Source organism: Pseudomonas frederiksbergensis (assembly GCF_017114915.1).
Taxonomy (GTDB): Bacteria; Pseudomonadota; Gammaproteobacteria; order Pseudomonadales; family Pseudomonadaceae; genus Aquipseudomonas; species Aquipseudomonas frederiksbergensis_I.
This window is the reverse complement of record NZ_JAAUOE010000043.1, coordinates 1-40,418: the sequence shown is the minus strand read 5'-3', so window position 1 is coordinate 40,418 and position 40,418 is coordinate 1. Positions and strand designations below refer to the sequence as shown.

The window sequence follows — 40,418 nt, the reverse complement described above, 5'->3', positions numbered from 1 at the left end:
AGCGACATTCAGCGCATGGTCATTTCGCGCAATCTTTGAGAAGGAAACCAATACGTGAACTACGAAACGATTTTGCTGGAAACCCACGGCCGCGTCGGCCTGATCACCCTGAACCGCCCGCAAGCGCTGAACGCGTTGAATGCACAGATCGTCAGCGAACTGAACCACGCCCTCGATGGTCTGGAAGCCGATTCGAACATCGGCTGCATCGTGCTGACCGGCTCGAAAAAAGCCTTCGCCGCCGGTGCCGACATCAAGGAAATGGCCGAGCTGACCTACCCGCAGATCTACCTCGACGACCTGTTCAGCGACAGTGATCGCGTGGCCAACCGCCGCAAGCCGATCATCGCCGCGGTCAACGGTTTCGCCTTGGGCGGTGGCTGTGAGCTGGCGCTGATGTGCGACTTCATTCTGGCCGGCGACAACGCAAAATTTGGTCAGCCGGAAATCAACCTCGGTGTGCTGCCAGGCATGGGCGGCACCCAGCGCCTGACCCGCGCCGTGGGCAAGGCCAAGGCCATGGAGATGTGCCTGAGCGGGCGCTTGATCGATGCGGTGGAAGCGGAGCGTTGCGGGATTGTCGCGCGCATCGTGCCGGCGGATGAGCTGGTGGAAGAAGCGCTGAAAGTCGCGGCGCTGATCGCGAAGAAGTCGCTGCCGATTGCGATGATGGTCAAGGAAAGCGTCAACCGCGCCTTTGAAGTCAGCCTGTCCGAAGGCGTGCGCTTTGAGCGCCGGGTGTTCCATGCGGCGTTTGCCACGCAGGATCAGAAGGAAGGGATGGCGGCGTTCATTGCCAAGCGTGAGGCCGAATTCCAAGGCAAGTGATGTAGCGTCCTCACGGACGTCTTCGCGGGCAAGCCTCGCTCCCGTAGGAGCTGGCTTGCCAGCGAAGCTTTTAACGGTCACACCAAATAGTTTTTCAACTCCCTGGCAATCACCATCCGCTGTATCTCGCTCGACCCTTCATAAATCTGCGTGATCCGCGCATCCCGGTAGTAGCGCTCCACCGGGTAATCCTCCAGATACCCATACCCGCCATGAATCTGGATCGCCGACGAGCAGACCTTTTCCGCAATCTCCGAAGCAAACAATTTGGCCTGTGACGCCTCCGACAGACACGGCTTGCCGGCACTGCGCAACCGCGCGGCGTGCAGGATCAGCAAGCGCGCGGCGTTCAGCCGGGTCTGCATGTCGGCCAGCATATTAGCGACGCTTTGGTGTTCGATGATCGGCTTGTCGAACTGCACCCGATCCCGCGCGTAGGCCAGTGCCGCTTCGAACGCCGCACGGGCGATGCCCAGGGCTTGTGCGGCGATGCCGATGCGGCCGCCTTCGAGGTTGGAGAGGGCGATGGCCAGGCCTTTGCCGCGTTCGCCCAGCAGGTTGGCCTCAGGAATCGTGCAGTTGTTCAGGGTGACGGCGCAGGTATCGGAAGCCCGGATGCCCATCTTGTGTTCACTGCGATCGACGATGAACCCCGCTGTTGCGGTCGGCACCAGGAATGCCGAGATCCCGCGTTTGCCCAGCTCTGGATCGGTCACGGCGAAAACGATCGCCAGCTTCGCCCGTTTGCCGTTGCTGACGAATTGCTTGGCGCCGTTGATCACCCACTGGCCGTCACGCAGTTCGGCGCGGGTACGCAGGTTATGGGCTTCGGAACCGGCTTGCGGTTCGGTGAGGCAGAAGCAACCGATGGCCTGACCGCTGGCGAGGTCCGGCAGCCATTCCTGTTTCTGTTCCTCGGTGCCGTAATTGAGCACCGGCCCGCAGCCCACGGAGTTGTGGATGCTCATCAGCGCACCGGTGGCGCCGTCACCGGCGGAAATCTCTTCCACTGCCAGCGCATAGGCCACGTAATCGACGTAGGTGCCGCCCCATTCCTCGGGCACCACCATGCCCAGCAGACCCAATTCGCCCATCTTCGCCACCAGACCGTCATCGATCCAGCCGGCCTTTTCCCAGGCTTGTGCGTGGGGCGCGATTTCGCCTCGGGCAAAATCCCGGGCCATGTCGCGGATCATCACTTGTTCTTCGCTCAATTCGATATCGTGCATGGCTCAGCTCCCGCTCTGGTCAAACCCGGTGAAAAAACTCGCGACGTGCTCGGCGTCCAGCGCCTGCAAGGTCGGCGGGTTCCAGCGCGGGTTCTTGTCTTTGTCGATCAGCAAGGCGCGCACGCCTTCGATCAGGTCGCCGCGTTCGAACCACTGGCGATCCAGGTGCAGTTCGAGGGCGAAGCATTGTTCCAGGCCCAAGTGCCGACCGCGCCGCAGCATGTCCAGGGTCACGCCCATGGCCAGCGGTGAACGGCTTTCCAGCACATCGGCGGTGGCCATGGCCCACTCATGACTGTCGGCGACGGTCACTGCACGCAGTTGTTCCACCATACTCGGCACATCGGGCAGGGCGAAGAAGTGATCGATGGCCGGCCGCAACGCCGCCAGGGGGGCTGCCGGCAATTGTTGCACGGCGAGTTTTGCCAGCAAGCCTTGCAGGTCCTTGAGCGGCGTGTCGTGCCATTGCAGGTGGTCGAGTCGCTCATCCAGCGTGCCCAGCTTTTCGCTGTCCAGGTACCAGTCAGCCAGGCCGCAATAGAGCGCATCGGCGGCGCGGATTTGCACACCGCTGACACCCAGATAAATGCCCAGCTCACCGGGAACGCGCGGCAGGAAGTAGCTGCCGCCGACGTCGGGGAAATAACCGATGGCCACTTCCGGCATCGCCAGGCGGCTGCGCTCGGTGACCACCCGCAAATCGGCGCCTTGCACCAGCCCCATGCCGCCGCCCAGCACAAAGCCGTCCATCAAGGCCAGGACCGGTTTGCGATAGTGATGGAGGGTGAGGTCGAGGGCGTATTCCTCGACGAAGAAGTCTTCGTGCAGTGTGTCGCCGTTTTTGAAACTGTCGTACAGCGAGCGGATATCGCCGCCGGCACAGAAGGCTTTCTCGCCGGCACCGCGCAACACCACCGCGTGCACCTGCGGATCCTGTGCCCAGGCATCGAGCTGCTGTTGCAGGCTGCGGACCATGTCCAGGGTAATGGCGTTGAGGCCGGCGGGGCGATTGAGGGTCAGGTGACCGATGTGATTGCGAACCTCGGCCAACACGTCGTTTTGTGTGGCATCCATGGACTGTGTCCCCGGGGATGAAACCTGAGCAGTCATCACTAACTCCCTGCTTTTATTGTTCTTTATAGAGAAGCTCGCGCGCGAGCGATGCTGGATCGTAACAGTGCAAATTTGTGATGTACAACCGGGATACGTGCAGGTGCTGTCTGCATTTTTGCCTTAAGGGAAGGCAGTGATTTTTTGCTCTTTCTTTTGATCCTTAACCCCATCCGGCCAGCAACGACAGAATCGGCTGTGAAAACCCTTCGTTCAGCGCAGTTGAGCTGTCTGGACAGGGGCTTACGACACCCGTGGCCCCCAGGCAATTGGCATTCTGGCGGTCCATTTCAAGCACTTGCGATCAAGCGCCTGGAATGGACTGCACCCCGACGACTGATTAGACCCAGTCGAAAACAACAACAAATACGGCTGCGGTGAATGCCGCATCGACTCTCTGCCCCTGTCAAAAAGTGTGGTGCGGCGCAGGCGCCAAGCCGCGATAAATCCAAATAATCCGGGACTCTAGAAGATGAATATCAAATGGCTGACCTTACCGGCATTGGCTCTGCTGTGCTGCTCCACCGGCGCCAGCGCCAAAGAGTGGAAAGAGCTGCGCTTTGGTGTGAACCCCAGTTACCCGCCTTTTGAATCCACCACCGCCGATGGCGGCGTGCAAGGGTTCGGCGTGNCGCCGATGGCGGCGTGCAAGGGTTCGGCGTGGACCTGGGCAATGCGATCTGCGCCGAGCTGAAGGTGAAATGCGTATGGGTCAGCAATGACTTCGACGGGCTGATCCCGGCGCTCAAGGCGGGCAAGTTCGACGCCATCGAGTCGTCGATGACCGTGACCGATGCGCGCAAAAAACAGATCGACTTCACCGATCGCCTGTATGCCGGGCCGACCGCCATCGTCACCCGCAAGGACTCCGGCTTGTTGCCCACCGCCGAGTCGCTGCAGGGCAAGACCATCGGTTACATGCAGGGCACGATTCAGGAAACCTACGCCAAGGCCAAACTGGCGCCGGGCGGTGTGAAACTGCGCGCTTATCAGAATCAGGATCAGGTTTACGCCGACCTGGTTTACGGGCGTCTCGATGCATCGATTCAGGACAAGCTGCAAGCGCAGATGAGCTTCCTGCCGTCGCCGCAAGGAGCGGACTTCCAGAACAGCGAAGGCATCAGCGACCCGCTGGTGCCGTCGGAAATCGCCATTGGCGTGCGCAAGGACAACGAAGAACTCAAAGGCATGCTCAACGCCGCCATCAAGGCCCTGCATGAAAAGGGCATCTACGCACAGATCCAGCGCAAGCACTTCGGCGATCTGGACCTCTACAACAACTGATCCTCGCGCCCCGAACGCTGCGTCCTGGTAACAGGCGCAGCGCTTGCAAGCGGGCGCCTCAAGACAGGTGACTGGCGTGAACTCCTTCCTGAATCTGATCGGGGTCGATCTTTCGGCCCTGCAAGGCTATGGCCCCTTATTGCTGCATGGCACCTGGGTCACCCTCAAATTGTCGGCGCTGTCACTGCTGGTGAGCATGGCGCTGGGGCTGCTCGGCGCGGCAGCCAAGCTGTCGCCGCTGAAGCTGTTGAACCTGCCTGCCACTTTCTATACGACGCTGATTCGCGGGGTGCCGGACCTGGTGCTGATGCTGTTGATTTTCTACAGCCTGCAAGGCTGGCTGAGCAGCCTGACCGAGGCCATGGGCTGGGCTTACATGGAAATCGATCCGTTCGTGGCTGGTGTCGTCACCCTGGGTTTCATCTACGGCGCGTATTTCACCGAGACCTTTCGCGGGGCGATCCTCAGCGTGCCAAGCGGCCAGCAGGAAGCCGCCGCGTGCTTTGGCCTGAGCCGCTGGCAGCGGTTTCGCTTCGTGGTGTTCCCGCAGATGATGCGGTTCGCCTTGCCGAGCCTGGGCAACAACTGGCTGGTGCTGCTCAAGGCCACGGCGCTGGTGTCGATCATCGGGTTGTCAGATTTGGTCAAAGTCGCTCAGGAAGCCGGAAAAAGCACTTTCAACATGCTTGATTTCCTGCTGCTGGCAGGGGCGCTGTATCTGTTGATCACCAGCGCGTCGACCTACGTATTGCGTGTGCTTGAACGACGTTATAACCAGGGCGTGCGGGGGATGGCGCGATGATCGAGTTGATTGCCGAATACTGGCAACCCTTTCTGTTCAGCGACGGCTATAGCCTCACTGGATTGGCGATGACCTTGTGGCTGTTGGTGGCAAGCATCGTGATGGGGTTCTTCCTCTCGCTGCCGCTGGCGATCCTTCGAACCTCACGCTGGGGCCTGCTGCGCTGGCCGGTTCAGCTGTTCACCTATGTGTTTCGCGGCACGCCGCTGTATATCCAGCTGCTGATTTGCTACAGCGGGATCTACGGCATTGCCGTGGTCCGCTCGCAACCGCTGCTCGAAGCGTTTTTTCGCGATGCGATGAATTGCACGTTGCTGGCGTTCACGCTCAATACCTGTGCCTACACCGTGGAAATCTTCGCCGGAGCGATTCGCAGCATTCCTTACGGCGAAATCGAGGCCGCCCATGCTTATGGCTTGAGCGGCTGGCGCCTGTATCTGTGCCTGATTCTGCCGTCGGCTTTGCGCCGGGCGCTGCCGTATTACAGCAACGAAGTGATCCTGATGTTGCATGCCACATCGGTGGCGTTTACCGCGACCATTCCCGACATCCTCAAAATCGCCCGGGACGCCAATGCCGCGACGTTCATGACCTTTCAGGCCTTCGGCGTTGCCGGCCTGCTGTACCTCGCACTGTCGTTCGGGCTGGTCGGCGCGTTCCGCCTGGCAGAAAAGCGTTGGTTGAGCTTCCTCGGGCCGGCGCACTAATTCCCCTTTTCATCCAGAGCGGCGTCGAAGCAGGCGCTGCTGCAGGAGACTCATGCATGTACAAACTCTCGGTTGAAAATCTGTACAAACGTTTTGGTGACAATGAAGTGCTCAAGGGCGTCTCGTTGAACGCACAGGCTGGCGATGTGGTGAGCATGATCGGCGCCAGTGGTTCGGGTAAAAGCACCATGCTGCGCTGCATCAACTTTCTGGAGCGGGCGGACGAAGGCGCCATCGTACTGGACGGCGAGCGCATCATCACCCGTCCGGGTGCCGGCGGCATGCGCGTCGCCAATCCGGCGCAATTGCAGCGCTTGCGCACACGCCTGGCGATGGTGTTCCAGCATTTCAATCTGTGGAGCCATCTGACCGTACTGGAAAACATCATACTGGCGCCGTGTCGGGTGCTGGGTGTCAGCCGCAAGGCCGCCGAAGACAGCGCACGAGCGTATCTGGACAAGGTCGGTTTGCCACAACGGGTGGCCGAGCAATACCCGGCGTTTCTGTCCGGCGGTCAGCAACAGCGGGTCGCGATTGCCCGGGCGCTGGCCGTGGAGCCGGAGATTCTGTTGTTCGACGAACCGACCTCGGCCCTCGATCCGGAGCTGGTGGGCGAGGTGTTGAAGGTGATTCAGGCGCTGGCCGAAGAGGGCCGGACCATGTTGATGGTGACCCACGAAATGGGCTTTGCCCGGCAAGTGTCCAGCCAGGTGTTGTTCTTGCATCAGGGGCGGGTCGAGGAGCAAGGTGATGCAACCATCCTCGACCAGCCAAAAAGTGAACGGTTACAGCAATTCCTATCGGGTCGTTTGAAGTGAGGCAAGACGTACATGGCGGATATCCGCGATATGTCGATTGTGCTTGATCGTATTGATCAGGCCATCATCGAAGTGCTGCGCCACGAAGGGCGCATCACTTATCAAAAGCTGTCCGAGCGCGTGCACCTGACGCCCAGGCCGTGCCTGGAGCGGGTGCGCAAGCTCGAACAGCTCGGGGTTATCCGTGGCTACGGCGCGATTCTCGATGAAAAAAAACTGACACCGGGGCTGTCGCTGCTGGTGTTGGTGGCGTTGTCGAACCAGAGTGGGCGGTCGGCGCAAAAGGCCTTTGAGGCCAAGGTCCGTGGTTGTCCGCAGGTGCTGGAATGCCGCTTGATCAGCGGCGCGTTCGACTACAGCCTGCGCATGCGTTGCCGGGACATGGAGCATTACCGGGTGCTGACTGAAGTCTGGTTTGATGACCCGGAATTGCACATTGATAAGCTGGTCAGCCATCCGGAACTGGCGATGGTCAAGACCACGATGGAATAAGCCGTAGCCCTGTAGCAGCTGCCGAGCCTGCGAGGCTACGTTCGGCGGCGTAGCCGTCGTAAATCCTGTATACGCGGTTGTCCTGAAATACCGCATAGCCTGACTTCACGACGGCTTCGCCGTCGAACGCAGCCTCGCAGGCTCGGCAGCTGCTACAGGGGGCCGAATCGGCTGACCCAACCCCGTTTTTCAGCCATTTCCATCACATCGCCAGCCCTTAACAACCGGGTTTTTCCGCCGCCGAAACAGACAATGAGCACCTCTCAACCCTCATTGAATCTGTGCCCATGCAAACCACCAATACCGTTTTGATGATTCGCCCGACACGTTTCTCGTTCAATCAGGACACGGCGGCGAACAACCGTTTCCAGCGCCCGGCCGAGGCGTCCGAGGATGTGCAGCTCAAGGCCTTGCAAGAGTTCGATGGCTACGTCGCCGCGCTGCGCAACCATGGCGTCGAGGTGCTGGTGCATAACGACCGCGAAGCCCCGCACACCCCCGATTCGATCTTCCCCAACAACTGGTGGAGCAGCCACCCCGACGGCACGTTGGTGCTGTACCCGATGCAGGGCCACAACCGGCGTCTGGAGCGCGATAAGGGTGTGCTCGACTGGCTGCGGGACGAATACCGGGTCGAGCAGTTGCTGGATCTTTCCACCCTGGAGCAGCAGGAGGTGTTCCTCGAAGGCACCGGCAGCATGGTTTTGGATCGCCAGCAGCGGATTTGTTACGCCGGCTATTCGACACGCACTCACGTCCGGGCATTGGAGCAACTGGTCGACCATTTGGGTTATGAGCTGTGCGCCTTCAATGCAGTGGACCGCCAGGGCGTGGCGATTTATCACACCAACGTGATGATGAGTGTCGGCACTCGGCTGGCCATTGCGTGCCTGGCCTCCGTCGCTGACCCGGCAGAACGCCTGGCCTTGCGCGCTCGGCTCGAAGCCAGCGGCAAGCAGGTGATCGCCCTGGACTGGGCGCAACTGGAGTCGTTCGCCGGCAACATGCTGGAAGTCCACAACACCGAGGGCGAACCGTTGCTGGTGATGTCGCGCACGGCCTGGCAATCGCTGGATGCCGCTCAGCGCCGCTTGATCGAGACCCACGCCACGCCGCTGCCGGTGAACATCGACACCATCGAACGCATCGGCGGCGGCAGCGCGCGCTGCATGTTGGCCGAAGTCTTTCTATCCAAACGTCAATTTGAACGTCAGCCGAAAGCGGCCCAGGAGCAAGTGCAATGATCGTCCGTCCTGCAACACCGGCAGATTTGCCGGCACTGTTAGCCCTGGCCCATAGCGCCGGGACCGGTTTGACCACCTTGCCGGCCGATGCGGCACGCTTGACCCAGCGCTTGGAATGGGCGGCGAAAACCTTCGCCGGCGAGGCCGAGCGCGCTGATGCCGACTACCTGTTTGTGCTGGAGAACGACCAGCAGCAAGCGATAGGTATTTGCGCGCTGGCGGGCGCTGTCGGTCTGCGCGAGCCTTGGTACAACTATCGACTGGGCCTGTTTGTCGCCGCGTCGAAGAACCTCGGGATCAATCAGCAACTGCCGACGTTGTTCCTTGGCAACGACATGACCGGCCACTCGGAACTGTGTTCACTGTTTTTGCACGCCGATCACCGCAGCGGTCTGAATGGCCGCTTGCTGTCCAAGGCACGCTTCCTGTTTCTGGCAGAGTTTCGTCAGCACTTCGGTGACAAGGTGATCGCTGAGATGCGCGGTTATTCGAACGAAGAGGGTGTCTCTCCGTTCTGGGAAGGTCTGGGCCGGCACTTCTTCAAGATGAATTTCGCCGACGCCGACTACCTGACGGGCCTTGGCAACAAAACCTTTATCGCCGAACTGATGCCCAAGTTTCCGTTGCCCACCTGCCTGTTGCCTGAAGCGGCACGCGCGGTCATCGGTCGCGTGCATCCCAACACCGAACCGGCACTGGGGATGCTCAAGGCGGAAGGCTTCGAGCACCGGGACTACATCGATATCTTTGATGGCGGCCCGCTGATCGAATGCGCCACCGGCGACATCCGCGCGGTGCGCGACAGTCAGGTGTTGCAACTGAGCATCGGCACACCCGGTGAACACGCCGCGACGTACCTGATTCACAACCGCCAGTTTGCCGACTGCCGGATTACCGCAGCCCCGGCGCGGGTCGCCGCCGGGACCTTGATTGTCGATGCGCAGACGGCGAACACATTGGGCTTGAGTGCCGGTGCATCGGTGCGCGCGGTGAGCCTGGCGGTGCCGGTGCGGCAGCAGTCTGCAGCCTAGTGAGTCCTGTGACGAGCTGTGCTCTGTAGCAGCTGGCGCAGCCTGCGTTCGGCTGCGCAGCAGTCGTGAATCCAGCTGATTCGGTCTGCTTGATGTACCGCAATATTTGGTTTTACGACTGCTTCGCAGCCGAACGCAGCCTCGCAGGCTCGGCAGCTGCTACAAGGGGTCAGGGGCTGCCGGTTACACTTCACCACGAAATTGCATCTGCAGCGCCTGGGCGCATAAAAGCAGCGCCCGTTTAGCGTCATCATGTTTCGCCGGGTAATTGATAAAGCCGTGGAGCATGCCCGGATACTCTTTGTGCTGTACCGGCACACCGGCCTCCTTGAGCCGATCTGCATAGGCTCGGCCTTCGTCCCGCAACACATCACGCTCTGAGGTGATGATCAGCGCCTTTGGCAAACCATGCAGGCATTTGCTGCGCAGCGGGGAAAGCCTCGGATCGGCGCGGGACACACCCTCCGGCACATAGTGTTCGATATACCACTCGAGCATTTTTGCGGTCAGCCCGTATCCTTCTGCAAATTCTTCATGGGAAGGATTTTGGGCCAGGCAATCGAGCAAGGGGTAAAGCAGCAGTTGGAACATGAGCCGAGGCTTACCTTGCGCACTGGCCCATTGGCAAATGACCGCCGCGAGTCCTCCACCCGAACCGCCGCCGGCCACCGCCATTCGCGAAGTGTCCAGCCTCAGATTCGCCCCCTGTTCGACAACCCAGTCCGTGGCCGTACAGCAATCTTCCACCGCAGCCGGGAACACATGTTCCGGAGGCCGGGCGTAGTCCACAGCCACCACCGCGCAGCCTGCCCATTCACACATCAGCCGGCAAAAGCCGTCGTGGGTGTCCAGATCGCCGGTGACCCAGCCGCCGCCGTGGAAAAACATCAATACAGCAAAGGGGCCTTGGCCGGGTGGGGTGTAGAGGCGTAGCGGTAGCGGTCGGCCATGGCTCTCGATCAACAGGTCGCGAACGCCGGTCACCAGCGACTTGCGCAACGCTGTTCTGGCGTTTTCTACGCTCAGGAATGTTTCAGTCATCGTTGGACTCCTTACCCGCACGGGCCTGAGTCTCGATCTCAATCAAATATTCAGGGGCGATCAACTTTCTGACTTCCAGAAGCATCGTCGTCGGTGGATGGCCTTCGAAAAACTCCTTGTGTGCCTTGGCTATTTGCGGCCACAAATCCATGTCGGTGGTGTACATACGTGTTGCGGTAATACGGGTGCGGTCCACACCCAGTTGCTTGAGGGACGCTTCAATGATCTCCAGACAGCGCAGAGTCTGGGCATATGCATCACCCGGTTTGAAGGGGTTGCCCTGATCATCGAAAGCCACCGTACCGCCCACCAGAATCGTATCGCCCGCTTTTAAAGCCCTGCAGTAGCAAGCTTTGGATTCCCACGGTGCTGCGGAAAAAACACGTTCAAATTCCATTGTTCAAACTCCTTTGCCCAGATCAATCGGTAGCTCCTTCAAACCCCGGAATTGCAAGTTATTGGTACGCCAGATCGCAGGTTTGCCGGCTATGAGGCTCAACTTGGGAAATCGCTTGAACAGCGAAGTAAAAACAATCTCGGCCTCCAGGCGGAACAAGGCCGTGCCCATGCAGAAATGCTCGCCCCGTCCAAACGCCAGGTGATCGTTGTTCGTGCGGCGGATATCGAACGCGTCGGGGTCGGTGAATTTCGCGGGATCACGATTGGCGGAAGCACGTATCAGGTACACCAGGTCACCTTTTTTCATCGTTACATTGCCGATCGTGACGTCCTCATTGAGCACCCGATGACTCAATGAGCCGGCGGCATCGAAGCGCAGCATCTCTTCAATGGCCGGTTTAACAAGGTTCAGGTCTGCCTTGAGGGCTTCGAGTTGCTCTGGATGCTCAAGCAAGTGCAACAGTCCGATGCAGAGCTGGTCAGCACTGGTGTTGTAGCCTGCGACCAGGATAAAGACGATCTGCGCCAGTACCTCATCATTGCTTGAAGCACTGTCCTGACTGGCCTCAAGCACCCGGCTGACCAGGTCGTCCTCAGGCTGTTTTCGCCGCTGTTCGATGATGGCGGCGAAATACACGTACATTTCCTCAACGCCTTCTAGCGCTTGCTCAGGCCCATAGCCGGGGTCAAGGCTACCGCCCAGGAACATCACAATGTCTTTCATCCAGCGCCGCAGTTTCAACGCCTCTTCACTCGCAATGCCATAGAGCATGGCCAGGATCAGCGCCGGAATGCGGTCGAACAGGTTGGCTTTCAAGTCGGTTGACGGTTCCAGCCGGGACAACTCCCGATCGGTGATGTCTTGAATGCTTTGCCGCAATGATTCGATGGAGCGGGGCGTGAAGGCTTTACCCAGCAGGTTGCGACTGGCCTTGTGAATGTCTCCGTCCTGGGAGTACATCCATTGGGACGCAAGTTTGACGAACGTTGCCAGTTGCCCGCGTTTTTCTGGGGGCACCCGAGCGTCGACCAGTTGTTGCATGCGGTTGGAGGAATAGCGTTTGACATCTCCCTGGGCGGCGAAGACGTCGCAATAGCGGGTCAGAAGCCAAGCCTTTAAGTGATCGCACCAGTACACCGGATGATGGTCTCGCAAGTAGGCGTAGGCGGGGTAGGGATCACGAACCGTGTCGCGATTCGAAAAATCGGGCAGCGATTGAATGTCCATCATCATTGCTCCTCATACAGCGCCATTGTGAATTGCTTGATGTAATCCGCACTGTCAATGGGAGCGCTGACCAGCTCGGGTGGTGGTTTCAATAGGTCGTTTATCAGGGCCAGCTGAGCTTCAGTGGCGTGACGATTCAGGTCGCCGCTGTCGGCGGACAAACCCCATTCGTTCAATTGAGGGGAAAACACCCGCACAAGGTCCTCAAGTGTTTGTGGCGATACGAGCTGATTGCGCTTGCCCTCGTGGATAATCAGACCCAATGCGCGGGCGAACGTCAGCTCCACGGCCTGGCGGTGGGAGATTTCACCTGCATTGCGACACTGTTCGACAATTTTCTTTTCGATGCGCTGGGCGATGTTGCCAGTGGACAGGGAGTCAAAATGCGGGCGGGTCACCGCATCCCTGGCCACCTGGTACGCCAGGACACTGTTGTCGCCTGCGAATGTCACGCTAATCTCGTGATCCATGCACGACGTGACAATCTGGTTGTTATGGTGAAAGCCCTGAGAACCGCAAATTTCCCTGCACGCGCGCATGACACCGAGTCCGACCCAAGTGCCGACACTTTTGGCGACGGCTGCGAGAATGTGCAGTTCGGTGCGCTTGCCCGAGTGATCCCACATTGCCTCGAAGCGCTCCAGGATTGCCTGCTCCAGTAGTTTCAGAGCCAGGGCCTTGAGTTGCTCGACATACAGTCGTTGTCGAATCAGCGGTTTGACCAGGAGCGGTTCGCTGGACGAGGTGGTTTTGACCAAGCGATGACAGGCAAAGCGGTAAGCAAGATAGATGCACAGACTTGCGCCGCCGCGGGCAGCAGCCAGGGGAAACAAACGCTCTTGAATGAACGTTTCCATGGCGCGGGTCAGGCGTTCGCTCTTGGGAACGTCACTGGTAAATAGTCCTGCCTGGGAGAATCTGGCATGCCGTTGCATCATCGCGTCCAGCGGCAGCTTCATCTTGCAGAAACGGATGCCGGCGACTTGATTGGCGTGGATACCGCCCTTGGGATCGCAGGTCATGACCCTGACTCCAGGCAGTAACGGGCCGTTTTCCTGTTTGCGAATCGGCACACGGAACCAGTGAAGTCCCTCGTCCTCGCCGTTGACGATCAAACGTGCCAGCACCATGACCACCTGCGCCGCGTGTAACGCATTGCCGATCCAGAATTTGCAGGCCTCCGGGGAGGGCGAGTTCAAGATCAGACAACGTTGCTGCGGGTCGTGGATGACGGTGGTTTGCAGATTGCGCACATCGGAGCCACTGGCGATCTCCGTGCAGCCAAAGGCATACACCGCGCCCATTTCGATGACTTCCTGACGATAGCGCGCGACTTGCAGCGTATCTCCCTGCGAAAACAATGCGTTGCCGGCAATCATGTGGTCGACGATGGAAGAGAGCAACGCGTAGTCATAAGCGCCGACAATCCCGGTGTGCTCATGCATCTGTCGGAAGTCCGACTGGCGGGGCTGCCCCAACCACATGTCATTGGTGACAAGGCCATCGCGCACAATCGTGCGCATACGTTCGATGGTCACGTCCATGTAGTCGCGCAGCGCAAGATGGTGGCGCTTTCTGGGATCGAACAGGGGAGTGCCCAGCAATTTCAGCAGTGAGTCGCTCATGAAACATTCCTCTCGTAGATTTCGAAAAAACAGTTTCGAAACCACCAGAGTCAGAGAGCTGGCGGGGCAGAGCATACGCGAACGCCTTGCCACAGCAGGCGCAATTTTTCTTGCGGACAGCAGGTTACGCGAAGCAATCGCGGTGTTTTACAAGGAGGTGCGGTTCTGTCAAAGCGCAAAGCCAGCATCGCCACCCAACAACGTTGAGTGTTTCTCCATAGCCAGACTTCCTGTGTCATCGCTACTGGACATTACGGCGAGCCAGACTTCGTAGTGAAAGGCAGACAACTCTGTGCGGTACCCGTTTGACTCTAGCTGCAGATGCTCGACTGGCAAGCGAACGACTTGACCATTGGTCGCGGTCTCGGGCTATGTGCGGCGGGACAAGACTTCGCCGATGCTACGACGCCTGGCATGCAACTCACTGGCATGAATCAACTGCTCGAGGTCTTCAGGCGTGACGTCGTAGAAGGCCTCCATGTCGGCAAGCGCCCGTCGCAGATCTTCGGCGGTGATCGCCTGGCTGTCGGTTGCGGGCATGAGGGGGGTCGGTTCGGCGGGACGTTTGGGGTAATGAATGCGCGTCAGGTTGTTGTAGGCCAATGCGCTGAGCAACATCGTCGAGCCACTGAGCATCACCGGGCCAAGGGCTTTCCAGTCCATGGCGATGGTCGCCGGGTCGGCCAACACCAACAGCAACGCCAGCGCCCCGGCCGGCGGGTGCAGGCAACGCAGCCAGCACATCAGAATCAGCGCCATGCCCGCTGCTAGGCAGGCGCTGCCCAGGGTGCGGCCGAGTACGTGAGCGACCAGCAGCGAGATCACCCCCGCGCAGAGGTAACCGCCAAGAATCGACCACGGCTGGGCCAGTGCGCCGGAGGACACGGCGAACAACAGCACCGCCGAAGCGCCCAGCGGACCGATCAGGTGCAGCGCCACATCGAGGCCGAACACCTGACCGCAAACCCACACGCTGAACATCGTCCCCAGGGCCATGCCGATCGCGGCGCGGCTCCATTCGGAGGGGCGGGTGTTGATGGCGGCGGGAAACCAGCGAGCGAGCATGACGACAATCGATCCTTTGACGAAAACCTGGGCAAAAAAAAGGCTTGTCCGGATACCCGGAAAGCCTTTGAAGTGGTTCCAACTATTGGGGGAGGAACGGCGTACAGTGTGCCGATCATTGCTGATGCTTACAAATTCATATTAATGAGGCTTCAGTGCATTATTTTTGCAGTGTCGTCGGCCACTGTAGCAGCGGCCGAGCCTGCGAGGCTGCGTCCGGCTGCGCAGCAGTCGTGAAATCAGGCACTGCGGTGTTTCAGTCAGTCCGAGGGGAAGGGTTTACGACGACTTCGTCGCCGAACGCAGCCTCGCAGGCTCGGCAGCTGCTACAAGGGATTGACGTGCAGGAGGACGAAATCGTTGTTATCAAAACGTCCGCTCAACACCGGTTGCAAGGCACCCAGCGAAGTCCCTTGCAAGGCCGTATAGTCGCTGCGATCCATCATCAGCCAGGCCGGCCCCGGCAGGGCTTCCAGTTCCTGGATTGACTCGGTGAACACCGGTTGCAAATCCTGCTCGATATTGACCATGAACTTGATCGCCTTGGCGTCCTTGCCCATGCCATGCAGCACCAGCGGCGCGGGGTCTTTCTGAACCTGTGCGAATGCGGCGCGACTGAAGGTTTGCGTGTCGTAAAGCTGACGTTCGACCGGCTCAAACACCAGGATATAAACCGACCACAGCGCCAGGACTGCGCAACAGGCCAGCGCCTCGGCTCGCCCGTTCGAGCGCAACCACATCACCAACGCGATGATCTGCAGGGCCACAAGCACAATCAGTACCGGCACAAAGGCAGCCGGTTGCACTGGCAGACGTCGCTGAGCGATCAGCAATGCGACGATCAATACGCCTGGAATCAACAACCACAGCCCTTGCATCAAGCCTCGCAACCACTCGAACACTCGACCCTGCGCCACCTGAAACGGGTACGCCGCAATGATCGCCGCCATGGGCAGCATCGGCAGCAGGTAACGGGCCTTTTTCGCCTGGGGAATCGATAAGCCAATCATCACGATCAACCCGGCCGCCGCGCAGTATTGCAACAGGCGCAATGCGGGACCGGCCTGGCGTGGATTCGTCAGCCAGACCGCGGCCAATACCAGCAGCGCCAGCGGATAGGCCAGCGCATAGTTGCCCAGCGAACGGGTGAAGTAATACAGCGAACCGCTGACGCCTTCACTGCCATCCATGCGCCCCATGAACTGCATGCGTACCACCTCGTGCATGAAGGCCGGGCCGCCGCTGGCTTCGGCCAGCCACAACAGCACGCCGACACACACCACCAGCAATATGGCCGCCAGCAAGCCGAAACCGAACAACCGCGACCATTGGCGATTGAGCAGGTAGTAGCTGCACAGCATGCCGCAGGGAATCACCAGCCCGAGCGGCCCGCGAATCCCGAAGCCCAACAGCAGCAACGCAAGGATCAGTGGCAACCGACGGGGCATCGCGAAATGATCGGCGGCATAGCCAAGGTAGAACACCGAAAACGCGACGGCCGCCAGCATCAAGTCCTGAGACACGGCACGGGTTTCAGTGACAAACGTACTGGTCATCAGCATCAACGCGATGCTCAGCAGCGCCCAGCGTCTGGAGCAGGGCGCGAGCAACCGATACATCAACGTGACGATCACGGCGGCGGCGATGGCGCTCGGCAACCAGGCGCTGAGGCTGTTGACCTGCCCGAACGGCAGGGACAACAACCAGATGAACAACGTCGACAGCGCCGAGTAATCGGCATAGGGCTGGCCATAGGTGGTCGGGAAAAACGACGGCCCATGGCGCAGCATTTCCTGGGCGAACAGCACGAACCGTGAATCGAAACCGATGGCCGCTTGCTGATAAACCCCGGCGATGAACAGCATCAGTGTCAGCAGCCCTAACCCGAAGGACTGCCGACGAATGCCGGGCGATACCGTGTTCACGCAACGACCGAGGCCGCTGGCCATTGCTGATGGGGAATCGGTAACTTGCACGATTCACCACGGCCCATCGGGAAGTACAGGAAACCGCCGCGGGCCAGGCGCTCGGCGTCGTACAGGTTACGTCCGTCGAAAATCACCGGTGCCTTCAAACGTTGCTGGATCAGGTTGAAGTCCGGCGCCTTGAACTGCTGCCATTCGGTGCAGATGATCAACGCGTCGGCCCCCGCGAGCACCGATTCCGGCGTGCCCATGAGCATCAGCTTCGGTTCCTCAGGATAAAGCTGTTGGGTTTCCTGCATGGCTTCCGGGTCGAACGCCCGTACATTGGCGCCGGCAGCCCACAGCGATTCCAGCAGCACCCGGCTCGGCGCATCGCGCATGTCGTCGGTGTTGGGCTTGAAGGCCAGGCCCCACACGGCGAAGCTCTTGCCGCGCAAATCGCCCTTGTAGAAGGCTTGGATGCGTTCGAACAGTTTGTGTTTCTGCCGCTGGTTGATGGCTTCCACCGCTTGCAGCAGGTCGCTGGAGCAATGGGCCTCTTCGGCACTGTGAATCAGCGCGCGCATGTCCTTGGGGAAACACGAGCCGCCGTAACCGCAGCCGGGATAGATGAAGTGGTAACCGATGCGCGAATCGGCACCGATGCCCAGCCGCACCGACTCGATGTCGGCGCCCAGGTGTTCAGCCAGCTCGGCGATCTGGTTGATGAAACTGATTTTGGTCGCCAGCATGCAGTTGGCGGCGTATTTGGTCAGCTCGGCGCTGCGCAGGTCCATGAACATGATGCGGTCGTGGTTACGGTTGAACGGAGCGTAAAGGTCGCGCATCACATCGCGCACCTCATCGCGTTCACAGCCGATGATGATGCGGTCAGGGCGCCGGCAATCGGCCACGGCCGAACCTTCTTTCAAAAACTCCGGATTGGAGACGATATCGAACTGCAACAGCCGGCCGACCTTGAGCAGACACTTCTCGATATGCGCACGCAGGGTATCGCCCGTGCCCACCGGCACCGTGGATTTCTCCACCAGGATCACCGGCTGTTCACGATGACGCGCCACCGTTTCACCCACGGACAACACGTATTGCAGATCCGCCGAACCATCCTCCCGGGACGGTGTGCCGACAGCGATGAACAGCACCTGGCCATGTTGCACCGCGAACTTTTCGTCCGTGGTGAATTGCAGCCGCCTGGCTTCCAGGCTTTCACGCACCAGGCTGGCCAGCCCCGGCTCGAAGATGCTGACATGGCCTTGTTGCAGCAACGCAACTTTCTTCTCGTCAATGTCCATGCACACCACGTCATGGCCGACTTCAGCCAGCACCGCGGCTTGCACCAGGCCAACGTAACCGCTACCGAACACACTGATTTTCATGGGGCTCTCCTGAGATTGGGCGCGTGAGGAGGTCGAGAGTTGATGGTGATGACGCCGAGGATGACCAACGCCACCCCCAGGGTTTTTGAAAGACTGAAAGTTTCGTTGAACAGCGGCAGGCTGGAGGCCAGCACATACACCAGCGCGTAGCTGATGCTCAGCAGTGAGTAGGCCCGGCCCAGGGGCACATCCCGCAGGGCGGCGAGCCAGGTGAGCATCGACACCGCATAGGCGAGGATGGCGGTCAGCACGACAATCACAGCGGACACATCGACGCTGCCGCTGCTCAAGGCCGCTAACCATTGTTCCGGATGCGGCAGACGGGTCATGCTCCAGCGCATGCCCAACTGCGCAGCGGTGCCCAGCAGCATGCTGCCGAAGGCGAAGGCGATTCCGCGACGCAGGCTCATGCGTGTTGCCCCAGCAGCACCACGCCACCGATCACCAGCGCCACGCCCAACCAGTGACGGCGGTCGATGGTTTCGTGAAAGACGAAGCGGGCGACCAGGGTGATCAGCACGAAATTCAGGCTGAGCATGGGGTAAGCGATACCGACTTCGAGGCGCTGCAACACCAGCAGCCAGACCAGCAGGCCCAGCCCCAAAGAGGCGAACGCCAGCCACAACCACGGCGAGCGCAGTTTCTCGCCCCAGCCCGAGGTTTTGCCGCGCCAGCTCTCCACGGCGTACTTCTGGGCGATCTGGCCCAGGCAGGTCAGCAAGCAGGCAGCCAGTAGCAGCAACAGGCTCATGACGCCCCCTGAGGGAAGATCAGAATCACCAGGTTGCCTTGTTCATAACGTTGGCCATCCTTGGGCAGCCGTTCGATTTCTTGCAGTTCGTCATCCCCCTTGACCCGCATCACCACGCCGACCGAGCCGTTTTGGCGGGCTTCGCGCATCCACTGTTGCACGTGATCGACGTCGACGCGCTGCTGTATGCCATCAGGATAGGCGAGGCCATATTTCAATTCGCCTATCGTGTTGTACAACGCCACGTCAGGGCGTTTCAGGCGCCAGGCCAGGGCCGAAGCGGCGCCCAGGTCGTTGCTCAACAGCTTGTGGGTTTGCGCCAGCTCCGGGGCGTGGTGGAGGATGAACTGGTCGGGCATCTTGTTCGTCACCAGCGAGTCGGGCATCCCGGCCGGCAGCACGCCGATCAGCAGCAAACTGCCGAAGGCCGGTGCCGTCCAGCATTGCAAGGGGCGGAAGGCCTGCAGCAGGTTGGTCATGATCCAGCCGATCAACCCGATAAACACCAACACCAGGTTGTGCAGTTCATGGTCGTACAACGGCTTTTTCAGTTGCAGCCAGACCAGCGCAGTCAGGGCGGCCAGACCCAGCGTCAGATTCAGCAGGCCGTTGATCCCCAGCACACGACCCTGTTCCAGCCTCAGGCGGTCCGCCAGGGTATGGCCCAGCAGCAACGCCAGGGGCAACAGGCAGGGCATGATGTAGGTCGGCAGCTTGCCGTTGCTCAGGCTGAAAAACAGCAAGGGCATTAGCAGCCACAGCAGCAGGAAAGCGATTTGGGTCTGACGCCGGGTTTGCCACGCCTGTTTCAGCGCCGATGGCAGCAACGCCGCCCACGGCAGACTGAACGCCACCAGCAGCGGCAGGTAGAACCACCAGGGTGCATCATGCTGGGCGTCGTCCCCGGCGAAGCGGCGAATGTGTTCGTGCCAGAAGAAAAACCGCCAGTAATCGGGCTCCTGCGCGTGCACCGCCAAGGCCCACGGCAGGCTTACCGCGATGGCCACGACGATCGCCACCGGGCCGTAAGTCAGCAGTTCCCGCCAGCGTTTCTGCCAGAGCACCCAGGGCAGGGCGACCAGCACCGGCAACGCCCAGGCGAGAAACCCCTTGGTCATGAAGCCCATGCCGCAGGCCAGCCCCAGTACCGCCCAACCGAGCAGACGCTGGCCACGGCTGGCGCTGTCCAGCGCAAACCACAACGCCACCAGGCTCAGGTTGACCCAGAAGGTGAACTGCGGATCAAGGTTGGCGTAGCCGGCTTGCCCGGCGACGATCGTAAAACTCATGTACAGCAGCGCGCAGGCGAAACGCTTGCGCGGCTCGTTCCACAGTCGGTGGGCGATCAGATAACACAGCAGCACGCTCAGCCCGGTGCTCAGCACCGAGGCGATGCGCACGCCAAACAGATTGTCGCCAAACAGCGCCTGGCCGATGGCGATCATCCAGTAGCCCGCGATGGGCTTTTCGAAGTAACGCAGGCTCATGAAGTGCGGCGACACCCAGTTACCGCTCAGCAGCATGTCCTGGCTGATCTGGGCGTAACGGGTTTCGTCGGGAATCCATAAGCCATGGGTGCCCAGCGGCAACAAGTACGCCAGCGCCATCACCACCAGCAACAACGGCAGAGCCCAGGGTTTGCTCATGCGTCTTGAACCCCTAGCCAGCCTTCACGACCTTCAAGGGCGCCGCGCACAACCTGGCCTTTCGGCAAGATGACGAGGGCCTCAGGCAACAGATCGCCCAAGGGTTGGAAATGAATGTCGCGTTGGCGAGCATCGGCCAGTAACTGGCGAAAATCGTTGGCCATCAGAATCCCTTCTACTTCGGCATGAATAGTGTAGACGTTGAGTTTTTGCGGGCTGAATCGCTCAAGAATGAAGGCGTTGAAGTCCTTGGCCGCGACGGTCGGACCGACCACCTCGTCGAAGGTCGGCAGATCCACCGGAATCTGCGGCGCCCCCGGACGGCCATCGGCCAAAGTCGGCCGGAACAGGCGCTGGCCTCGACAATCGCTGTTGTAGCGAAAGCCGAACCCTTGCTTGGCTTCGATCACACGCTCGTCCGCCCGCCAACCGGCGGATGCCGAGCATTCGACTTTTTGCCCGAGAATGTCACTGAGGCTGTCGACGCCACGGCGAATCTGCTCGATCAGTTGCGCTTGGCTCCAGCGTCCGGCATTGGCCTGCCAGCCGTGGTGATCCCAGGCGTGCAGGCCGACTTCGTGCCCGGCCGCCTGGGCCTGACGCATCAAGTGCCCGAGGTCGCGACCGATCGGTTTGCCCGGCCACGCGGTGCCGGCCAGCAAAATGTCCCAGCCATACAGGCCAGCGGCGTTGGAGCGGAGCATTTTCCAGAGGAAGTGCGGGCGGATCAGGCGCCACAAGTGGCGCCCCATGTTGTCCGGCCCGACGCTGAAAAAAAACGTCGCCTTGACCTGCGCTTCATCGAGCATTTCCAGTAGCCGCGGCACCCCCTCACGGGTGCCTCGGTACGTGTCGACATCAATTCGAAGGCCTGCCTGCATCAACGTTTTTTATCCGCGATTTCGAGCATGGCCTCGCGCAGGAAGAAGTCCAGCGTGTTGCCGATGGTCTCCTTCATCTCCACGGTTGGTGCCCAGTCCAGCAGGCGTTTGGCATTGGCGATGCTCGGTTTGCGGTGAGACACGTCCTGATAGCCAGTGCCATAGAAGGCCTTGCTTTCGATATCGCGGAAACCGGCGAACGGCGGGAAGTTGCTGCGCAACGGGTGCGCTTCGAACTGACGCAGCAGTTCTTCGCCCAACTGACGAATGCTGGCTTCGTTGTCCGGGTTGCCGATGTTGATGATCTGGCCGTTGCAGGCGTCGTTGTCGTTATCGATGATCCGCGCCAGGGCTTCGACACCATCGGCGATGTCGGTGAAGCAGCGTTTTTGCTCACCGCCGTCGAACAGGCGAATCGGCGTGCCTTCCACCAAGTTCAGGATCAACTGGGTGATGGCCCGGGAACTGCCGATGCGCGCCGAGTCCAGACGGTCCAGGCGTGGCCCCATCCAGTTGAAAGGGCGGAACAGGGTGAAGTTCAGGCCTTTCTGGCCGTAGGCCCAGATCACTCGGTCAAGCAACTGCTTGGAGATCGAGTAGATCCAGCGTTGCTTGTTGATCGGCCCGACCACCAGGTTGGAGCTGTCTTCGTCGAAGTTACTGTCCTGGCACATGCCATAGACTTCCGAGGTCGACGGGAAGATCACGCGCTTGTTGTATTTGACGCAGTAGCGAACCAGTTTCAGGTTCTCTTCGAAATCCAGTTCGAATACCCGCAGCGGATTGCGGGTGTATTCGATCGGCGTGGCAATCGCCACCAGCGGCAGGACCACGTCACATTTCTTGATGTGGTATTCGATCCACTCGGAGTGGATGCTGATATCGCCTTCGACGAAGTGGAAACGCGGATGACTGCGCAGGCGCTCGATGGCATCCGAGCCGATGTCCAGGCCATACACTTCATAACGGTCGTCACGCAGCAGGCGCTCGGACAGGTGATTGCCGATGAAGCCGTTGACGCCGAGGATCAGCACTCGGGTGCGACGCGGTGCACGGCCCGATTCGGCGCCACGCAGCACCGAGCCATCGACCAGCCCCAGTTCGTTGGCCAGTTGTGGGCCGTTGAGGTACAGGCCGTTGTCGTTGCGCTGGCCGGCGTTGATCACCAGCGAGTCTTCGCCGCAGGCGATTCGCAGTGGATCGACGCTGATGACCCGGCCGGGTGCCTGGCCTTCGTTGCCCTTGACGACGTCCGCGCTCCAGATAATCAACGTGTGCTCGCCCACGGCGCAGAACGCACCCGGGTAAGGCTGGGTCACGGCACGCACCAGATTGAACAGTTCTTCAGCCGGTTTGTTCCAGAGCAATTTGCCGTCCGCCGGGGTGCGACGGCCAAACACCGTGGCTTGGGATTCGTCCTGTGGGGTTTCGCTGAATGTGCCCTGAAGCAACGCCGGCAAGGTGTCGCGCAGCAGATCGGTGGCGGCCAGGCGCAATTTGCCGTGCAGGCTCAGCGCGGTGTCGGTGCGCTCGATCGCTACCGGTTGCTGGGCGATGATCGCGCCGGCGTCGGCCCGTTTGACCATGCGGTGCAGGGTCACGCCGGTCTCGGTTTCACCGTTGACCAGCACCCAGTTGGCCGGCGCGCGCCCACGGTAGCGCGGCAGCAGCGAACCGTGCAGGTTGAAGGCGCCTTTACTGGCCGTGGCCAACAGGGATTCGCTCAGCAGATGGCGGTAGTAGAACGAGAACAGGTAATCGGGATTGAGTTTGCTGATGCGCTCGATCCACAGCGGGTGGTTGGCGTCTTCCGGGGCGTGTACCGGGATGCCGTTGCGCGCGCACAGTTGTGCCACCGAGCCGTAGAAAGTGTTTTCCTTCGGGTCGTCGGGATGAGTGAACACGGCGGCAATCTCGTAATCGCTGGCAAGCAGGGTTTCGATGCCGGCACAGCCAATATCGTGATAAGCGAAGACAACTGCTTTTGCACTCATGAGAGAACCTGATCTGAAGAAGTGAAAGTGAGACCGTCGACGGTGACAACGGGAGCAGGGGCAGAGGGGGTACTACGCAAAACCCTTTCGATAAAGAACCGTGGACGGGCCCTCACATCGCTGTACATGCGCCCCAGGTACTCGCCCAGCAGGCCCATGCCGATGAATTGCCCGCCGGTGAAAACGAACAGCACCGCAAACAGCACAAACAGGCCGTCGCCAGCCCACTCGGCGCCAAAGACCAGGCGCAGCACGATCAGCATGAAAGCGAACAGCATGCCCAGGCCGGCCATGCCGAAGCCGACGATGCTCAGCAATCGCAGCGGTGTGGTGGTCATGCAGGTGATCAGGTCGAACATCAGGCTGATCAGGCGCATCGGGCTGTATTTGGATTCGCCGTGTTCGCGCTCGGCGTGGGGCACCAGAATTTCCGTGGTGTGGCGGGCGAAGCTGTTGGCCAGGATCGGGATGAAGGTGCTGCGTTCGCGGCAGGCGAGCATGGCGTCGACGATGGTCCGGCGATAGGCGCGCAACATGCAGCCGTAGTCGCTCATGGCAACGCCGGTGGAGCGCTGCACGGCGAGGTTGATCAGCTTCGACGGCCAGCGGCGCAAGGCCGAGTCCTGACGGTTGTTGCGCACCGTGGCGACCACGTCGTAGCCCAGTTCGGCCTGGGCCACCAGCCGCGGGATTTCTTCCGGCGGGTTTTGCAGGTCAGCGTCGAGGGTGATGACCACGTCGCCCTTGCACTGTTCGAACCCGGCCATGATTGCCGCATGCTGGCCATAGTTGCGGTTGAGAATGACCGCCACCACCGGGCTGCACTCGCGACTGGCAGCGTCCTCGAGGATCTGCGCCGAGTGGTCGCGGCTGCCGTCGTCGACCAGCACAATTTCGTAGTCCTGGTGCAGTTGCAGGCACGCCGCTTCGGTGCGCCTGAGCAACTCGGGCAGGCTGTCCTGCTCGTTGTAGACCGGGATGACGATTGATACGCAACGGATCGGATAAGGTTTCACAGGCTTGCATCCAGTGTGTTTTCAATGGCGCCGACGACACGATCGACATCATCGGTGGTCATGTCGGGGAACAACGGGATCGAACACAGCCGCGCCGAGTTCCATTCGGTGTTGGGCAGGTAGAGGTTGGGAAAACGCTGGCGGTACCAGGTGTGCAGGTGGGTGGCGATGAAGTGAATGCCGGTGCCGATGTTCTGTTCCTGCAACGCCTTCATGAACGCTTCGCGGTCCAGCCCGCAGCGTTCGGCGTCGATGCGCAGGATGAACAGGTGCCAGGCGTGCTGCTGCGCATACGCTGGAACGGCCAGCGGTTGTACCGGCAAACCTTCCAGGCGTTGCAGGTAAGTCTGGGCCAGCTCCGTGCGCTTGGCGTTGATCGCGTCCAGACGCTCCAATTGCACCAGGGCAATGGCCGCGTTGATGTCGGCCAGGTTGTACTTGAAGCCAGGCTCCATTACCTGAGCCTGAGGTTTGCGGCCGTGGGTGAGGCGGTCGTAGGCGTCCACGCCCAAGCCATGAAACTTGAGCATGCGCACGCGATTGGCCAGGGCTTCATCGTCGCTGACGAACATCGCGCCCTCGGCGCAGGTCATGTTCTTGATCGCATGGAACGAGAAGATCGCCGTGCCCTGGGCACCGACGTGCCGACCTTTATAGCAAGTGCCCGCCGCGTGAGCCGCGTCTTCGATGACGGCGATGCCCTGTTTGTCGGCCAACGCGTAGAGCGGATCGAGGTCGAACGCCGCGCCGGCGTAATGCACCGCAATGATTGCCTTGGTGCGAGGCGTGATTGCCGCTTCGATGCTCGCCAGGTCGCTCATTAATGTATGACGGTCAACGTCGACGAAAACCGGCGTCGCCCCGAGCAGGCAGATTATGTTGGCGGTCGACACCCAGGTCTGCGACGGTGTGATGACTTCGTCGCCGGGACCGATGCCCAATGCCAGTAAGGTGATGTGCATGCCACCGGTGGCCGAAGACAATGCGACGGCATGTCGACAGCCGATATAGTTGGCAAAGTGTTCTTCCAGTTGCTGGTTTTTCGGCCCGGTAGTGATCCAGCCCGAGCGCAATACTTGCACTACCGCGGCTATTTCTTCATCGCCGATACAGGGGCGCGAGAAGGGGAGAAACGCCTGACTCATAGTAAACTCCGGGCGAACGAATCCTTCAGCGTAATCGCCGAAAGCAGCATGTTTTCAAGGGCTTGGCCGATAGACCAAGAAGCCATCAATTGACTTTCCCGGCCATCACCGGCAGCGTGACGGCCCCTCGGGCTCGTCGAATGAACAGAAGCGTAGACCCGATTTTGTCAAAGGAACATGAAAAAACAGTGGGCGAATCGTTTATCTAAAACTGATACAGCCACTGTTCAGACTTGTGCCGCTCATCGCGCTGCTCATAAGAAAAGACTTACAGAAGTGTTCGCATTCAGGGCATGTGTTGCAGTCCTTAGTTGTTTTGTTGAACTTTATTCATTTCAAGGCCGTTTCATTGATTGACTTACCTGCTACCGAATCCCTCTCATCAAAAACCGACCCGTTAACCCTGTACCTGGCGCGTCTGGCGCCGTCCAGCCAGTTGACCATGCGCTACGTGTTGCAGGACGCCGCCGACCGGCTGGGCTTCGAGGACATGAACATTGAAGAGATTCCCTGGCACCAACTGCAACCCGAGGACGTCATTGCGCTGGTGGCGACCTTGCGTGAAGACGGCTACGCGCCCAACACGTCATCGCTGTACGTTAACGCGGTGCGTGGGGTGATGAACGAAGCGTGGCGCATGAGCCTGATCAGTCAGGAGCATTTGCTGAAAATGCGCTCGGTCAAAGGCATTGCCGGCACGCGACTGTCCCAGGGACGTAATCTCAAGCGCACCCTGATCCGTGATCTGATGGAGGTCTGCGCGGCCGACCCCCGGCCACAAGGGCTACGGGACGCGGCAATCATCGGGATTCTGTACGGTTCGGGGATGCGCAAATCGGAGTCGGTGGACCTGGATCTGGATCAGGTGGATTTCACCGAGCGCAGCCTGCGGGTTACCGCCAAGGGCAACAAGCAACTGATCAAGTACGCCCCGGCCTGGGCGTTCGCCAAACTGGAGGCGTGGCTGGAACTACGGCGTTCGCAGTTAAAGGTAGGCGAAGCGGACGATGCGTTCCTGTTCAACCGCATTCGCCGTGGCAGTCATATCTCCCGTGAGCGCATCACCAAGCATGCGATCTACTACATTGCCCGGCAACGCGGTGCACAGGTCGGGGTGAAAATCATGCCGCACGATTTCCGACAATCGTTCATTACCCGTGTGATGGAGGCGCACGACCTGTCGATCCCGCAGAAACTGGCCCATCACAGCAACATCCAGACCACCGCCAATTACGACGTGCGCGACGACAACGAGCGCCGAAGGGCGGTTGATCGTTTTGATTTGTGAACCTGCGTCAGGATGTCGAAGGACACCCCCTTTGCGAGGCGGTCGCCTGACTGATCAGCGCGGCTAACCGTTTCACATTGTTCTGATGGGCCACCACCAGGTCATCGATGCTCGCGCCGGACGGGGTCTGCAAGGTGCTGCGGCAGGTGACCGGCGCGCCATCTGCGCTGCCGAGATTGCGCAGCCGCCATTTGACGTCGAGCAACGCGTATTGTCCGGGAATCGAATCAAAGCGCTGCACATCCAGGCGCAGCGACATTCTGCGCTGCGGGTTGCTGTTGACCAGTTGATCGACCAGGGCGCTGCGCAATTCATCCACCAGACTCGCGCCCCACCACTCTGTTTCAAGGATTGCCAGGCCGGCGTTGCCTTGACGAATGACGATCTGCGGACGGTCGACCTGGGGTGGCACCGTGATGCTTTCGATCTGGATATCCGCGCCACTGCCCCCACCCGGTTGGGCCGGAGTCAGCGTATGGAATTGAATCGGATCGCTGCGGCAAGCGGTGAGCAACAGCAACGCGGTGACCAGCGTGATTTTCAGCGAAAAAACCATGGTGTAGCTCCTGTGGTCAGTTGCGCGGTGGCCCTTGTAGATCCATCGGCGCGGCATTGTCGGGGCGGCCGCGAATCAGCGATTCTGGATGCCGGCCCAGGTAGTCCGAAAGTTCACGCAACGAGCGCGACATGCGACCGAGTTCGTCCAGGGTCTGGCCCAGTTGTTCCCTTTGCGGCGAGTCCTCGGCGAGGGTCGAACTGGCCGATTGCAAGGTCTTGCTGACGTCCGCCAGGGTGGTCTGCACGCCGGGCAGGGTCTTGGCGTTGAACTGTGCGAGGCCTTTGCGCAGCTCGACGAGGTTGCTGTCGAGGTTGCCGGCAATGCGTTCGATGGGCAGCTGGTTGATCTTGTTGACCATGCTCTCCAGTTTTTCCTGCAACTGCTCGAGGCTGCCGGGAATGGTGGGAATAACGACGGGGCGGGCGGTCGGGTCGAACACGACTTTCTCTGCGTTGGGGTAGAAATCGAGCGCGATGTAAAGCTGACCGGTCAACAGATTGCCGCTACGGGCCTGGGCCCGCAGGCCGTTTTCGATGAAGGAGCCCATCAGGCGCACGCTGGCGGCTTCGTCGTTGGGGTCATGCTTCAAGGCCTCGAGCATTTTTGCATGGGCCTGGCCAAGGCGTTGCGGGTAGATCACGATGCCGACATTGACCGGGAAGCTGCGCTTTTTCGCGTCGAAATCCAGATTGACCGAAACAACCTTGCCAAATTCGATGCCGAGGAATTCCACCGGTGCATCGACCTTGAGCCCACGCAGGGCCTGATCGAACCGCAAGCTCAGGTATTGTCCCTTGCCACTGGGCGGGGCGAGGGCGGTTTGCTGGTCCTCGAACAGGTCGAAGGTTCTATTCTCGATGGCCACCTGATCGTTGGGGCTGAATTCCGGTGCGCGAAACGCGACGCCGCCCACCAGCAAGGCCGACAGGGATTCGGTCTTCACCGCAAAACCGTTGGCGCCGACATTCACGTCAATCCCGCTGGCGTTCCAGAACCGGGTGTTCTCGGTGACGAAGACGTCATTGGGCGCGTGCACGAAAATTTCGATGTTCACCCCTTTGCCGTCGGCATCCAGCGCATACGCCACCACTTGCCCGACCGGGATCTTGCGGTAGTACACGGGGGATCCGATGTCCAGCGAGCCGAGATCCTGAGTGCGGAGCATGAAACGTTTGCCCGGTTCGCCATAGGTGATGGGCGGCGGGTTTTCCAGCCCCGTGAAGTGTTTGGAACGGACATCGGCCTGGCCGATGTCCGCGCCAATGTAATCACCAGAGAGCAGGGTATCGATGCCCGAAACGCCGCCGGCACCGATACGCGGCCGCACGACCCAGAACTGCGAGTCTTGGCGGGTAAAGCTTTCAGCCTGTTTGTCGAGTTCGATCGTGGCGTTGACGCTCTTCTGGTCGTTGCTCAGTTTCACGTCCGAGACACGACCGATCACCACGTTGCGGTATTTGACCTCAGTCTTGTTGGCCACCAGGCCGCTACCGGTCTTGAACGTGACGGTAATGGTCGGGCCTTCCTGCAGCCAGCTGTGCACCACCAGGGAAATCCCCACCAGCACTGCAACGATGGGTACGATCCACACCAGCGAAACGCTGAAGCGACGGGTCTTGATAGCGGCCTGGCCAGGGGCTTGCGGCCCGTCAGTGGCTTGGGACTTCATCCATGCGCTCCTCATCTTGTGGGTTTTCCAGCGCTTGATCCTGTTCTTTATCCCAGATCAGTCGCGGGTCGAAACTCATCGCCGATAGCATGGTGAACACCACCACCAGACCAAAGAACAGAATGCCCGGGCGCGGTTCGATATCGCCCAGGGCCTGGAATTTCACCAATGCTGCCACCAGCGCTACGACAATTACGTCGAGCATCGACCAGTAGCCGATCAGCTCGACGAAACGGTAAAGTTTCGAGCGCTCCTTGCGCGCCCAGAAGCTGCCGCGTTGCACCGTGATCAGCAGCAGGGAGAGCGCAACGAACTTGATGCCTGGCACCGCGATGCTGGCAATGAAAATGATCAGTGCAATGTCCCACGCACCGTGTGCCCAGAACTCCAGCACACCGCTCATGATGGTGCTGTCGGAGCCGCTGCCGAATAGACTGGTGTTCATTACCGGCAGCAGATTGGCCGGGATATAAAACACCAGTGAGGCCAGTAGATAGGCCCATGTCCGGGTCAGTGAGTCAGGTTTGCGGGCATGCAACGGCGCGCCGCAGCGTTCGCATTCATGAGGTTGATCGGTCATGTCGCAGGCCATGCCGCAACTGTGGCACAGGCACAGGTTGAGTTCGCTGGCGAGCGGTGGCCTGTTCATAGAATGTCCCACAGATCACGTACATCGCGCCCGGCAATGCGGATCAGCAACAGGCTCAGGACCGCCAGGGCAAACATGCCGATGCCCGGCAGCACATCCAGCAACCCGGCGAGTTTGAACACCGCGACCATGGCCCCCAGCAAGCAGACTTCCAGCATGCTCCAGGGCCTTAGGGTTTCCAGCCAGCGCATGCATAGCTTGAAGCCTGGTGAACGTCGGGAGGTGAGGGCGAAGCTCAATACCCAGATCAGCAGGAGCAACTGGAACATCGGCGCGATGATGATGGAAATTGCCGCCACCAGCGCAATGAAAGTGATCGGCCCCTGGCTCAGTGCCAACACCGAATCCCACAGCGTCGCGCTGTTCTTTATCCCCTTGAGGCTGATGCTCATGACGGGATAGAAATTGGCGAAAGTCCACAGCACTGCCGCCGTGAAGCTCAGCGCCAGACGCTGCTGTACCGACAAACCGTTGTAACGCGCAAGCACGCCACCGCAGCGGGTGCAGAGGGCTTTTTGATGCTTGGCGAGCGTGACTTTTTCATACACGCAGTCGCAGTGCTCGCAGATGATCAGTGAGTCAGTCGTCGCCATGGGCCGTACTCGCCAGTAGGCAGAAAAGTCAGAGCACCCCCTCAATATAGAAGTGACTTGCGATTGAGCAAATTAAATGGCTGATCAGGAGGACGGAGAGGGACGATCGTTCCCACGCTCTGCGTGGGAACGCCTCAATGGACGCTCTGCGTCTGCTTCTGGGACGCGGAGCGTCCCGGGCTGCATTCCCACGCGGAGCGTGGGAACGATCGCACGTCCACGGGGAGGGCTCAGCCGAGCAATTCACGCAGGCGATACCAGAACATGCCCAGGGCCAGCAGCGGCGAGCGCAGAACACGTCCGCCGGGAAAGGTCATGTGCGGCACAGCGCTGAACACGTCCAGCCCCTGGCTGTGCCCGGCATGAATCGCTTCGGCCAACAATCGCGCGCACCAGTGAGTCACGTTCAGGCCATGGCCGGAGTAACCCTGGGCGTAGAACACGTTCGGGTACTGGCTCAAGCGTCCGGCCTGGGGGAAGCGGTTGGCGGTGATGCCGATCTTGCCGCCCCATTGATAGTCGATGCGCACATCCGCCAATTGCGGGAAGACCTTGAGCATTTTCGGTCGCATATAAGCGCCGATGTCCACCGGATCGCGCCCGGAATAATGGCAGGCACCGCCGAACAGCAAGCGTCGATCCGCCGAGAGCCGGTAGTAATCGAGGCCGACTTTCTGGTCGCACAGCGCGAGGTTCCGCGGGATCAATTGCGCGGCCAACGCAGGCGGCAAAGGTTCGGTGGCGATGATGTAACTGCCCGCTGGCAACACCTTGCCGCTCAAGCGCGGCTCGAGCTCGTCCAGATGCGCGTTACAGGCCAGCACCAGACTGCCAGCGCGTACCGTACCGCCCGCGCAGCGAACCTGCACGGTGCTGCCATGGAGCAACTCCAGCACCGGGCTCTGCTCGAAAATCCGCACCCCGAGGGATTGCGCCAGCCGCGCTTCGCCAAGCACCAGATTCAGCGGATGCAGGTGCCCCGAACCCATGTCGATCAGGCCGCCGGCATAAAGGTCCGAACCCACTACATCCCGGCGGATCTGCTCGGGGCCCACGAGTCGGGTTTCATGGGTGTAACCGAGTTCGGCGAGGTTTTGCAGCTCAGCCTTGAACGCGGCGAACTGCGCCGGGGTATTGGCCAGCTCGCAGAAGCCCCAGCGCAGGTCGCAATCGATGCCATGTTCACGGATGCGATTGCCCACCAACTCCACGGACTCGATGCCTGCGCGCTGCAGATAACGCACGCCTTCCTCGCCGACATAACGGGCAAAACCGCTGACGTCATGCCCGATGCCACGGATCAACTGGCCGCCGTTACGCCCGCTGGCGCCCCAGCCGATTCGCCGGCCCTCCAGCAGAATCACCGAGAGCCCGCGCTGCGCCAGTTCGATCGCGGTGTTGACCCCGGTAAAACCACCGCCGATCACACAGACATCGGCCTCAAGGTCCGAGTCCAGCGTGGGGTAGGGCGCCATTCCATTGGCCGACGCGGCGTAATAGGAGCGGGCGTGTTCGTTATCGTGCTGATTCATTGGTTGGACTTCACTTTGCTCCAGGAGCGGGTCATCAAACGCATGATCGCCTGGGGCGGGGTGGTGGAGATGTAGAGTTTGTCGAGGACATCCTGGGGTGGGTAGACCTCTGGATTATTGATCAACTCAGGGTCCATGTAGGGCTTGGCCGACGGATTCGGATTGGCGTAACCCACCGAGGCGCTGACCTTGGCGATCACTTGCGGGTCCAGCAGGTTATTGATGAAGGCGTGGGCCTGTTTCGGGTTGCTGGCGTCGGCGGGAATTGCCAGCAAGTCGAACCACAGGTTGCTGCCTTCCTTGGGGATCGAGTAGGCGATGTTCACGCCGTTCTTCGCTTCCTTGGCGCGATTGGCTGCCTGGAACACGTCGCCGGAGTAGCCGAAGGCCACGCAGATGTCGCCATTGGCCAGGTCCGAGACGTACTTGGAGGAGTGGAAGTAGGTGATGTAAGGCCGGATGGCGAGCAGTTTGCCCTCAGCTTTTTTAAAGTCCGCAGGGTTTTCGCTGCGTGGGTCCATGCCCATGTAGTTGAGGACCGCCGGGAACACCTCATCCGGCGAATCCATCATCGACACGCCGCACTGACTGAGCTTCTTCAGATTCTCGGGTTCGAAAAACACGGCCCACGAATCGATGTGATCAATGCCCAGCACTTGCTTGACCTTGTCGACGTTGTAGCCGATGCCGTTGGTGCCCCACAGGTACGGCACGGAATGCGCGTTCTGCGGATCGTTTTTTTCCAGCAGCGTCAGCAGTTTCGGGTCGAGGTTTTTGAAGTTGGGCAGTTGCGAGCGATCCAGTTTGAGGAACGCGCCGGCCTTTACCTGGCGTGCGAGGAAGTGGTTGGACGGCACCACCACGTCATACCCGGTGCGGCCGGCAAGCAGTTTGCCCTCCAGGGTTTCGTTGGAATCGAATACGTCGTAGATCACCTTGATCCCGGTTTTTGCCTGGAAGTCGGCGAGGGTGGTCTCGCCGATGTAATCGGTCCAGTTGTAGACGCTGACGCTCGGCTGGGCCTGCGCCCCGGCGCTGAACCACAACGCCAGCGCGACCGGGACCACGGATTTCAATAGACGCATATCGACACCTCTTTGAGTTATTCGGTGATCGTTCCCATGCTCTGCGTGGGAATGCAGCCCGGGACGCTCTGCGTCCCATTGGAACGCGGAGCGTCCCTTGAGGCATTCCCACGCAGAGCGTGGGAACGATCATTGGGGGGTTAGACGCTCAGCAGCAGAAACTCGCGCTCCCAGGAGCTGATCACGCGCTTGAAGTTTTCATGTTCGGCACGCTTGACCGCGACGTAGCCCCGGACGAATTTGCTGCCCAGGTAACGCTCGATGGTTGCGCACTCTTCCATGCGCGTCAGAGCGTCCTCGATGGTGATCGGCAGTCGCAGATTGCGCCGCTCATAGGCACGGCCCTGCACCGCGGCGCTCGGCTCGACCTTTTCGACCATGCCCAGGTAACCGCACAACAGGCTCGCAGCGATCGCCAGGTAAGGGTTGGCGTCGGCGCCCGGCAAGCGGTTTTCCACGCGCATGGCGTCGGGGCTTGAGGTCGGCACGCGCAGGCCGACGGTGCGGTTTTCTTCGCCCCATTCGACGTTGACCGGCGCCGAGGTGTCGGGCAGGAAGCGGCGGAACGAATTGACGTTGGGCGCGAACATCGGCAGCACGTTAGGGATGTACTTCTGCAGGCCGCCGATGTGGTGCCGGAACAGCTCGCTCATTTGCCCGTCGGCATCGGCGAAGATCGGCTGGCCAGTGGCGATGTCGACCACGCTTTGATGCAGATGCATGGCACTGCCGGGCTCGTCACCGATGGGTTTGGCCATGAAAGTCGCGGTGACGTTGTGCTTGAGTGCTGCTTCGCGCAGGGTGCGTTTGAACACAGTGATCTGGTCCGCCAGGTCCAGGGCATCACCATGACGGAAGTTGATTTCCATCTGCGCCGGGCCGTCTTCGTGGATCAGTGTGTCGAGGTCCAGGCCCTGGAGTTCGCACCAGTCGTAGACGTCTTCAAACAGCGGATCGAACTCGTTGGCGGCGTCGATGGAAAACGACTGGCGACCGCTTTCCGCACGCCCCGAACGCCCCAGTGGCGCCTTGAGCGGCAAGTCCGGGTCTTCGCAGCGCTGGGTCAGGTAGAACTCCATTTCCGGCGCGACAATCGGCTGCCAGCCTTGATCGGTGTAGAGCTGCAGCACTTTCTTCAGCACGTTGCGTGGCGACAGTTCGATGGGGTTGCCGAACTTGTCGAAGGTGTCGTGGATCACGATGGCGGTGGGTTCGATGGCCCACGGCACCACGTACACCGCGTCGGCGACGGGCTTGCAGACCATGTCGATGTCGGCCGGGTCGAGCAGGTCGTAGTAGATGTCGTCGTCGACAAAGTCCCCGGTTACCGTTTGCAACAGCACACTTTCCGGCAGGCGCATGCCTCGCTCATGCAGGAACTTGTTGGTGGGTGCAATCTTGCCGCGAGCAATGCCGGTCAAGTCGCTGACCACACACTCGACCTCGGTAATCTTGTGATCTTTCAGCCACGTGAACAGCTGATCGAAAGGGACATTCATAAAGACCTCATTGTCGGTTTGATTAACGCCGGGGAGGGCGGCTTCATCCACCGCACACTTCCCCTGTGGCGCGTTGGCGACTATCTTGGGTGAGCCTTGGCGTTCCATCTATCCATTTTCAGCAGCACCAAAACGCACCAAACGAGTGCGTAAGGTCACCCCATGACAACGTGCAATCCGCTACAGGTTCAAGCCTTCGACACCGCCGACGTGGCCGAGCAGATCCGCGCCACACCGGGTTGGGTGCAGCACTATCAGCAGATGTCGCCGGGGCATTTCGCCGGACGGGTGCGCTATCTGGACTTGCAAGGCGTGGAGATTTACGAGGAACAGATGAACACCCGCGTGGAGCAGAATTTCAGCGCCCCCGAAGGCTCGCTGGCGTTCTGTTTCGATCGCAGCGACAACGCGCTGTACCTGTTGAACGGCGAGAGCCGCAATATCTGGATCACCCCGCAGAACTACCAGGAAATCGCCGTGGTGTTCGGGCCGCAATTCGTTCAACAGCAGGGTCTGGACGTGGCGCGGCTCGAAGGTTTGTTCATGTCGCCGCTCAATTGCGCGCAGAACGCGCTGTTCAGCCGCTGGTTGAGCGGCACCTTGACGCGGCTGGCGCAGACGCTGGATCCGCCGAGCAAAGAGGCATTGACCCAGCAGTTGCTGGAGGACTGTTTGTTCATCCTCGACAACGCCTGTGTGTGCCTGGACCGCGCAGGCTTACAGCGCCGGGCCGAAGAGCGTACGGTGATGAAGCGCGTCGCCGAATGGGCCGCCGATATGCCCGAAGAAACCCTCAATTTACTGGAGCTGTCCCAAGTGGCCGGGGTTTCGTTGCGCCAGTTGCAGCAGGCGTTCAAGGCGTACACCGGGATGACACCCACGCATTGGTTGCGCTTGCGCCGGCTCAACAGCGCGCGCCGTGAATTGCTCAGCCGAACTGACAAGGAAACGACGATCGCGCAAGTGGCGATGCAGTGGTCGTTCTGGCACTTGGGGCGGTTTTCCAGCAGTTATCGCGCGTTGTTCCAGGAGCTTCCCAGCCAGACGCTTGCAAGGGCCGGTTATCCCGCTGAATCTCACTGATCGGGTTGACTGACGCCCGGCGTTCGCTGCCGCTGTTCGATCAGATGAACCATCAGGTCGGCATAGAGCGTGAGGGCGATAAACAGCCCCATGCGCACGGCGAAGGCGGTATAGACGTCTTTCCCGGCAAGACTGTCTTGAACCGATTGGCCGAGCAGAATGATCAGCGTGACCAGGCTGTTGAGCCAGAACCCCGGGGTTTGCCGAGTCGGGCTCAGGGCATAAAGCTTGCGCGCCAACAGCAAGCCGAACAGCAGCATCCACAGAAAGAACATCCACAGGTGCACGAACAGGCTGAGCGCGCTCCAGAACATGATTGCCAACAGCCCGCCCATCAAGGTCGAGCCGAGCAGTTCGCGACTGGCATTGCGCGTCGTTACCGTCGAACTCTGCTGACCAAGACTGACCGCTTTCAAAATGATCGGCAGATAACTGGCCGGGTCGATCAGTGCCAGCAGGAACGCCGGTATGACGATCAGGGTGGCGCGCAGTGCAATCCTGGCCACTTCCTGCGCCGGCAGCGTGCTGGCGGCGGGTGGGGAGGGCGCATTGGGCGGGTCGGGAAACAGCCAGTGACTGATCGCCACGACGATGACGGCGAGGATCAAACCTTTGACCAAAGCACCGATGACCATGATCGCCAGATCGAACTCGGCAACGCCGGCCGAGGAAATCATCGTCAGGCCGATGATCAGAAAGGTCACGACCAAGGCGTTGCCACCGCGCAACCCGAAACCAAAGGCCAGGAACAGACTGACACCGATCAGCAGCACGCCGCTGAGCGGGTAATAACGCAAGACCGGAATCAGCAACAGGCCGATGCCGGTGGTCAGCATTGCGACCACTGCCAGTATGAGTCCGGCCTTGAATGGCAGCGGCTTGTTAAGCGTGGCCAGCAGCAACACGGCCAGCACCGGCGCAAGGAAGGGGATCGGCAGGGCCAGGCCGAAGCTGATCGCCAGGCACAGCGCCGTGCCCGTGGCCAGACGTAGTGCGCGTTGAACACGCGGCGCACGTTCAGTAGGCATAAGACAGCCAGCTCATCAGCCACACAAACAAGCGTCCCAGGGGATTGAGCGGATTGTTCTGCGTCGGGAACGCCATGACTTCGGCCTGCCCCCCGGCACGCACGGCGCGACTGTCACGCAGCACTTTCGTCGCCTCGTCAGAAAACTCGATGATCACCGGAAAGCGTTGGGCCGGACGCAGCCAGTCGCGACTGTTTTGCACGGTGGGCAAGGTGCCCGGCGCCGGCGTCTGCCCCACACTGACGCCGTAACCGACGCTGCGCACCCGTCCTTCGAAAATTTCCCCCGGCAGCGCATCCAGCACGATGGCCACCGGAGTCCCGGGCCGGACTCGCCCCAGGTTGTTCTCGGTCATGTCCGCACTGATCCACATGTCATGAATGGCAATCAAGGTCATGACCGGCGTCCCGACTGCGGCGAATTGACCGACGTCGGTGCGCAGATCCGTAATCAAACCCGCCGAGCGCGCGCGAACCTGGGTGTTGGCCAGGTCCAGCTCGGCTTTTGACAACGCCGTAGCGGCGCTGCGCAACAGCGCGTTGTCTTCCTCGCTGCCGCCTTCCTGTTCCCGCGCGCGTTGCACTTCGGCACGGGCCGCGGCGACCTGACTCACGGCTTGTTCACGGCTGGCCCGAGAGACTTCAAGCAAGCGCACGGAAATGGTCCCGGGGTCCTGGCGATACAAGCTTTCAAGACGTTGGTTATCCTGCCGGGCCTTGAGTTCGTTGGCCTGGGCCGCTCGTAACGAAGCTTGCGCGGAGGCAATACCGGCGGTGCTGGCACCAATTTGCCGGCGGGTGGACTCCAGGTCCGCCCGTGCGCGGTCGGCGGCAATCTGATAGGGCTGCTGATCCACTTCAAACAGCAGATCGCCCGCCTTGACGTCCTGATTGTTGCGCACATTTACGCGGGTCACCCGACCGGCGACTTCGGCGGCCACCGGAATCACAAAGGCACCCACCCGAGCCTGTTGTGTATAGGGCGTGAAACGGTCAGCCGACAAGTACCAGGCCAGGCTCAGGACGATCAGCAGCATCACCCACTTGATGCCTTTTTTCGCCGGATCGGCAGCCGGTTCGGGCGTTTTGGGGGAGGGTGGTGGGGGGGTGGGCAGAGAGGGTTCACTCATCGGCTTTGACCTTGTCTGGCGTGGGAGAAGGTGCGCGCGAGGGGGTTGGCTCATTCAGCAGATTGCCCCAGTCGGTGCGCTGTTCCATTTGCTGGCGAGTGGCGGGATCGACGGTGGGTCGCGCGCTGTACCAGCCACCGCCAAGGGCTTTGTACAGCGCGATCAGGTTGCTCACGGCGTTGCTGCGGCTGAGCAGGTAGTTGTCCTGCTGTTCGAGCAGTGCGCGTTGGGCATCCAGCACGCGCTGGAAGTCCGAATAACCTTCGCGATACTGGGTGGTGGCCAGGCTCAACGAACGCTTGGCGGCGATCTGTGCCTCCCACAGGATCCGCTCGCGTTGCAGGGATTTGGTCAGGCCGCTGGCGGCATCATCGGCCTCCCGCGCGGCTTGGCGGACTTTATCGCGGTAAACCTCGATCAGCTGCTGCAACCGCGCATCCTGGACCCGCACATTGTTGCTGATCTGGCCGTGATCAAACAGGTTCCAGCGCAAACTGGGGCCGCCGATCAGGTCCAGGCTGTTGGAGGTGCCGCTCAGTGAGTCGGTCGTCCAGACGATGCTGCCCAGCAAGGTCAGTGACGGATAGAAGTCGGTTTCAGCCACGCCGACCAGTGCCGACTGGGCGGCGACATTGAGTTCGGCGGCGCGTACGTCCGGTCGACGCAACAGCAGGCTGGCCGGCACGTCCTGGAGCACGGCCCGGTCGACCAGCGGGATCAGTCCCTGGTTCTCGAGCAATTGAGGCAGGGCGCTGGGCGGCTGTCCGATCAGCACGGCCAATGCGTTGCGGGTGCGCAGTACTTGTGCTTCAAGGTCCGGAATACTGCTCAAGGTGCCCAGGTACTGGGTTTTGGCTTGTTGCAAGTCGAGTTCGGCGGTCTGGCCGCTGTTGAACAGTTTTTCGGTGATCTCGAAGTTGCGCTTTTGCTGTTCGGCGTTTTCCCGGGCGACCCGTAAACGCGCTTCGGTGGTGCGCAACGAGAAGTAAGTGTCGGCCACCTGGGCACGCAGCAGTACCAGTACGTCTTCATAGTTGGCTTGAGCGGCGAAGTAACTGGCATCGGACGACTCGATGGCTCGACTGAAGCGCCCCCAGAAGTCCAGCTCCCAGCCGACGTCAAAGCCCACGCTGTGTTGCCAGAAGTGGCTGTCTTGCGGGTTGCTGCCGCCCGATTGCTGGCGGTTGAAGTACAGACTGTCGGCGCTGGCCTGTTGCAGTTGCGGGTAGCGCCCGCTTTGAGCGATGCCCAACCGGGCACGGGCTTCCATGACACGAAGGCCGGCAATCTTCAGGTTGGAGTTGTGTGCATCCGATTCGGCAATCAACGCGTCGAGGACCGGGTCGGCGAACACTTGCCACCACTGGCGAACATCGGGATTCAGGCGCCTTTGGCTGGCCTGTTCAAGCGCGGGGCTGTTCCAGTGTTTTGTCCAGGCTTCGCCGGGAGCCTGAAAGTCCGGCCCCAGACGGACACAGCCGCCCAGCCCGAGGGCGCCCAGCAGAAGCAGCCGGCCCGAGCGCGTCAGCATCGCAGCACTACTAACAGGTCACGGGTCATCCTGGCGTCCCCAATATTGAATGCCTGGGCAAGATCCTGTAGGAGCGAGGCTTGCCCGCGAAGAACGATGACGCGTAATACCTGAAAAAACGCGGTGCATTCTTCGCGGGCAAGCCTCGCTCCTACAGGATTTGGTTTCGCTTAGGTTAGTACAGCCCGGACAATTACAAGCTCATGTTGGACGATCATGGGACCGACCAACTGCTACGCTTCTGAAAGTTATTCATTTGGGCCAAACAAAAAGGTACGAAAACCATGAGCAGCCCCCAGGACGACATTGCCTCCAGTTCCACCAGTTGGCGCTTCAAAGCAGGCATCGCGATTATCTGTTTGATTTTGCTGTCCTGGCTGGCGGTGCCACTCGCTGCCGCGGCGGATGTGCCAGGCCCAAAGATCGCGGCGCTGACAGGCATCCTGTTTATCAGTAACAAGATTATGTTGATCCTCGCCATCGCCGTCATGGGCAAGTCCGGCTTTCAGCAACTCAAGCGCAGCGTGTTTGGTTATGTCTCCGCGCTTGCCCCAGCGGCTGACGTGGAAGTAGGTCCGGCCCGCCATCGGATTGGCCTGGTGATGTTTTGCCTGCCGCTGATCTCATCGTTTCTCGAACCCTATGTGGACACGTTGTGGCCGGGGCTCAGACCGAACCTCTGGCAGGTCCAGGCGCTGGGCGATGCCCTGTTGATCGGCAGCTTTTTCGTGCTGGGGGGTAATTTCTGGGACAAGGTGCGCGCCTTGTTTATCCGTACTGCACGTGTGGTGAATACGAGTGCGGTGTAAGTTGTGAAAGCAGCACTGCTAACGGGAAATGATCCCGTGATCGATCGCGTATTTCACGAGGGCGGCGGGTTTGTCGATGTTGAGTTTGCGGCGGATGCTCAGGCGATGGGTTTCTACGGTCCGGACGCTAATGTCCAGTTCGCGGGCCATTTCCTTGTTGTTCAGCCCCTGAGCCATCTTGTACAACACCTGGCTTTCACGGGGTGTCAGTTCGTTGTCGGTACTTTTGTCGGCGATGAGCCGCTGGGCGATTTCGGCACTGTAGAACGTCCCGCCACTGACGATGGCTTCGATCGCCGCAATGATTTCCCGTGAGGGCGCGTTCTT

37 protein-coding genes and 1 pseudogene are annotated in these 40,418 nt (G+C 60.4%); 11 read left to right on the top strand and 27 right to left on the bottom strand.

Annotated features, from left to right (window positions below):
• Positions 1-54: 54 nt before the first annotated feature.
• Complete coding sequence (locus tag HCU66_RS23255; RefSeq protein WP_205890775.1) at positions 55-828, top strand: enoyl-CoA hydratase; 774 nt, start codon at positions 55-57, stop codon at positions 826-828.
• A 77-nt stretch (positions 829-905) separates the two neighbouring features.
• On the opposite strand, the gene HCU66_RS23250 is transcribed toward HCU66_RS23255, so the two are convergent.
• Both HCU66_RS23250 and HCU66_RS23245 read right to left on the bottom strand, forming a co-directional pair.
• Positions 906-2,057, bottom strand: coding sequence for an acyl-CoA dehydrogenase family protein (locus HCU66_RS23250; RefSeq protein WP_205890774.1), 1,152 nt, complete (start codon positions 2,055-2,057; stop codon positions 906-908).
• Positions 2,058-2,060: 3 nt separating this feature from the next.
• Positions 2,061-3,167 (bottom strand): enoyl-CoA hydratase/isomerase family protein, encoded by a 1,107-nt coding sequence (locus HCU66_RS23245; RefSeq protein WP_205890773.1) that lies wholly within the window; start codon positions 3,165-3,167, stop codon positions 2,061-2,063.
• A 472-nt stretch (positions 3,168-3,639) separates the two neighbouring features.
• On the opposite strand from HCU66_RS23245, the pseudogene HCU66_RS23240 reads away from it, so the two are divergent.
• The 7 genes and pseudogenes from HCU66_RS23240 (at position 3,640) to astA (ending at position 9,545) form a co-directional block, all read left to right on the top strand.
• Positions 3,640-4,451, top strand: a pseudogene (locus HCU66_RS23240) (transporter substrate-binding domain-containing protein).
• Positions 4,452-4,527: 76 nt separating this feature from the next.
• Positions 4,528-5,253: an ABC transporter permease subunit gene (locus tag HCU66_RS23235; protein ID WP_205890772.1), complete on the top strand. Its 726-nt coding sequence runs from the start codon at positions 4,528-4,530 to the stop codon at positions 5,251-5,253.
• Positions 5,250-5,960: an ABC transporter permease gene (locus HCU66_RS23230; protein WP_205890771.1), complete on the top strand. Its 711-nt coding sequence runs from the start codon at positions 5,250-5,252 to the stop codon at positions 5,958-5,960. The genes HCU66_RS23235 and HCU66_RS23230 overlap by 4 nt, the downstream gene beginning before the upstream one ends.
• Positions 5,961-6,016: 56 nt before the next feature.
• Positions 6,017-6,778: an ABC transporter ATP-binding protein gene (locus HCU66_RS23225; RefSeq protein ID WP_205890770.1), complete on the top strand. Its 762-nt coding sequence runs from the start codon at positions 6,017-6,019 to the stop codon at positions 6,776-6,778.
• Positions 6,779-6,790: 12 nt separating this feature from the next.
• Entirely contained in the window at positions 6,791-7,270 is a 480-nt protein-coding gene (locus HCU66_RS23220; protein ID WP_205890769.1) for an Lrp/AsnC family transcriptional regulator, read from the top strand.
• A gap of 287 nt (positions 7,271-7,557) precedes the next feature.
• The gene (gene ctlX / locus HCU66_RS23215; RefSeq protein ID WP_205890768.1) at positions 7,558-8,514 is read left to right on the top strand and encodes a citrulline utilization hydrolase CtlX; all 957 of its coding nucleotides are present in this window, start codon (positions 7,558-7,560) and stop codon (positions 8,512-8,514) included.
• The gene (astA, locus tag HCU66_RS23210) at positions 8,511-9,545 is read left to right on the top strand and encodes an arginine N-succinyltransferase (protein WP_205890767.1); all 1,035 of its coding nucleotides are present in this window, start codon (positions 8,511-8,513) and stop codon (positions 9,543-9,545) included. The genes ctlX and astA overlap by 4 nt, the downstream gene beginning before the upstream one ends.
• Positions 9,546-9,728: 183 nt before the next feature.
• Here astA and HCU66_RS23205 read toward each other — a convergent pair whose 3' ends face one another.
• The 14 genes from HCU66_RS23205 to arnB form a co-directional block, all read right to left on the bottom strand.
• Positions 9,729-10,586: an alpha/beta hydrolase gene (locus HCU66_RS23205; RefSeq protein ID WP_205890766.1), complete on the bottom strand. Its 858-nt coding sequence runs from the start codon at positions 10,584-10,586 to the stop codon at positions 9,729-9,731.
• The gene (locus HCU66_RS23200) at positions 10,579-10,983 is read right to left on the bottom strand and encodes a RidA family protein (RefSeq protein WP_205890765.1); all 405 of its coding nucleotides are present in this window, start codon (positions 10,981-10,983) and stop codon (positions 10,579-10,581) included. Before HCU66_RS23200 ends, HCU66_RS23205 begins: the two co-directional genes overlap by 8 nt.
• 3 nt (positions 10,984-10,986) lie before the next feature.
• On the bottom strand, positions 10,987-12,213 hold the full coding sequence (locus tag HCU66_RS23195) for a cytochrome P450 (protein ID WP_205890764.1): 1,227 nt from the start codon (positions 12,211-12,213) through the stop codon (positions 10,987-10,989).
• Between the two features lie 2 nt (positions 12,214-12,215).
• A complete protein-coding gene (locus tag HCU66_RS23190; protein WP_205890763.1) occupies positions 12,216-13,838 on the bottom strand; it encodes an acyl-CoA dehydrogenase family protein in 1,623 nt (540 codons plus the stop codon).
• Positions 13,839-14,207: 369 nt separating this feature from the next.
• A complete protein-coding gene (locus tag HCU66_RS23185; protein WP_205890762.1) occupies positions 14,208-14,903 on the bottom strand; it encodes an HPP family protein in 696 nt (231 codons plus the stop codon).
• A 326-nt stretch (positions 14,904-15,229) separates the two neighbouring features.
• The gene (locus HCU66_RS23180; protein ID WP_205890776.1) at positions 15,230-16,852 is read right to left on the bottom strand and encodes an ArnT family glycosyltransferase; all 1,623 of its coding nucleotides are present in this window, start codon (positions 16,850-16,852) and stop codon (positions 15,230-15,232) included.
• Positions 16,825-18,204 carry a UDP-glucose dehydrogenase family protein gene (locus tag HCU66_RS23175; protein ID WP_205890761.1) on the bottom strand — a complete coding sequence of 460 codons (1,380 nt, stop codon included), beginning with the start codon at positions 18,202-18,204 and terminating at the stop codon, positions 16,825-16,827. Before HCU66_RS23175 ends, HCU66_RS23180 begins: the two co-directional genes overlap by 28 nt.
• On the bottom strand, positions 18,201-18,614 hold the full coding sequence (gene arnF, locus HCU66_RS23170) for a 4-amino-4-deoxy-L-arabinose-phosphoundecaprenol flippase subunit ArnF (RefSeq protein WP_205890760.1): 414 nt from the start codon (positions 18,612-18,614) through the stop codon (positions 18,201-18,203). Before arnF ends, HCU66_RS23175 begins: the two co-directional genes overlap by 4 nt.
• The gene (gene arnE / locus HCU66_RS23165) at positions 18,611-18,955 is read right to left on the bottom strand and encodes a 4-amino-4-deoxy-L-arabinose-phosphoundecaprenol flippase subunit ArnE (RefSeq protein WP_205890759.1); all 345 of its coding nucleotides are present in this window, start codon (positions 18,953-18,955) and stop codon (positions 18,611-18,613) included. The genes arnF and arnE overlap by 4 nt, the downstream gene beginning before the upstream one ends.
• Positions 18,952-20,601 carry a lipid IV(A) 4-amino-4-deoxy-L-arabinosyltransferase gene (gene arnT, locus HCU66_RS23160; RefSeq protein ID WP_205890758.1) on the bottom strand — a complete coding sequence of 550 codons (1,650 nt, stop codon included), beginning with the start codon at positions 20,599-20,601 and terminating at the stop codon, positions 18,952-18,954. Before arnT ends, arnE begins: the two co-directional genes overlap by 4 nt.
• A complete protein-coding gene (arnD, locus tag HCU66_RS23155) occupies positions 20,598-21,482 on the bottom strand; it encodes a 4-deoxy-4-formamido-L-arabinose-phosphoundecaprenol deformylase (RefSeq protein WP_205890757.1) in 885 nt (294 codons plus the stop codon). The genes arnT and arnD overlap by 4 nt, the downstream gene beginning before the upstream one ends.
• On the bottom strand, positions 21,482-23,476 hold the full coding sequence (gene arnA / locus HCU66_RS23150; RefSeq protein WP_205890756.1) for a bifunctional UDP-4-amino-4-deoxy-L-arabinose formyltransferase/UDP-glucuronic acid oxidase ArnA: 1,995 nt from the start codon (positions 23,474-23,476) through the stop codon (positions 21,482-21,484). The genes arnD and arnA overlap by 1 nt, the downstream gene beginning before the upstream one ends.
• Positions 23,473-24,492 carry an undecaprenyl-phosphate 4-deoxy-4-formamido-L-arabinose transferase gene (gene arnC, locus HCU66_RS23145; protein WP_205890755.1) on the bottom strand — a complete coding sequence of 340 codons (1,020 nt, stop codon included), beginning with the start codon at positions 24,490-24,492 and terminating at the stop codon, positions 23,473-23,475. The genes arnA and arnC overlap by 4 nt, the downstream gene beginning before the upstream one ends.
• On the bottom strand, positions 24,489-25,637 hold the full coding sequence (arnB, locus tag HCU66_RS23140; protein WP_205890754.1) for a UDP-4-amino-4-deoxy-L-arabinose aminotransferase: 1,149 nt from the start codon (positions 25,635-25,637) through the stop codon (positions 24,489-24,491). Before arnB ends, arnC begins: the two co-directional genes overlap by 4 nt.
• Positions 25,638-25,986: 349 nt before the next feature.
• Between arnB and HCU66_RS23135 the strand changes: the two genes are divergently transcribed.
• Positions 25,987-26,925: a site-specific integrase gene (locus HCU66_RS23135; RefSeq protein ID WP_205890753.1), complete on the top strand. Its 939-nt coding sequence runs from the start codon at positions 25,987-25,989 to the stop codon at positions 26,923-26,925.
• 7 nt (positions 26,926-26,932) lie between these two features.
• On the opposite strand, the gene HCU66_RS23130 is transcribed toward HCU66_RS23135, so the two are convergent.
• From HCU66_RS23130 to HCU66_RS23100, 7 genes are all read right to left on the bottom strand, one after another.
• Positions 26,933-27,481, bottom strand: coding sequence for a PqiC family protein (locus tag HCU66_RS23130; protein WP_205890752.1), 549 nt, complete (start codon positions 27,479-27,481; stop codon positions 26,933-26,935).
• A 16-nt stretch (positions 27,482-27,497) separates the two neighbouring features.
• The gene (locus tag HCU66_RS23125; RefSeq protein WP_205890751.1) at positions 27,498-29,153 is read right to left on the bottom strand and encodes a PqiB family protein; all 1,656 of its coding nucleotides are present in this window, start codon (positions 29,151-29,153) and stop codon (positions 27,498-27,500) included.
• Entirely contained in the window at positions 29,134-29,802 is a 669-nt protein-coding gene (locus HCU66_RS23120) for a paraquat-inducible protein A (protein ID WP_205890750.1), read from the bottom strand. Before HCU66_RS23120 ends, HCU66_RS23125 begins: the two co-directional genes overlap by 20 nt.
• Positions 29,799-30,395, bottom strand: coding sequence for a paraquat-inducible protein A (locus HCU66_RS23115; protein ID WP_205890749.1), 597 nt, complete (start codon positions 30,393-30,395; stop codon positions 29,799-29,801). Before HCU66_RS23115 ends, HCU66_RS23120 begins: the two co-directional genes overlap by 4 nt.
• Positions 30,396-30,625: 230 nt before the next feature.
• Positions 30,626-31,927: an NAD(P)/FAD-dependent oxidoreductase gene (locus HCU66_RS23110; protein WP_205890748.1), complete on the bottom strand. Its 1,302-nt coding sequence runs from the start codon at positions 31,925-31,927 to the stop codon at positions 30,626-30,628.
• Positions 31,924-33,012 (bottom strand): polyamine ABC transporter substrate-binding protein, encoded by a 1,089-nt coding sequence (locus HCU66_RS23105; RefSeq protein WP_205890747.1) that lies wholly within the window; start codon positions 33,010-33,012, stop codon positions 31,924-31,926. The genes HCU66_RS23110 and HCU66_RS23105 overlap by 4 nt, the downstream gene beginning before the upstream one ends.
• 140 nt (positions 33,013-33,152) lie before the next feature.
• Positions 33,153-34,511, bottom strand: coding sequence for a glutamine synthetase family protein (locus tag HCU66_RS23100; protein ID WP_205890746.1), 1,359 nt, complete (start codon positions 34,509-34,511; stop codon positions 33,153-33,155).
• A gap of 162 nt (positions 34,512-34,673) precedes the next feature.
• Between HCU66_RS23100 and HCU66_RS23095 the strand changes: the two genes are divergently transcribed.
• The gene (locus tag HCU66_RS23095; protein ID WP_205890745.1) at positions 34,674-35,594 is read left to right on the top strand and encodes a helix-turn-helix domain-containing protein; all 921 of its coding nucleotides are present in this window, start codon (positions 34,674-34,676) and stop codon (positions 35,592-35,594) included.
• Here HCU66_RS23095 and HCU66_RS23090 read toward each other — a convergent pair.
• The 3 genes from HCU66_RS23090 to HCU66_RS23080 are packed head-to-tail and all read right to left on the bottom strand — an operon-like array spanning position 35,588 to position 39,282.
• Complete coding sequence (locus tag HCU66_RS23090; protein ID WP_205890744.1) at positions 35,588-36,622, bottom strand: DUF2955 domain-containing protein; 1,035 nt, start codon at positions 36,620-36,622, stop codon at positions 35,588-35,590. The two genes, HCU66_RS23095 and HCU66_RS23090, sit on opposite strands and share 7 nt — an antisense overlap.
• Positions 36,612-37,751 carry an HlyD family secretion protein gene (locus tag HCU66_RS23085; RefSeq protein ID WP_205890743.1) on the bottom strand — a complete coding sequence of 380 codons (1,140 nt, stop codon included), beginning with the start codon at positions 37,749-37,751 and terminating at the stop codon, positions 36,612-36,614. The genes HCU66_RS23090 and HCU66_RS23085 overlap by 11 nt, the downstream gene beginning before the upstream one ends.
• Positions 37,744-39,282 (bottom strand): efflux transporter outer membrane subunit, encoded by a 1,539-nt coding sequence (locus HCU66_RS23080; protein ID WP_205890742.1) that lies wholly within the window; start codon positions 39,280-39,282, stop codon positions 37,744-37,746. The genes HCU66_RS23085 and HCU66_RS23080 overlap by 8 nt, the downstream gene beginning before the upstream one ends.
• A gap of 284 nt (positions 39,283-39,566) precedes the next feature.
• Here HCU66_RS23080 and HCU66_RS23075 point away from each other — a divergent pair, with 284 nt between their 5' ends.
• Positions 39,567-40,091, top strand: coding sequence for a transporter suffix domain-containing protein (locus HCU66_RS23075; RefSeq protein WP_205890741.1), 525 nt, complete (start codon positions 39,567-39,569; stop codon positions 40,089-40,091).
• Between the two features lie 18 nt (positions 40,092-40,109).
• On the opposite strand, the gene HCU66_RS23070 is transcribed toward HCU66_RS23075, so the two are convergent.
• A partial coding sequence (locus HCU66_RS23070; RefSeq protein WP_205890740.1) for a response regulator transcription factor occupies positions 40,110-40,418 on the bottom strand: 309 nt, incomplete at its 5' end.

Bases quoted from the DNA above. Each gene is read 5' to 3' on its own strand.
- HCU66_RS23120 (WP_205890750.1), bottom strand. From the start codon at position 29,802: ATGAACAGGCCACCGCTCGCCAGCGAACTCAACCTGTGCCTGTGCCAC.
- HCU66_RS23175 (WP_205890761.1), bottom strand. From the start codon at position 18,204: ATGAAAATCAGTGTGTTCGGTAGCGGTTACGTTGGCCTGGTGCAAGCC.
- HCU66_RS23225 (WP_205890770.1), top strand. From the start codon at position 6,017: ATGTACAAACTCTCGGTTGAAAATCTGTACAAACGTTTTGGTGACAAT.
- HCU66_RS23220 (WP_205890769.1), top strand. From the start codon at position 6,791: ATGGCGGATATCCGCGATATGTCGATTGTGCTTGATCGTATTGATCAG.
- HCU66_RS23100 (WP_205890746.1), bottom strand. From the start codon at position 34,511: ATGAATGTCCCTTTCGATCAGCTGTTCACGTGGCTGAAAGATCACAAG.
- HCU66_RS23075 (WP_205890741.1), top strand. From the start codon at position 39,567: ATGAGCAGCCCCCAGGACGACATTGCCTCCAGTTCCACCAGTTGGCGC.
- HCU66_RS23185 (WP_205890762.1), bottom strand. From the start codon at position 14,903: ATGCTCGCTCGCTGGTTTCCCGCCGCCATCAACACCCGCCCCTCCGAA.
- HCU66_RS23180 (WP_205890776.1), bottom strand. From the start codon at position 16,852: ATGGCCAGCGGCCTCGGTCGTTGCGTGAACACGGTATCGCCCGGCATT.
- HCU66_RS23200 (WP_205890765.1), bottom strand. From the start codon at position 10,983: ATGGAATTTGAACGTGTTTTTTCCGCAGCACCGTGGGAATCCAAAGCT.
- HCU66_RS23230 (WP_205890771.1), top strand. From the start codon at position 5,250: ATGATCGAGTTGATTGCCGAATACTGGCAACCCTTTCTGTTCAGCGAC.
- HCU66_RS23095 (WP_205890745.1), top strand. From the start codon at position 34,674: ATGACAACGTGCAATCCGCTACAGGTTCAAGCCTTCGACACCGCCGAC.
- ctlX (WP_205890768.1), top strand. From the start codon at position 7,558: ATGCAAACCACCAATACCGTTTTGATGATTCGCCCGACACGTTTCTCG.
- arnB (WP_205890754.1), bottom strand. From the start codon at position 25,637: ATGAGTCAGGCGTTTCTCCCCTTCTCGCGCCCCTGTATCGGCGATGAA.
- HCU66_RS23110 (WP_205890748.1), bottom strand. From the start codon at position 31,927: ATGAATCAGCACGATAACGAACACGCCCGCTCCTATTACGCCGCGTCG.
- HCU66_RS23085 (WP_205890743.1), bottom strand. From the start codon at position 37,751: ATGAGTGAACCCTCTCTGCCCACCCCCCCACCACCCTCCCCCAAAACG.
- arnD (WP_205890757.1), bottom strand. From the start codon at position 21,482: ATGCAGGCAGGCCTTCGAATTGATGTCGACACGTACCGAGGCACCCGT.
- HCU66_RS23250 (WP_205890774.1), bottom strand. From the start codon at position 2,057: ATGCACGATATCGAATTGAGCGAAGAACAAGTGATGATCCGCGACATG.
- HCU66_RS23115 (WP_205890749.1), bottom strand. From the start codon at position 30,395: ATGGCGACGACTGACTCACTGATCATCTGCGAGCACTGCGACTGCGTG.
- HCU66_RS23245 (WP_205890773.1), bottom strand. From the start codon at position 3,167: ATGACTGCTCAGGTTTCATCCCCGGGGACACAGTCCATGGATGCCACA.
- HCU66_RS23205 (WP_205890766.1), bottom strand. From the start codon at position 10,586: ATGACTGAAACATTCCTGAGCGTAGAAAACGCCAGAACAGCGTTGCGC.
- HCU66_RS23130 (WP_205890752.1), bottom strand. From the start codon at position 27,481: ATGGTTTTTTCGCTGAAAATCACGCTGGTCACCGCGTTGCTGTTGCTC.
- HCU66_RS23195 (WP_205890764.1), bottom strand. From the start codon at position 12,213: ATGGACATTCAATCGCTGCCCGATTTTTCGAATCGCGACACGGTTCGT.
- HCU66_RS23090 (WP_205890744.1), bottom strand. From the start codon at position 36,622: ATGCCTACTGAACGTGCGCCGCGTGTTCAACGCGCACTACGTCTGGCC.
- astA (WP_205890767.1), top strand. From the start codon at position 8,511: ATGATCGTCCGTCCTGCAACACCGGCAGATTTGCCGGCACTGTTAGCC.
- HCU66_RS23125 (WP_205890751.1), bottom strand. From the start codon at position 29,153: ATGAAGTCCCAAGCCACTGACGGGCCGCAAGCCCCTGGCCAGGCCGCT.
- HCU66_RS23080 (WP_205890742.1), bottom strand. From the start codon at position 39,282: ATGCTGACGCGCTCGGGCCGGCTGCTTCTGCTGGGCGCCCTCGGGCTG.
- arnA (WP_205890756.1), bottom strand. From the start codon at position 23,476: ATGAGTGCAAAAGCAGTTGTCTTCGCTTATCACGATATTGGCTGTGCC.
- HCU66_RS23190 (WP_205890763.1), bottom strand. From the start codon at position 13,838: ATGAGCGACTCACTGCTGAAATTGCTGGGCACTCCCCTGTTCGATCCC.
- arnF (WP_205890760.1), bottom strand. From the start codon at position 18,614: ATGAGCCTGCGTCGCGGAATCGCCTTCGCCTTCGGCAGCATGCTGCTG.
- HCU66_RS23105 (WP_205890747.1), bottom strand. From the start codon at position 33,012: ATGCGTCTATTGAAATCCGTGGTCCCGGTCGCGCTGGCGTTGTGGTTC.
- arnE (WP_205890759.1), bottom strand. From the start codon at position 18,955: ATGAGCCTGTTGCTGCTACTGGCTGCCTGCTTGCTGACCTGCCTGGGC.
- arnT (WP_205890758.1), bottom strand. From the start codon at position 20,601: ATGAGCAAACCCTGGGCTCTGCCGTTGTTGCTGGTGGTGATGGCGCTG.